At 68.5% G+C, this 57,094-nt stretch carries 52 protein-coding genes and 2 pseudogenes (2 of these 54 running past the window's edge); 33 read left to right on the forward strand and 21 right to left on the reverse strand.

The annotated features are described in order from the left end of the window. Both HUN07_RS09000 and HUN07_RS09005 read left to right on the forward strand, forming a co-directional pair. Positions 1–433, forward strand: partial view of an alpha/beta hydrolase gene (locus HUN07_RS09000; RefSeq protein ID WP_174909199.1) — the 3' portion only. Its footprint begins 194 nt before the window's first position; only the last 433 of its 627 coding nucleotides appear in the window; the start codon falls outside the window, past its left edge; its stop codon occupies positions 431–433. Continuing rightward, entirely contained in the window at positions 433–1,188 is a 756-nt protein-coding gene (locus tag HUN07_RS09005; RefSeq protein WP_174909200.1) for a maleylpyruvate isomerase N-terminal domain-containing protein, read from the forward strand. Before HUN07_RS09000 ends, HUN07_RS09005 begins: the two co-directional genes overlap by 1 nt. 84 nt (positions 1,189–1,272) lie before the next feature. Here HUN07_RS09005 and HUN07_RS09010 read toward each other — a convergent pair whose 3' ends face one another. The 4 genes from HUN07_RS09010 to HUN07_RS09025 all read right to left on the reverse strand — a co-directional run bounded on the left by HUN07_RS09010 (position 1,273) and on the right by HUN07_RS09025 (position 6,060). Further along, on the reverse strand, positions 1,273–3,060 hold the full coding sequence (locus HUN07_RS09010; protein WP_114718499.1) for an AMP-dependent synthetase/ligase: 1,788 nt from the start codon (positions 3,058–3,060) through the stop codon (positions 1,273–1,275). A 163-nt stretch (positions 3,061–3,223) separates the two neighbouring features. Next, a complete protein-coding gene (locus HUN07_RS09015) occupies positions 3,224–3,943 on the reverse strand; it encodes a heme peroxidase (RefSeq protein WP_174909202.1) in 720 nt (239 codons plus the stop codon). Positions 3,944–4,012: 69 nt separating this feature from the next. After that, positions 4,013–4,657, reverse strand: a complete 645-nt coding sequence (locus HUN07_RS09020) for a phosphoribosyltransferase (RefSeq protein WP_174909204.1) — start codon at positions 4,655–4,657, stop codon at positions 4,013–4,015. A 110-nt stretch (positions 4,658–4,767) separates the two neighbouring features. After that, positions 4,768–6,060 (reverse strand): TrpB-like pyridoxal phosphate-dependent enzyme, encoded by a 1,293-nt coding sequence (locus HUN07_RS09025; RefSeq protein ID WP_174909206.1) that lies wholly within the window; start codon positions 6,058–6,060, stop codon positions 4,768–4,770. 257 nt (positions 6,061–6,317) lie between these two features. On the opposite strand from HUN07_RS09025, the gene HUN07_RS09030 reads away from it, so the two are divergent. Continuing rightward, the gene (locus HUN07_RS09030) at positions 6,318–8,099 is read left to right on the forward strand and encodes a DEAD/DEAH box helicase (protein ID WP_174909207.1); all 1,782 of its coding nucleotides are present in this window, start codon (positions 6,318–6,320) and stop codon (positions 8,097–8,099) included. Between the two features lie 180 nt (positions 8,100–8,279). Then, entirely contained in the window at positions 8,280–8,819 is a 540-nt protein-coding gene (locus tag HUN07_RS09035) for a C40 family peptidase (protein WP_254622865.1), read from the forward strand. 13 nt (positions 8,820–8,832) lie between these two features. Here HUN07_RS09035 and HUN07_RS09040 read toward each other — a convergent pair whose 3' ends face one another. The 3 genes from HUN07_RS09040 to HUN07_RS09050 all read right to left on the reverse strand — a co-directional run bounded on the left by HUN07_RS09040 (position 8,833) and on the right by HUN07_RS09050 (position 12,328). After that, positions 8,833–10,731, reverse strand: coding sequence for an ABC transporter ATP-binding protein (locus tag HUN07_RS09040; RefSeq protein ID WP_174909209.1), 1,899 nt, complete (start codon positions 10,729–10,731; stop codon positions 8,833–8,835). 93 nt (positions 10,732–10,824) lie between these two features. Then, the gene (locus HUN07_RS09045; RefSeq protein WP_174909211.1) at positions 10,825–11,454 is read right to left on the reverse strand and encodes an AMIN-like domain-containing (lipo)protein; all 630 of its coding nucleotides are present in this window, start codon (positions 11,452–11,454) and stop codon (positions 10,825–10,827) included. Positions 11,455–11,551: 97 nt separating this feature from the next. Then, on the reverse strand, positions 11,552–12,328 hold the full coding sequence (locus tag HUN07_RS09050) for a deoxyribonuclease IV (protein ID WP_114718505.1): 777 nt from the start codon (positions 12,326–12,328) through the stop codon (positions 11,552–11,554). Between the two features lie 114 nt (positions 12,329–12,442). On the opposite strand from HUN07_RS09050, the gene HUN07_RS09055 reads away from it, so the two are divergent. The 8 genes from HUN07_RS09055 to HUN07_RS09090 all read left to right on the forward strand — a co-directional run bounded on the left by HUN07_RS09055 (position 12,443) and on the right by HUN07_RS09090 (position 24,936). Next, a complete protein-coding gene (locus tag HUN07_RS09055) occupies positions 12,443–13,204 on the forward strand; it encodes an SDR family NAD(P)-dependent oxidoreductase (protein ID WP_114718506.1) in 762 nt (253 codons plus the stop codon). A 164-nt stretch (positions 13,205–13,368) separates the two neighbouring features. Beyond that, the gene (locus HUN07_RS09060) at positions 13,369–15,741 is read left to right on the forward strand and encodes an arylsulfatase (RefSeq protein ID WP_174909213.1); all 2,373 of its coding nucleotides are present in this window, start codon (positions 13,369–13,371) and stop codon (positions 15,739–15,741) included. A 72-nt stretch (positions 15,742–15,813) separates the two neighbouring features. Further along, positions 15,814–16,581, forward strand: coding sequence for an ABC transporter ATP-binding protein (locus HUN07_RS09065; RefSeq protein WP_114718508.1), 768 nt, complete (start codon positions 15,814–15,816; stop codon positions 16,579–16,581). A 4-nt stretch (positions 16,582–16,585) separates the two neighbouring features. After that, positions 16,586–19,111 (forward strand): ABC transporter permease, encoded by a 2,526-nt coding sequence (locus tag HUN07_RS09070; protein ID WP_174909215.1) that lies wholly within the window; start codon positions 16,586–16,588, stop codon positions 19,109–19,111. Positions 19,112–19,171: 60 nt separating this feature from the next. After that, positions 19,172–19,615 (forward strand): hypothetical protein, encoded by a 444-nt coding sequence (locus HUN07_RS09075; RefSeq protein WP_114718510.1) that lies wholly within the window; start codon positions 19,172–19,174, stop codon positions 19,613–19,615. Positions 19,616–19,706: 91 nt separating this feature from the next. Beyond that, positions 19,707–20,882 (forward strand): acyl-CoA dehydrogenase family protein, encoded by a 1,176-nt coding sequence (locus tag HUN07_RS09080; RefSeq protein WP_174909217.1) that lies wholly within the window; start codon positions 19,707–19,709, stop codon positions 20,880–20,882. A gap of 8 nt (positions 20,883–20,890) precedes the next feature. Next, entirely contained in the window at positions 20,891–22,024 is a 1,134-nt protein-coding gene (locus tag HUN07_RS09085; RefSeq protein WP_174909219.1) for an acyl-CoA dehydrogenase family protein, read from the forward strand. 35 nt (positions 22,025–22,059) lie between these two features. Next, positions 22,060–24,936, forward strand: coding sequence for an ATP-binding protein (locus HUN07_RS09090; RefSeq protein WP_174909221.1), 2,877 nt, complete (start codon positions 22,060–22,062; stop codon positions 24,934–24,936). Between the two features lie 42 nt (positions 24,937–24,978). Here HUN07_RS09090 and HUN07_RS09095 read toward each other — a convergent pair. The 5 genes and pseudogenes from HUN07_RS09095 to HUN07_RS09115 all read right to left on the reverse strand — a co-directional run bounded on the left by HUN07_RS09095 (position 24,979) and on the right by HUN07_RS09115 (position 29,753). Continuing rightward, positions 24,979–26,297 (reverse strand): annotated as a pseudogene (locus HUN07_RS09095) (DUF222 domain-containing protein). A 117-nt stretch (positions 26,298–26,414) separates the two neighbouring features. Then, positions 26,415–27,002: a hypothetical protein gene (locus tag HUN07_RS09100; RefSeq protein ID WP_174909223.1), complete on the reverse strand. Its 588-nt coding sequence runs from the start codon at positions 27,000–27,002 to the stop codon at positions 26,415–26,417. A gap of 127 nt (positions 27,003–27,129) precedes the next feature. Then, positions 27,130–27,564 carry a PPOX class F420-dependent oxidoreductase gene (locus HUN07_RS09105; RefSeq protein ID WP_174909224.1) on the reverse strand — a complete coding sequence of 145 codons (435 nt, stop codon included), beginning with the start codon at positions 27,562–27,564 and terminating at the stop codon, positions 27,130–27,132. 18 nt (positions 27,565–27,582) lie between these two features. Then, a complete protein-coding gene (locus HUN07_RS09110; protein WP_174909226.1) occupies positions 27,583–28,518 on the reverse strand; it encodes a hydroxymethylglutaryl-CoA lyase in 936 nt (311 codons plus the stop codon). Next, on the reverse strand, positions 28,518–29,753 hold the full coding sequence (locus HUN07_RS09115; protein WP_174909228.1) for a CaiB/BaiF CoA transferase family protein: 1,236 nt from the start codon (positions 29,751–29,753) through the stop codon (positions 28,518–28,520). Before HUN07_RS09115 ends, HUN07_RS09110 begins: the two co-directional genes overlap by 1 nt. 132 nt (positions 29,754–29,885) lie before the next feature. Between HUN07_RS09115 and HUN07_RS09120 the strand changes: the two genes are divergently transcribed. The 6 genes from HUN07_RS09120 to HUN07_RS09140 all read left to right on the forward strand — a co-directional run bounded on the left by HUN07_RS09120 (position 29,886) and on the right by HUN07_RS09140 (position 33,565). Then, entirely contained in the window at positions 29,886–30,761 is an 876-nt protein-coding gene (locus HUN07_RS09120) for an SDR family NAD(P)-dependent oxidoreductase (RefSeq protein ID WP_114718517.1), read from the forward strand. 175 nt (positions 30,762–30,936) lie between these two features. Then, positions 30,937–31,137: a hypothetical protein gene (locus tag HUN07_RS09125; protein WP_114718518.1), complete on the forward strand. Its 201-nt coding sequence runs from the start codon at positions 30,937–30,939 to the stop codon at positions 31,135–31,137. A gap of 72 nt (positions 31,138–31,209) precedes the next feature. After that, complete coding sequence (locus HUN07_RS09130; protein ID WP_174909230.1) at positions 31,210–32,388, forward strand: hypothetical protein; 1,179 nt, start codon at positions 31,210–31,212, stop codon at positions 32,386–32,388. Positions 32,389–32,567: 179 nt separating this feature from the next. Then, positions 32,568–33,074 (forward strand): DUF7700 domain-containing protein, encoded by a 507-nt coding sequence (locus HUN07_RS09135; protein ID WP_174909232.1) that lies wholly within the window; start codon positions 32,568–32,570, stop codon positions 33,072–33,074. Positions 33,075–33,185: 111 nt separating this feature from the next. Then, a complete protein-coding gene (locus HUN07_RS26620; protein ID WP_217487194.1) occupies positions 33,186–33,278 on the forward strand; it encodes an alpha-L-fucosidase in 93 nt (30 codons plus the stop codon). A 53-nt stretch (positions 33,279–33,331) separates the two neighbouring features. Then, entirely contained in the window at positions 33,332–33,565 is a 234-nt protein-coding gene (locus HUN07_RS09140) for a hypothetical protein (protein ID WP_174909234.1), read from the forward strand. 16 nt (positions 33,566–33,581) lie between these two features. On the opposite strand, the pseudogene HUN07_RS09145 reads toward HUN07_RS09140, so the two are convergent. Continuing rightward, positions 33,582–33,734: pseudogene (locus HUN07_RS09145) on the reverse strand (pyridoxal 5'-phosphate synthase lyase subunit PdxS); the annotation flags it as partial. 77 nt (positions 33,735–33,811) lie between these two features. Continuing rightward, positions 33,812–34,405 (reverse strand): TetR/AcrR family transcriptional regulator, encoded by a 594-nt coding sequence (locus tag HUN07_RS09150; protein WP_174909235.1) that lies wholly within the window; start codon positions 34,403–34,405, stop codon positions 33,812–33,814. 372 nt (positions 34,406–34,777) lie between these two features. On the opposite strand from HUN07_RS09150, the gene HUN07_RS09155 reads away from it, so the two are divergent. The 5 genes from HUN07_RS09155 to HUN07_RS09175 all read left to right on the forward strand — a co-directional run bounded on the left by HUN07_RS09155 (position 34,778) and on the right by HUN07_RS09175 (position 41,401). Next, positions 34,778–36,001, forward strand: coding sequence for a DegT/DnrJ/EryC1/StrS family aminotransferase (locus HUN07_RS09155; protein WP_174909237.1), 1,224 nt, complete (start codon positions 34,778–34,780; stop codon positions 35,999–36,001). A gap of 236 nt (positions 36,002–36,237) precedes the next feature. After that, the gene (locus HUN07_RS09160; RefSeq protein WP_174909239.1) at positions 36,238–37,473 is read left to right on the forward strand and encodes an amidohydrolase family protein; all 1,236 of its coding nucleotides are present in this window, start codon (positions 36,238–36,240) and stop codon (positions 37,471–37,473) included. Further along, complete coding sequence (locus HUN07_RS09165) at positions 37,470–38,330, forward strand: SDR family NAD(P)-dependent oxidoreductase (protein ID WP_174909241.1); 861 nt, start codon at positions 37,470–37,472, stop codon at positions 38,328–38,330. Before HUN07_RS09160 ends, HUN07_RS09165 begins: the two co-directional genes overlap by 4 nt. Beyond that, positions 38,327–39,193, forward strand: a complete 867-nt coding sequence (locus HUN07_RS09170; protein ID WP_174909243.1) for an amidohydrolase family protein — start codon at positions 38,327–38,329, stop codon at positions 39,191–39,193. Before HUN07_RS09165 ends, HUN07_RS09170 begins: the two co-directional genes overlap by 4 nt. A gap of 6 nt (positions 39,194–39,199) precedes the next feature. Beyond that, positions 39,200–41,401, forward strand: a complete 2,202-nt coding sequence (locus tag HUN07_RS09175) for an acyl-CoA dehydrogenase (RefSeq protein ID WP_174909245.1) — start codon at positions 39,200–39,202, stop codon at positions 41,399–41,401. Positions 41,402–41,955: 554 nt separating this feature from the next. On the opposite strand, the gene HUN07_RS09185 is transcribed toward HUN07_RS09175, so the two are convergent. Next, positions 41,956–42,315 (reverse strand): excalibur calcium-binding domain-containing protein, encoded by a 360-nt coding sequence (locus HUN07_RS09185; protein ID WP_174909247.1) that lies wholly within the window; start codon positions 42,313–42,315, stop codon positions 41,956–41,958. A 337-nt stretch (positions 42,316–42,652) separates the two neighbouring features. Between HUN07_RS09185 and HUN07_RS26905 the strand changes: the two genes are divergently transcribed. Beyond that, complete coding sequence (locus HUN07_RS26905) at positions 42,653–43,009, forward strand: hypothetical protein (RefSeq protein ID WP_254622866.1); 357 nt, start codon at positions 42,653–42,655, stop codon at positions 43,007–43,009. Between the two features lie 25 nt (positions 43,010–43,034). On the opposite strand, the gene HUN07_RS09195 is transcribed toward HUN07_RS26905, so the two are convergent. Beyond that, positions 43,035–44,159 carry a T3SS (YopN, CesT) and YbjN peptide-binding chaperone 1 gene (locus HUN07_RS09195; RefSeq protein WP_174909249.1) on the reverse strand — a complete coding sequence of 375 codons (1,125 nt, stop codon included), beginning with the start codon at positions 44,157–44,159 and terminating at the stop codon, positions 43,035–43,037. 201 nt (positions 44,160–44,360) lie between these two features. Between HUN07_RS09195 and HUN07_RS09200 the strand changes: the two genes are divergently transcribed. Together HUN07_RS09200 and HUN07_RS27405 are read left to right on the forward strand one after the other, a co-directional pair. Beyond that, positions 44,361–45,038, forward strand: a complete 678-nt coding sequence (locus HUN07_RS09200; RefSeq protein ID WP_368077039.1) for an alpha/beta hydrolase — start codon at positions 44,361–44,363, stop codon at positions 45,036–45,038. Between the two features lie 8 nt (positions 45,039–45,046). Further along, complete coding sequence (locus HUN07_RS27405) at positions 45,047–45,178, forward strand: hypothetical protein (RefSeq protein WP_368077040.1); 132 nt, start codon at positions 45,047–45,049, stop codon at positions 45,176–45,178. On the opposite strand, the gene HUN07_RS09205 is transcribed toward HUN07_RS27405, so the two are convergent. After that, positions 45,160–45,801, reverse strand: coding sequence for a DUF4232 domain-containing protein (locus HUN07_RS09205; RefSeq protein ID WP_174909251.1), 642 nt, complete (start codon positions 45,799–45,801; stop codon positions 45,160–45,162). The genes HUN07_RS27405 and HUN07_RS09205 overlap by 19 nt on opposite strands. A gap of 225 nt (positions 45,802–46,026) precedes the next feature. On the opposite strand from HUN07_RS09205, the gene atzF reads away from it, so the two are divergent. Next, positions 46,027–47,757, forward strand: coding sequence for an allophanate hydrolase (atzF, locus tag HUN07_RS09210; RefSeq protein WP_174909253.1), 1,731 nt, complete (start codon positions 46,027–46,029; stop codon positions 47,755–47,757). Positions 47,758–48,011: 254 nt separating this feature from the next. Then, positions 48,012–48,710: a GntR family transcriptional regulator gene (locus HUN07_RS09215; protein ID WP_174909255.1), complete on the forward strand. Its 699-nt coding sequence runs from the start codon at positions 48,012–48,014 to the stop codon at positions 48,708–48,710. A gap of 98 nt (positions 48,711–48,808) precedes the next feature. On the opposite strand, the gene HUN07_RS09220 is transcribed toward HUN07_RS09215, so the two are convergent. After that, positions 48,809–49,078: a chorismate mutase gene (locus HUN07_RS09220; protein ID WP_114724280.1), complete on the reverse strand. Its 270-nt coding sequence runs from the start codon at positions 49,076–49,078 to the stop codon at positions 48,809–48,811. Positions 49,079–49,209: 131 nt separating this feature from the next. On the opposite strand from HUN07_RS09220, the gene HUN07_RS09225 reads away from it, so the two are divergent. Continuing rightward, a complete protein-coding gene (locus HUN07_RS09225) occupies positions 49,210–49,737 on the forward strand; it encodes a MarR family winged helix-turn-helix transcriptional regulator (protein WP_174909257.1) in 528 nt (175 codons plus the stop codon). Then, positions 49,730–51,523: an AMP-dependent synthetase/ligase gene (locus HUN07_RS09230; protein ID WP_174914564.1), complete on the forward strand. Its 1,794-nt coding sequence runs from the start codon at positions 49,730–49,732 to the stop codon at positions 51,521–51,523. Before HUN07_RS09225 ends, HUN07_RS09230 begins: the two co-directional genes overlap by 8 nt. Positions 51,524–51,528: 5 nt before the next feature. Here HUN07_RS09230 and HUN07_RS09235 read toward each other — a convergent pair whose 3' ends face one another. After that, on the reverse strand, positions 51,529–52,302 hold the full coding sequence (locus tag HUN07_RS09235) for an SIR2 family NAD-dependent protein deacylase (protein ID WP_174909259.1): 774 nt from the start codon (positions 52,300–52,302) through the stop codon (positions 51,529–51,531). A gap of 98 nt (positions 52,303–52,400) precedes the next feature. Between HUN07_RS09235 and HUN07_RS09240 the strand changes: the two genes are divergently transcribed. The 3 genes from HUN07_RS09240 to HUN07_RS09250 all read left to right on the forward strand — a co-directional run bounded on the left by HUN07_RS09240 (position 52,401) and on the right by HUN07_RS09250 (position 55,503). Continuing rightward, complete coding sequence (locus tag HUN07_RS09240) at positions 52,401–53,273, forward strand: uracil-DNA glycosylase (RefSeq protein WP_174914566.1); 873 nt, start codon at positions 52,401–52,403, stop codon at positions 53,271–53,273. A gap of 109 nt (positions 53,274–53,382) precedes the next feature. Then, entirely contained in the window at positions 53,383–53,901 is a 519-nt protein-coding gene (locus tag HUN07_RS09245) for a VOC family protein (protein WP_254622867.1), read from the forward strand. Between the two features lie 63 nt (positions 53,902–53,964). Further along, positions 53,965–55,503 (forward strand): FAD-binding protein, encoded by a 1,539-nt coding sequence (locus HUN07_RS09250; RefSeq protein WP_174909263.1) that lies wholly within the window; start codon positions 53,965–53,967, stop codon positions 55,501–55,503. A gap of 71 nt (positions 55,504–55,574) precedes the next feature. Here the strand turns inward: HUN07_RS09250 and HUN07_RS09255 are convergent, their stop codons facing one another. After that, on the reverse strand, positions 55,575–56,270 hold the full coding sequence (locus HUN07_RS09255; protein WP_174909265.1) for a hypothetical protein: 696 nt from the start codon (positions 56,268–56,270) through the stop codon (positions 55,575–55,577). 331 nt (positions 56,271–56,601) lie between these two features. Continuing rightward, positions 56,602–57,094: the 3' portion of an ABC transporter ATP-binding protein gene (locus tag HUN07_RS09260; RefSeq protein WP_114724285.1), read on the reverse strand. 269 nt of this gene lie beyond the right edge of the window; only the last 493 of its 762 coding nucleotides appear in the window; its start codon lies beyond the right edge, outside the window; it ends in the stop codon at positions 56,602–56,604.

Consider the following 57,094-nt stretch of genomic DNA (forward strand, 5'->3'; position numbering starts at 1 on the left):
CACTCCCGGTGTGCCCGGCGCGTTGGGGGATCTCGCGGACGACGCGGCCCTCCTCGCGACGACGGCGGCACAGGCGTGTCCCGGGGTGCCGCAGGTACTGATGGGCCACTCGCTGGGCGCGGCCGTGTCGATCACGCTGCTGCGGCGCGGACCGGAGCGGTTCGCGGCAGCCGTCCTCTGTGGAACACCCAAATCCGTTGTGCAGCAAGCCGAGACATCGGACTTCGCGAGACCGGATCTTCCGGTGCTCGCGATCCACGGCGTCGACGACCGGTTGGCGCCGATCGACGGGGTGCGCGCGTGGACGTCCGGCCTGCCGGGAGTGACCGTGCGGGAGTACCCCGACACCGGCCACGACCTGCTGCACGAAAAGATCCACCGGGCAGTCACGAACGATGTCGCCGCCTTCGTGCTCGACGCTACGGTGTGCTGATGGAATACACGCGTCTGCTGTCCGCTCTGCGCGACGAGGGTGAGACACTGGCTGCGACGCCGGTCGTTGCGCTGTCCGAACCTGTTCCCACGGTGCCGGACTGGACCGTCGAACACGTCGTACGACACACCGGCAAGATCCACCAGTGGGTGGTCGCCGCGTTGCAGGCCCCGCCGGAGGCATCGGTGTCGGAGGTCCGTCGCTCCGGCGACATGCCCCGAGGGCCGGAATGTCTTGCCGCCTACAGGGTTGCGCTCGAGGCGCTACTCGACGAGTTCACCCGACTCGACCCCGGGAAGCAGGTTCCGACGATGGTCGGCCCCGGCACCGTGGCGTGGTGGCTCCGCCGGCAGACGCACGAGGTCTCCGTGCACCGGATGGACGTGTCCGACACGCTGCAGGCTGCCGGGGGTCCCAAGGTCGCCGAGCTGGATCCGGAGATCGCGGCCGACGGCGTCGACGAATGGGTGGACGTGTTCCTGGGCCGCCTCGCCGCCGGCGGCCGGCTGCCGGACTCGCTCGCCGGGCGCACCATCCACCTCCACGGCACCGACACCGACGCCGCGGAGTGGCATCTCGCGTTCGCACCGGGAACGGTGGAGGTTACTCGCGAGCATTGCAAAGCCGATGTGGCGCTGCGTGGTCCGGCGCAGGACCTGCTGCTCACGCTGTGGCGGCGCCGCCCCCTGGTGGGCCTCGACGTGATCGGCGATTCCGCGGTGGCGCGGGCGCTGCTGGGCTCGGCGGCCCTGTAGCGACGCGGGCAAATCCACCGACACTGACGACGGTCCGGGCCCGGGTGCGGTGTCGCACCCGGGCCCGGACGTGTCGTCGAACAACTAGGAGTAGATCGCCTCGATCGCGACCGCGTGCTCCTGGTGGATGATGTTGCGCTTGAGCTTGAGCGTCGGGGTCAGCTCGCCCGAATCGACCGTGAAGTCGACCTCGAGGATGCGGTACTTCTTGATCTGCTCCGGGTTGGAGACCTTCTTGTTGCCCTCGGAGACCGCGGCGTCGATCTCGGCGACGAGGTCGGCATGCTTGACGAGTTCCGAGATCGGGGTGTCGGCAGGCAGGCCGTTGCGTTCCTTCCAGCCGGGTAGCGCCTCCGGGTCGAGCGTGATGAGGGCGCCGATGAACGGCTTCGCGTCGCCGACGACGAGGCACTGGCTGATGAGCGCGTGCGCGCGGAGGGCGTCTTCGAGCACGGCCGGGGCGACATTCTTGCCGCCGGCGGTCACGATGATCTCCTTCTTGCGCCCGGTGATCGACACGTACCCCTCGGCGTCGATGGACCCGAGGTCACCGGTGTGGAACCAGCCGTCGCGGATGGAATCGGCAGTGGCCTGGTCGTTGTGCCAGTAACCGTCGAACACGACCGGGCCGCGGACCAGGAGTTCGCCGTCCTCGGCGATCTTCGCGGCGTGACCGTTGATCGGCTTGCCGACGGTCCCCACCTTCTGGTCGCGGATGGTGTTGACCGTGACGGCAGCGCTGGTTTCGGTGAGGCCGTAGCCCTCGTAGACCGGAACGCCGATCCCGCGGAAGAAGTGACCCAGGCGCGCGCCGAGCGCGGCACCGCCCGAGACTGCACGGTCGCATTCACCGCCGAGCGCGGCGCGCAGCTTGGCGTAGACCAGCTTGTCGAACAGTGCGTGCCGCAGGCGCAGGCCGAGTCCGGGGCTGCCCTGCTCCTGCGCCTCGCTCCACGCGATTGCGGTCTCGGCGGCCTTCGCGAAGATCTTGCCCTTGCCGCCGTCCTCGGCCTTCTGCTTGGCCGAGTTGTAGACCTTCTCGAACACGCGGGGGACCGAGAGGATGAAGTTGGGCTTGAAGATCGCGAACTGGTCGATGAGTGTCGTCAGGTCGGCGGTGTGCGCGACGGTGACCTTGGCGTCGAACGCGCCGAACGAGATCGCGCGCGCGAACACGTGGGCCAGCGGCAGGAACATCAGGGTGCGATTGCCCTCCTGCAACGCGTCACCCAACGCAATCCTCACCGCGGCAGACTCGGCGTAGAAGTTCGAGTGGGTGAGCTGCACGCCCTTGGGCCGTCCGGTGGTGCCGGAGGTGTAGATGAGGGTCGCGGGCGAAGACGCGCGCACCTGCTGTCGGCGCTCGTGCAGTTCGTCGTCGCTGATACCGGCGCCACGGGTGATGAGCTCGTCGAGGGCTCCGGCCTCGATCTGCAGGACCTCGCGCAGCGCGGGGGCGGCCTCGGCGACGTCCTTCACGGTCTCGGCGTGCGTCGACGTCTCGACGATGAGTAAGGACGTGGCCGAGTCCTCGAGGATCCACTGCGCCTGGTCGGAGGACGACGTCTCGTAGATCGCGACCGTGCATCCGCCGGCGGTCCAGATGGCGTAATCGAGAACGGCCCACTCGTAGCGTGTGGCCGAGAGGATTGCGACGCGGTCGCCGAGTTCCACGCCGGACGCGATCAGTCCCTTCGCGATGGCCTTGACCTCGCCGGCGAACTGGGCCGCGGTGACGTCGACCCATCCACCGTTGCCCGGCTTCTTGAAGGGCACGAGATTCGGACACTCCGCTTCGTACCGGAACACGGTGTCGGCCATGGACGCGTCTTCCGGAATGGTGAACGACTGTGGAACCGAATACTCACGCACTTTGACCCCTCCGAGAAATGACATGATGGATGTGCATTGCATCACATTCAGGGTCTCTTTGCACTAAGTCTCGAGTCCGGTTTGCGCATTTCGGCTGTCGACCTGCGGAAATAAATGTAACCGTATGTAATGCTAACTTTCTCCAGGTAGGGGGCTGTGCGAGTCACGCAACGGGATGAAAGTCGTCCTCGCGCGTGCATCGCCACCGCCGGACCGCGTGCTCGAGCGCGGCTGCCGGGACACCTAGGCAATCGGCGGCCGCGGCGAGGATTTCGGTCGGCGGAGCCGAGGGTGCGGAATCGCCGGGGGTGTCCGCGAGTGCAGACCGCACGAACTCGTCGGTGGCCGTGGCGGTGCCGGGCGAACCGGGTGCACCCGTCAGGGTCATCAGGTGCTGCCACATCGCGTCGTCGGGTCCGCCGCAGCACTCGTCCCACGCGGCGCGCAGGTCGCTGCGGGTGCGGTCGTCGCGGGTGGCGCCCACCAGGTCGCCGACCGAGTCGATGTGCAGGGCGTGCAGGCGTTCGGCGGTGCGCTGGATCTCGGCGGCGCGCAACGGGGCGGCGTTCTCGGAGTAGCGGCGCTTGTAGTTGCCGATCTTCCCGGCCCACTGATCGGAACTGCCCACTTCCTCGAACGTGCGCAGAAGTTCACGAGCGCCGTCGGTGACCCGGCCCGGAACGTGGGCCTGCCGGTACGCGCGGTAGCGGTCGACCACGGTTCCGGCGTCGGCGTACCGATCACCGGCTGCCTGGACCGACTCGATGATGCAGAGTGCGAGGCTGTCCCGATACTCGTCGGGCGGCACCCAGCCGGCCGGGTCGCCGAGTCTGTCGCGGCAGGCCTGGACCACCGTCTGCACTTGCCGTTCCGAGACGCTCACGAATCCTCCCTCGCTGCGCAGGGCCTGACGAGACGTGTATCGGCGCTGCGGCGCCGAATGTTGCACCGGTCACGTCCGGGGCTCGCCGGCGCGGGCGAGCAGCTCGGTGACCTCGCGGTCGTCCAGCTGGTGGAAGTCGACGTATGCGCCGCCCACACCACCGAGATTCACGGGCGTGAACGGGCACACCACCTCGTCCGCGGTGACCCGCAGCCGCGAGACGGCCTCCGGTGACGCCACCGGTATCGCGACGACGATCGTGGCCGCCCCCGCGGCACGGGCGACCTGACAGGCGACCGCTGCGGTGGCGCCGGTCGCCATGCCGTCGTCGACGAGTACGACGGTCCGTCCCGTCAGCGGTGTGCGTGCCCGCCCGCGGCGCAGGGCATCGGCGCGTCGCGTCAGTTCCTGCCGCTCCTTCGTGCGGACCGACTCGAGTGCCTGGCGCGTCACGCCTCCGCGATGGATCACGTCGTCGTTGAGGACCTCCGCATCCCCCTCGCCGATCGCTCCCATCGCGAGTTCCGGCTGCCACGGCACACCGAGCTTGCGGACCAGGATGACGTCGAGGGGAGCGCGGAGAGCCTGGGCGACCTCGTATGCCACCGGTACGCCGCCGCGGGGGAGTCCCAGAACCACCGGATCGGACCCGCGCAGATGGCTCAGCGACTTGGCCAGTGCCCGTCCGGCTCCGGCACGCGTCGCATAGTGCATGACGTGCTCCGTCGAAGAGATTCGATCTCGATTTCGACGATACGCCGCAGACCGCGCACAGGTGCGGCGCCCGGAAACGGACTCCCGGGCGCCGCAACCACGAGTGCGAACTATGCCGTCGAGACCAGGTTGCCGTCGATGTGCGCCTGGTAGGCGGGCAGGTCGAGCATGCCGTGACCGGACAGCCCGATCACCAGCACCTCGGGCTCGGTGAGCCCGCGCGCGTACTCGGCGGCGGCAGCGATCGCATGCGCCGATTCGGGCGCGGGGACGATGCCCTGGGTCCGCGCGAACAGCACGCCCGCGTCGAACGAGTCGGTCTGGTCGACGGCCTGTCCCTTGACGTAACCGAGTTCGACGGTGTGACTGAGCAGCGGCGCCATGCCGTGGTAGCGCAGGCCGCCGGCGTGGATCGGGTCCGGGACGAAGTCCTGGCCGAGCGTGTGCATCTTGAGCAGCGGGGTCAGGCCCGCGACGTCGCCGTGGTCGTAGCGGTACTCGCCCTTGGTGATCGACGGGCAGGCGGCCGGCTCGGCAGCGATGATCCGGGTCTGTGCCTTGCCGTGCAGGACCTCCCGGATGAACGGGAATGCGAGGCCGGCGAGGTTGGAACCGCCACCTGCACAACCGAATACGACGTCGGCGTTCGCCTCACCGGCGGCGCGCAGCTGCTCCACGGCCTCGAGGCCGATCACCGTCTGGTGGAGCACCACGTGGTTGAGGACGCTGCCGAGTGCATAGCGTGCGTCGGGATCGTTCGCGGCGACCTCGACGGCCTCGGTGACGGCCATGCCGAGCGAGCCGGGGGTGTCGGGGAAGTCGGCGAGCATCTTGCGTCCCGACTCGGTGAGATCGGACGGGCTCGGGTGCACGATGCCGCCGTAGGTCTCCATCAGATGGCGGCGGTACGGCTTGGACTCGTACGACGCGCGCACCTGCCACACCTCGAGCTCGATGCCGAACTTGGCGCACGCGAACGACAACGCGCTGCCCCACTGGCCGGCGCCGGTTTCGGTGGTGATCTTCTTGACGCCGTCCTGGGCGTTGTAATACGCCTGCGCGACCGCGGTGTTGGTCTTGTGGCTGCCGACCGGGCTCACGCCCTCGTACTTGACGTAGATCCGAGCGGGCGTCCCCAGCGCCTTCTCGAACTCGCGCGCGCGGATCAGCGGTGCCGGCCGCCAGGTCCGGTAGGCCTCACGGATGGGTTCGGGGATCTCGATGTACTGCTCGGCCGTGGCCTCCTGCTCGATCAGTGCGCTGGGGAACAGCGCCGCCAGATCGGCGGGGGTCACCGGCTCCCTGGTGCCCGGGTGCAGGTGGGGCGGCGGGGCGACCGGCAGGTCCGCGACGATGTTGTACCAGTGGGTGGGGATGGGTGTCGGGATACTCGACTCGGACACTGCTGGTTCCTCTCCAGGGGTGACGGGCGGTCGTCCACATTGTGATGTCAGTCATTCCCGCGTTGCATTCGGGGTGCCGCCCATCCGCCACCGCTCATCTTCGGTGGCCGTGCGAGTGGCCATGCGCCGAACGGGAGTTCACGGCACGCGCGGGGCCCGGAAACGGTCACCGAATTCCCGTTCAGGCGTCGGGGTATGGGCGGAGGGGAGGCGCGCCAGACGCGCGGCGTCGCGCATCGACTAAACTGACTGGTCAAATGAGTGACACCGAGCGTGACCCGCAGTCCGACAACAATCCCATCACCTTCGCCGACCTCGAGATCGACGAACGTGTGCTGAAGGCCCTTTCCGACGTCGGATACGAGTCGCCCTCGCCTATCCAGGCCGCGACCATCCCGCCGCTGCTCGCCGGCAAGGACGTCGTGGGTCTCGCGCAGACCGGCACCGGCAAGACCGCCGCGTTCGCGATCCCGATCCTGTCTCGCCTGGACGTGGACCGGAAGGTCCCGCAGGCGCTCATCCTGGCCCCGACCCGCGAGCTCGCGCTGCAGGTCGCGGAGGCCTTCGGGAAGTACTCGGCCCACATCCCGGGTCTGCACGTGCTGCCGATCTACGGTGGTCAGGCGTACGGCGTGCAGCTGTCGGGTCTGCGTCGTGGCGCCCAGATCATCGTCGGAACTCCGGGTCGCGTCATCGACCACCTGGAGAAGGGCACGCTGGACCTGTCGAATCTCGAGTACCTCGTCCTCGACGAGGCGGACGAGATGCTCAAGATGGGTTTCCAGGACGACGTCGAGCGCATCCTCGCCGACACCCCGGAGTACAAGCAGGTGGCGCTGTTCTCGGCGACCATGCCGCCCGCGATCCGCAAGATCTCCAAGCAGTACCTGCACGATCCCGTCGAGATCACCGTCAAGTCGAAGACGGCTACCGCGTCGAACATCACCCAGCGGTGGGTGCAGGTGGCGCACCAGCGCAAGCTCGACGCGCTGACCCGGATCCTCGAGGTGGAGACCTTCGAGGCGATGATCATCTTCGTTCGGACCAAGCAGGCCACCGAGGACCTGGCCGAGCGGCTGCGGGCGCGCGGCTTCTCCGCCGCCGCGATCAACGGCGACATCGTCCAGGCACAGCGTGAGCGCACGATCGGGCAGCTCAAGTCCGGTGCCCTGGACATCCTGGTCGCCACCGACGTCGCGGCCCGCGGTCTCGACGTCGATCGCATCTCGCACGTCGTGAACTACGACATCCCGCACGACACCGAGTCCTACGTGCACCGCATCGGTCGTACCGGCCGCGCCGGGCGCACCGGTGACGCGCTGCTGTTCGTGGCCCCGCGCGAGCGTCACCTGCTCAAGTCGATCGAGCGCACCACGCGGCAGCCGCTCACCGAGATGCAGCTGCCCACCGTCGAGGACGTCAACGCGCAGCGTGTCGCGAAGTTCGGTGACTCCATCACCGCGAGCCTGAGCTCCGACAACCTGGCACTGTTCCGCAAGCTGATCGAGGACTACGAGCGTGAGCACGACGTGCCGCTCGCCGACATCGCTGCGGCGCTGGCGGTCCAGTCTCGGGACGGCGAGTCGTTCCTCATGTCGCCCGAGCCGCCGGCTCCGCCGCGTGCACCGCGTGAGCCGCGGGAGCGGCCCGCGCGCCGCTTCGACGACTGTCCGCCGCGCCAGAACCGCGACGGCCAGGAGTTGGCCACCTACCGCATCGCGGTCGGCAAGCGGCACAAGGTGGTTCCCGGCGCGATCGTCGGCGCCATCGCCAACGAGGGCGGGCTGCGCCGCAGCGACTTCGGGCACATCAGCATCCGGCCCGACCACAGCCTGGTCGAACTCCCGGCCGACCTGTCCAGCGAGACGGTCGAGGCGCTGCGCGCGACGCGCATCTCGGGTGTGCTGATCCAGCTGCAGCCCGACCAGGGCGCTCCCTCCGGTCGGCCCTCGCGCGGTGGTCGTGACGACCGCGCCGGCGGAAAGTACGGCCGCCCCAAGGGCGATCGGTCGTCGGACCGTCGTCGCCCGCGCGACTGATTCGTCGGGCCCTCCGACAGGACAAATCGACGCCAGGACGGGTGTCGGCGAGTGTGAACTCGCCGACACCCGTTTCCTGTGAATGCGAACGATCCTGTGACGGGAGTGACGCCTGCTCTGTAACGTGCCTCACAGTTTGCGGTCGGGGATCGGCGCAATCTTCAGCAAGGAGGCACGAGCGTGGTCCACACGATTCGTCGAGGTCTCATCGCGGCCGCCCTGATCGTGGGCGGTGCAGTCGGTCTGGCCGCACCAGCGGCGGCAGACCCGAGTTCGCTGTTCGGGAGTTCGGGCGGTAGCGGCAGCGCGAGCCTGTTCGCCGGCAGTGGCGACATCGCCATCCCCCTGCCCATCCCCAGCCCGCGCGGTATCGCCGCGCTGGCCGCGGCCACCACGCAGACCGGCAAGCCCTACCTGTGGGGCGGCAACGGTCCCGACTCGTGGGATTGCTCGGGACTGGTGCAGTGGGCGTTCCGCACGGTCGGGATCAATCTCCCGCGGACCAGTCAGGAGATGGCACGGTTCACCGGCGGCATGCTGGTCCCGCTGTCGGTGCTGCAACCCGGCGACGTCATCACGATGGACACCTACGACATCGCCGGGCACGTGGGGATCTACGCCGGCAACGGCATGGTCTTCAACGCCTACGGCACGGGTGTCCCGACCGGGCTGCGACCGCTGTCGGACTTCCGGATCCACAACATTCGCCGCTTCTTCTGAAGCGGCGCCGAGGTCAGCGCAGTACCTCGGTGAGGACCGGGGCTCCGGGCGTGCCGGTGTCGAACTGGGTCCGGTGCAGCTCGGCGTAGCGTCCGTCGGCCGCGAGCAGCTCGGAGTGGTTGCCGCGCTCGACGATTCGACCGTTCTCGACCACGAGGATGAGGTCGGCCGCGCGAATGGTGGACAGCCGATGCGCGATCACGATCGCGGTCCTGCCGTCGAGCGCCTCGGTCAAGGCTTCCTGGACTGCGGCCTCGGAGGTCGAGTCGAGGTGGGCGGTGGCCTCGTCGAGGATCACGACCCGCGGCTGCGCGAGGAGTAGACGGGCGATGGTGAGTCGTTGCCGTTCACCGCCGGACAACCGGTAGCCCCGCTCGCCGACGACGGTGTCGAGGCCGTCGGGCAGTGACTCGATCAGGGCGGTGAGGCGCGCCCGTCGCAGAACCTCCCACAGCTCCGCCTCGGTCGCTTCGGGCCGGGCGAGCAGCAGGTTGGACCGCACGGATTCGTGGAACAGGTGGCCGTCCTGCGTCACCATTCCGACGGTCCGTCGAATCGAATCGGTGGTCAGATCCTTCACGTCCACGCCGCCGATGAGGACGGACCCGGCGTCGACGTCGTACAGCCGTGGAACGAGCTGCGCGATGGTGGACTTCCCGGCACCGGAGGACCCGACCAGCGCGACCATCCGGCCCGGTTCCAGTCGGAAGCTGACGTCGTGCAGGACCGTCGACCCGGTACGGGTGTCGAGTCCGGCGACCTCCTCGAGCGACGCGAGCGACACCTTGTCGGGGGAGGGGTACGCGAAGTCGACGGACCGGAACTCGACCGACGCCGGGCCTGCCGGGAGGTCGACGGCGTCGGGCTTCTCCGTGATGAGCGGCTTCAGGTCGAGGATCTCGAAAACCCGCTCGAAGCTGACCATCGCGCTCATGACGTCCACTCGGGCACTGGCCAGCGATGTGAGGGGCGAGTACAGCCGGGTGAGCAGGAGCGCCAGGGAGACGACCGCGCCCGCCTCGAGTTGGCCGCGCAGCGCGTAGAAACCACCCAGCCCGTACACCAGTGCGAGTGCCAGCGCCGACACCAGCGTCAGCGCGGTGACGAACACCGACTGCAGCATCGCGGTGCGGACACCGATGTCGCGGACCCGCCGGGCGCGGACCGCGAACTCGGCGGACTCCTGGGCTGGGCGGCCGAACAGCTTGACCAGTGTGGCCCCCGGCGCCGAGAACCGCTCGGTCATCTGCGTGCTCATCACGGAGTTGTGGTTGGCGGCTTCGCGGCTGAGCTGGGCGAGGCGTGCGCCCATCCGGCGGGCAGGCAGGACGAAGATGGGAAGCAGTAGCAACGACAGCAGCGTGATCTGCCATGAGATGCCGATCATCACGATCAGCGTGATCACCAGTGTCACGAGGTTTCCGACGACGCCGGACAGGGTGTCGCTGAACGCGCGTTGCGCGCCGATCACGTCGTTGTTGAGTCGGCTGACCAGCGCGCCGGTGCGCGTGCGGGTGAAGAACGCGACCGGCATCCGTTGCACGTGGTCGAACACGGCTCGGCGCAGATCGAGGATGAGGTCCTCTCCGATGCTCGAGGACAGCCATCGGGTGACGATCGCGAGACCCGCCTCGAACACGGCGATCGCGGCGATGAGCAGCGCAAGCCGCACCACGACGTCGGCCGAGTCGCCGGCCACGATCGCGTCGACGACGCGGCCGGCGAGAACTGGGGTGGCCACCGCCAGCGCCGCGGTGACGACGCTGAGCAGCAGATACCACGCGATGTGGCTACGGTGTGGGCGCGCGTAGCCGGCCACCCGGCGCAGCGTGGCGCGGGAGAAGGGACGACGGTCCTGCTGCGCGTGCATCGCGTTGTACATCGCGTTCCACGCGGTGACCTCCATGCTCATGGTGCGCCCCTCTCGTCGGCCCGGTCACGATACGACCGGGGTCCGACACCGAAGGTAAGACCTCAACATTGCTCGAGGTCAAGGCGCGGGCAGTCAGTGAGCGATGTCGACGACCAGTCGGGTGGGATCGCTCAGGGTGTAGACGCGGTAACCGACATCCCGCTGGGACAGCCCGATCAGCGTCTGCGCCCGACCCTCGAAGACGCCCGCGTCGCGGACCTCGGTCACGACACCGCCGGACCCGACCTCCAGCGGATTGGGTCCCGCATACGGCTCGACACCGGACTGGGGCTGCATGGTCGACCCCTCGATGAGAACCTGGAGGATGCCCTGGCCCGCGACCGCGAGGGGCTTGCCGCTGCCCTGCTGATTCGCGGTGGACACGATCTCGGCCTGCCACCCGGGCGTGCCGACGCCGCCGAACTCGTACACCACCCGGTCGAAGCCGTCGTGCCTGCCGACTCGCATGTCGGTGATGGTCAGCGCGGCGTCGGGGGAGGCCTGCCCGGTCTGCGGGGCAACCTCGGTCGGGGCGTCGGTCATCGTGCCGTCGGCTGCCGCGAGCGGCGCGATGTTCGTCGGAGAGGCCTCGGACGTCGACGTGGTGATCGAGGTCGTCGACGCGGTCTGCTCGGCGTCGGTGCTCGAGCAACCGGCGAGCGTGAGCGCCGCGACGGCGACGGAGGAGATGGCGAGCGTGCGGCGGGACCGAAGGTACGTCATGAGTGGCGATGGTAGGTCGGGCACGTTCCGCGGTCGCGGTCCGACGCGGCGTCGTGTCCGATTCGGTATGTGTGACGTCCGACGCGCTCAGTCGCGCTCAGTCGCCGGCGAGGGCGTCGCGCAGGTAGGCCAGATCGTCGGCGATGCCGTCGGCGGGGGTCTCGAGGATGACGGGGGCGCCGGCCGCGGACGCGACGGCGGTGAGCATCGCGGGGTCGATCAGGCCGGTGGTGAGGTTCGCGTGCCGGTCGCGGGCGGAGTCGAACTCGTCGCGCGAGTTGTTCAGGTGGACCAGGTCGATGCGCCCGGTGATCGCGCGGATCCGCTCGACGATGCCGAGCAGTTCCTCGCCGCCCGCCCACGCATGGCAGGTGTCGAGGCAGAATCCCGCGCCGAATTCGCCGACCGCGTCCCACAGGCGTCCGATCGCGTCGAGGTGGCGGGCCATCGCGAAGTCGCCGCCGGCCGTGTTCTCGATCAGGATCGGGACCGGGAAACCGCCCTTGTCCTGCTGGCGCTCGAACAACTTGCGCCAGTTCTCGACGCCCGCGGCCGGATCCTCGCCGTCGCGCACGTGACCGCCGTGGACGACGAGGCCGACTGCCCCGATGTCGGCGGCAGCGGCTGCCTGGTCTGCGACGGCCTTGCGGGACGGCATCCGGAGTCGGTTGTTGAGGCTCGCGACGTTGATGACGTACGACGAATGGACGACGACATCGATCGGGCTCGCGAGGATCTGCTCGGTCTGTGGGTGGGGCTCGGGCTTGTCCCACTTCTGGGGGTCGGTGAGGAACAGTTGGACGATGTCCGCGCCGAGACGCTCGCCGGCCCCGATGGGGTCGGCGTCCTGCCGGACATGGGCTCCGATCCGCATGTCCCGAGAGTAGCCGTGGGGCGGTCCCGGTCATCGAGAAACGCCCGCCGTGGATGGACGCCGCCTGGTTATGTGGCTGTCAGCACACCGACAGATGCGGGAGATTGAGACCACATGGGCAAGTTGGACGGAAAGGTCGCGCTCATCACGGGCGCCGGCCAGGGCGTCGGTCAGGGAATTGCGTTCGCACTCGCCAAGGAGGGCGCGAGGATCGCCGTGTCCGGGCGGACGGAGTCGAAGCTGATCGACACGTGCGAGGCGATCGCGGCGTTCGGCGGGATCGCCGAGCCGGTCGTCGCGGACGTGTCGAGCGCCGACGACATCACGCGTTCGGTGGACACGACCGCGGCGCTCTTCGGCGGCGTCGACATCCTGGTCAACAATGCCAGCCTCAACCCGCTGGGTCCGATCAACGATCTCGAGGCGGGTCTCCTCGAGCGCGCGTACACGTCGGGTCCGGTTGCGGCCCTGCGCACGATGCAGGCTTGCTACCCGCACATGAAGGAGCGTGGCGGCGGAGCGATCGTCAACATGGTCTCGTCGGTCGCGGTGCGCTGGGATGCGAGCGGTTACGGCGGCTACGCGTCGGTGAAGGAGGCCGTCCGGTCGCTCACCCGCGCCGCCGCCTGCGAGTGGGGTGTCGATAACATTCGCGTCAATGCTGTTGCACCGCATGCAATGTCGCCGGGTCTGCAGCGTTGGGCGGACGCCCGTCCGGAGGAGGCCGCCGCCTTCGTTGCGAGCATTCCGATGCGACGGATCGGTGACGCCGAGACCGACATCGGCAGCGCGGTCGCGTTCCTGGTCGGACCCGATGCGGCCTATCTGACGGGTGCCACGATTCCGCTCGACGGTGGGCAGGCCCGCTGGGCCTGAGCCTGTCGAAGGCGATGCGGGCCGATCGGACGTCGTGGACTTTCCGGACTGCACAGGCGGTTTCGGCGTCGTGACGGAAAGTCGAACGTAGTCCGACGATCCGGCCCGCGGTCCTCCCGGTGCGTGTGATGATGAGAGTCTCACCGCATCGGGAGGACCCGGTTATGGCTGCGGAATTCACGGGCAAGGTTTCGGTCGACATTCGGGATTCGACGCCGGACTGGGCGCCGTTCGCGGAACCTCGTGCCCCCGAGGGGGCGCCGAACGTGCTGTACGTCGTGTGGGACGACACCGGAATCGGTACGTGGGACATGTACGGCGGGCTGGTCGAAATGCCCAATCTGAAGCGGATCGCCGACCGCGGCCTGCTGCTCAGCCAGTTCCACACGACGGCACTGTGTTCACCGACCCGCGCGTCGCTGCTGACCGGTCGCAACGCGACGTCGGTCGGAATGGCCACGATCGAGGAATTCACCGACGGGTTCACCAACGCGAGTGGTCGCATACCGGCCGACTGCGCGCTGTTGTCGGAGGTCCTGGGTGAGCGCGGCTGGAACACCTACGCGGTGGGCAAGTGGCACCTGACACCGCTCGAGGAGGCGAATCTCGCCGCGACCAAACGGAACTGGCCGTTGGCGCGGGGATTCGAGAGGTTCTACGGGTTTCTCGGCGGTGAGGCCGACCAGTGGTACCCGAACCTCGTCTACGACAACCATCCGGTCGAGCCGCCGTACGCGCCCGAGGACGGGTACCACCTGTCGAAGGACCTGGCGGACAAGTCGATCGAGTTCATCCGGGACTCCAAGGTGATCGCTCCCGACAAGCCGTGGTTCATGTACCTTTGTCCGGGTTGCGGGCATGCGCCGCACCATGTCTCGAAGGAATGGGCGGACCGGTACCGGGGTCGCTTCGACATGGGCTACGAGAAGTACCGGGAGATCGTCCTCGAGAATCAGAAGCGGCTCGGCCTGATCCCGGCGGACACCGAACTGTCCCCGATGAACCCGTATTCCGGGGAGGTCAGCGCGGAGGGCCTGCCTTGGCCGCCGCTCGACACGGTCCGCCCGTGGGACTCCCTCGGCGACGACGAGAAGCGGCTGTTCTGCCGGATGGCCGAGGTGTTCGCCGGGTTCCAGAGCTACACCGATGCCCAGCTCGGCCGGCTGCTGGACTACCTGGAGGAATCGGGTCAGCTGGACAACACCATGATCGTGCTGCTGTCCGACAACGGTGCCAGCGGTGAGGGCGGGCCCAACGGGTCGGTCAACGAGTACAAGTTCTTCAACGGGTACGCCGACAAGGTCGAGGACGGACTGGAGAAGATCGACCAGTTGGGCAGCCCGGAGACGTACAACCACTACTGCCTCGGCTGGGCGATGGCGTTCAACACCCCGTACAAGCTGTTCAAGCGGTACGCGTCGCACGAGGGCGGGATCGCGGACCCGTGCCTGATCTCGTGGCCCGACGGCATCGCGGCCCGCGGCGAGATCCGCGACCACTACATCAGCGTCTCCGACATCACGCCGACCGTCTACGAGTGCCTCGGTATCGATCCGCCGCTTCTGGTCGGCGGTGTTCCGCAGCGGCCGCTCGAGGGCACCAGCTTCAGGCCGATCCTCGACGACCCCGATGCGGCGACCGGGAAGTTGACCCAGTTCTATTCGATGCTCGGGACCCGCGGGATCTGGCACGACGGCTGGTTCGCGAACACCGTCCACCCCGCGGCGCCGTCGAACTGGTCGCACTTCGACGACGACCGGTGGGAGCTGTTCCACATCGCGCGCGATCGCAGCCAGGTCCACGACCTCGCCGCCGCGCGGCCGGACAGACTCGACGAGATGCGCGCGCTGTGGTTCGAGGAGGCGGAGAAGTACGGCGGGCTGCCGCTCAACGACCTCGACATGGTGTCGGCGTTCCTGCGGTATCGGCCGTACCTCACCGGTGCCCGCGAGTCGTTCGTCTACTACCCCGATGCCGCGGAGGTGGGTCCGGGTGCGGCACTGGAGATGCGGGGCCGGTCGTTCTCGGTGCTCGCGGAGGTCAGCATCGAGGCCCGCGACGGCGGACCCGCCGCCGGTGCCGCCGAGGGTGTGCTGTTCGCGCACGGCGGCCGGCTCGGTGGGCACACGCTGTTCGTGCAGGACGGGTTCCTGAAGTACGTCTACAACTTCCTGGGCGAGGAGGAACAGGTGGTGGTGTCGACGGAACCGGTGACGGCCGGCGACCACGTGCTCGGCGTCCGGTTCGTCCGGACCGGCGCGGCCGACGACCAGTTCACGCCGCTCGGCGACACGACTCTGTACATCGATGATCGTGCGGTGGGCTCGCTCACCGGGATGCGACTGCAACCGGCGATGTTCTCGGGGGTCGGGCAGGGCATCCGCATCGGTCGCGACCCCGGACAGTCCGTCTCGGCTCTCTACCGGGCGCCCTTCCGGTTCCGTGGTGGCACCATCGCCAAGGTGGTGGCCGACGTCTCCGGTGAGCCGTATCTGGATCTCGCGCGGGAGATCGCCCGCGCGTTCTCCCATGACTGAGGCTTCATCCGCAGGTCGGGGTCCAAGATCAGGGATGTCCCCGATGGTCTTCTGTCGGGCCCGCGGGTGAGGATGGTGGGCATGCCAACCGAAACCGAGTTGCCCACCGAAACCACAGTCGCCGCTCGCGCGGTCAACCTGACGAAGGTCTACGGGTCGGGGGACACCCAGGTCCACGCGCTCGCGGGCGTGTCCGCGGAGTTCGAGCGGGGGGAGTTCACCGCCATCATGGGGCCGTCCGGCTCCGGCAAGTCGACGCTCATGCACTGCCTGGCCGGCCTCGACGAGGCGTCGTCGGGTTCGGTGTTGATCGGAGCCACCGATCTCACCACGCTCTCGGACAAGCAGATGACCCAGCTGCGCCGCGACCGGATCGGGTTCGTGTTCCAGGCGTTCAACCTGGTGCCGACGCTCACCGCCCTCGAGAACATCACGTTGCCGCTCGACATCGCCGGCCGCCGCGCCGACCAGCAGTGGCTCGACACCGTGATCGACCGGCTAGGGCTGCGGGACCGGCTGGACCACCGGCCCGGTGAGTTGTCCGGCGGGCAGCAGCAGCGTGTCGCATGCGCGCGGGCGCTGGCCGGGCAGCCGGAGATCATCTTCGGTGACGAGCCGACCGGCAACCTGGACTCGAGTTCCTCGGGTGAGGTCCTGTCGATCCTGCGAGCCGCGGTCGACGAGTTCGGCCAGACCGTCGTCATCGTCACGCACGACCCGCGTGCCGCGAGCTTCGCGGACCGCGTGGTCTTCCTGGCGGACGGCCGGATCGTCGACGAGTTGCGCGAGCCCACCGCGGAGTCGGTGCTGGACCGCATGAAGAACCTCGAGACGGTCTGACGCCATGGCAGTGACCAGTTCCCCGATGCGCAAGGTTTCGCTGCGCAATCTCGCCGCCCACAAGGTGCGGCTCGTCCTGACTGTGTTGTCGGTGGTGCTCGGCACGGCGTTCGTGGCCGGTTCGTTCGTCTTCACCGACACCCTGCAGAAGACCTTCGACAGCATCTTCGACGGCACCGCGCAGGGCGTCGACGTCCGCGTCAGTCCCGAGGAGCAGGGTTCGAGCGGCGTCCCCCTCGCGGACGTCGACACGATCCGCTCCGTCGACGGTGTCCGCACCGTCGCGCCGTCAGTGGGTGGCCAGATCGTTGTTCTCAACTCGGCCGGCAAGCCGATGCAGAACGGTGGCGCACCCAGTATCGGTTCGTCGTATCTGCCGCCGGATCAGGCACTGGGAGAGCCGACGGTCTTCGTCACGGGTACCCCGCCGGAGCAGCCGAACCAGATCGCGCTCAACGAGGGTGCCGCGAACCGGGCCGGCCTCGAGGTCGGCTCCGCCACGCGCGTCCTGACGATGCGCGGCTGGAACGACGTCACTGTGTCGGGCATCTACGCGCCCGAGACCGACACGGGTGGATATGTCGGCGCGCTATTCACCGACGCGCAGGCGCGCGAGCTGTTCACCGACGGCGGCCACGTCGGGTACATCGACGTCGCCGGGACGGGAGTGTCGCAGGACGAGCTGCGTGATCGGATCGCGGCGGCGTTGCCCGACACCAAGGTTCAGACCGGCGCCGAGGTCAAGCAGGAGACCAAGGACGAGATCGGTGAGGCCCTCAGCTTCGTCAACTACTTCCTGCTGGCCTTCGGCGCCATCGCACTGCTCGTCGGCACGTTCATCATCTACAACACGTTCTCGATGATCGTCGCGCAGCGCCTGCGCGAGCTGGCCCTGCTGCGTGCGATCGGTGCCAGCCGCAAGCAGGTGGGCCGGTCGGTCGTGTTCGAGGCGCTCATCGTCGGCGTGATCGGCAGCGCGCTGGGCATCGCCGCGGGCATCGGGCTCGCGTACGGCCTGCGGGGTCTGCTCAACGCGTTCGATCTCGGCCTGCCCGACGGCCCGCTGCAGGTGGCGCCGCGCACGATCATCGTGGCTCTCGTGCTCGGTGTGATCGTCACGGTCGTCAGCGCGTACGCGCCGGCTCGCCGGGCCGCCAAGGTTCCGCCGGTTGCGGCGATGCGTGAGGAGTTCGCCTCCACGGGTGACACCCTGCGGGTGCGCACGTTGATCGGCGCGATCGCGGCCGTGCTGGGTGTCCTTGCGCTGGTCGTCGGAGCACAATCCACCGGTGGCGGAGCGGCCGCCGTCGTCGGGCTCGGGGCGCTCGCCCTGGTTCTCGCGGTGCTGCTGGCCGCTCCGGCGCTGTCGCGTCCGGTGGTGGGTGCGCTCGGTGCCGTGTTCGCCAAGCCGTTCGGTCCGGTCGGGCGTCTGGCCCGCACCAACGCGGTCCGCAATCCGCGCCGCACCGCGGCGACGGCGTTCGCGCTCACCCTCGGGCTGATGCTCGTGTCGGTGATCGGGGTGTTCGGTGCATCCGCCAAGGCGAGCGTGAACTCGCTCGTCGACAAGGGCGTGGAGGCCGACTTCGTGCTCACCGGCCCCCAGGGGATCGGGGTGCCGGCCGGCGCCGCCGGCGCCGCCGCGCGGGTGAACGGCGTCACCGACGCGATCTCGCTGCACGGTGTCGCCGCGAAGATCGGCGACGCCGATGTCTACGGCACCGCGCTGAGCGGGTCGCCGGAAGGCGTGCTCGCCTACACGATGAAGGAAGGGGCCTCGTCGGTGTCCGGCACCGACATGCTGGTCAGTGCCACCGAGGCTGCCGACCGCGGGTGGGCGATGGGCACCCCGGTGACCCTCACCGACCGCGACGGCGAGCAGGTCGTCACGACTGTCACCGGTATCTACGAGGACAACCAGCTGCTGGGTCCGTGGCTCGTCTCGGACCAGGTGTACCAGGAGATGACGGCGCCGAACATGCGCACCGAGTGGGCGGTGCTGATCAAGGCGGCGCCCGGTGCCGACCTCACGGCGATGGCGACCGACCTTGCCACCGCGACCGACCCGTTCGTCGTGGTCCAGGTCCAGGACCGCGAACAGTTCAAGGGCACGCAGGGCCAGCAGATCGATGCGCTGCTCGCCGTGCTGTACGGCCTGCTCGCGCTCGCGGTCGTCATCGCGATCCTCGGCATCGTGAACACCCTCGCGCTCTCGGTCGTGGAGCGGCGCCGGGAGATCGGCATGCTGCGAGCGGTGGGTATGCAGCGGGCGCAGGTTCGCCGCACCATCTACCTCGAGTCGGTTCTGATCGCGGTGTTCGGTGCCCTGGTGGGCGTCATCCTCGGTGTCGTGTTCGGGTGGGGCTTCGTCCGGACGCTCGCCGACCAGGGCCTCGACCAGATCTCGGTGCCGTGGGGACAGGTGCTGGGGATGCTGCTGGGTTCCGCGGTCGTGGGCGTCCTGGCCGCACTGTGGCCCGCCAACCGGGCGGCCCGCACCCGGGCGCTCGAGGCCATCGCCGACATGTAGGCGCGGCGAAACCAGGGGCGGTACCTTCGTCGGCTTCGGCCGCGAAGGTACCGTCTTCGCGTGAGCAACCTGCAGGAAATCGGTGATCGTGACGGCTGGCGCTGTTGGCTGTGCGACGAGCCGGTCGACCCGGACATGTCGGTCAACGATCCGCGCGGACCGAGCGTCGACGGCATCAGCACCGCGAAGAAGAGCAAGGGCAAGTCGGTCCAGGAGCGCCTCGCGCACCGTGCCTGCAATACCAAGAAGGGCGCAATCAAGCCGGTCGTCGCGTGGCCCGACGAACTGTTCGTGGTGGACCCGGCGCCGATCATCGGTGTCGTCGAGCAGTTGACGCGCAAGGGCGGCCGGGTCGCGGTGGCACGCTGTCCCGGCGAGGCGGATGCGCGGGCGGCCGGTGAGTGGCTCCTCGACCGCCTCTCGCGGCTTGCACCGGACCTGGATCTGACCACCCGGGTCGACTCCGGTGGCGGAGGCGCTCTGCTGGTTCTCGAGACTCGCTAGGCGCCGCGGCAAAGCGCCGTTCACCGCCCTACATGGGAGTACCGTTCGCATCGAGGACCCGGATCCGGTTCAGGTGTGGAGGGAATCATCGATGAATCTGGCGTTGACCGCGGACGAGCGCGCGTTCCGCGACGAGATGCGCACCTTCTTCCGGAGCGAGGTCCCGGCGGAGATTCGTGAGCGGGTGGCGTCGGGTGCCACACTCGGCCGCGACGACGTGGTCACGACGCAGCGCATCCTGAACGCCGCGGGTCTCGCGGTACCGCACTGGCCCGTCCGGTGGGGTGGCCGGGACTGGACCGCGGTGCAGCGGCACATCTGGCTCGACGAGATGCAGTTGGCGGCGGTCCCGGAGCCGCTGGCGTTCAACGCCAACATGGTCGGTCCGGTGATCGCGGCGTTCGGCTCGGACGAGCAGAAGGCGCGGTTCCTGCCCGCGACGGCCAACCTCGACATCTGGTGGTGTCAGGGCTTCTCGGAGCCGGGATCGGGGTCGGACCTCGCTTCGCTGCAGACCCGCGCCGTCCGCGACGGTGACAGCTACGTGATCAACGGGCAGAAGACGTGGACCACGCTGGCGCAGTACGCCGACTGGATCTTCTGCCTCGTGCGCACCGATCCGGACGCTCCGAAGAAGCAGGCGGGCATCTCGTTCATCCTGGTGAACCTGACGTCCCCGGGCGTGACGGTGCGACCGATCCGCCTCATCGACGGCAGCTACGAGGTCAACGAGGTCTTCTTCGACGATGTCCGCGTGCCGGCCGAGAACCTGGTGGGGGAGGAGAACGCCGGCTGGAGTTACGCGAAGTTCCTCCTCGGCAACGAGCGCACCGGCGTCACCGGTGTCGGCCGCACCAAGATCAAGCTGGCGCGCGCGAAGGAGCACGCGGCGCGCACTCCGCTCGGTGCGGGCACTCTGCTCGACGATCCGCTGTTCGCGGCCCGCGTCGCGGAACTCGAGAATGAACTGCTCGCACTCGAACTCACGCAGCTGCGGGTGGTCGCCAGTTCGGTGCACGGCAAGCCGGACCCGGCGTCGTCGCTGTTGAAGCTGCGAGGTTCCGAATTGCAGCAGGCCGCAACCGAACTGCTCGTCGACATCGCGGGCCCGGACTCGTTGCCGTTCGAGGCCGGCGCCGACATCGAGAGCCCACTGTGGGCGCAGCGAGCCGCGCCCGCGTATCTGAACTACCGCAAGGTGTCGATCTACAGCGGGTCGAGCGAGGTGCAGCGCACCATCATCGCGTCGTCGATCCTCGGATTGTGAGGCGTGGCATGGACTTCGAACTCGACGACGAACAGAAGCTGCTGCGCGACACGACGCGGGAACTCCTCGGCCGCAGCTACGACCCCGAGGCACTCGCGGCGGTCAAGGCGACGCCGCGCGGTTGGAGCGAGGACGTGTGGCGGAGGCTGGCCGAGACCGGACTGCTCGGGCTCGGATTCTCCGACGAGGACGGCGGCTCGGATGCCGGCCCGGTCGAGGTCGGACTCGTGATGTCCGAACTGGGCCGACGGCTCGCGCCGGAACCGCTGCTGGATGCAGTGCTGGTGCCCGGTTCGTTGATTGCCGACGTCGGCAGCGAGGCGCAGCGGCGGAAGATCCTCCCGAGTGTCCTCGGCGGCGCGGTGCTGCTCGCGTTCGCCCACGCCGAGTCGGGGACCCGGTGGCCGGCGGTCGAGGTGGGCACCAGTGCTGTGCGGCAGGGAGATTCGTGGACCCTCACCGGCACCAAGAATCCGGTGCCGCACGGTGACTGCGCCGACTCGGTCGTCGTGTCCGCGGCGTTGCCCGACGGCGGCGTCGGCCTGTTCCTGGTGGATGGGGACGCGCCCGGCGTCGCTCGACAGCGATATGCGACGCACGACGGCTTGCGGGCCGCGCAGATCGAATTCCGGGACGCCCCCGCCGAGCCGTTGGGCGACGGCGGCGATGTCGTCGCCGCGATCCACGCCGCGCAGGTCCGCGCGCAGGCCGCGCTGTGTGCCGAGGCGGTGGGCGCGATGGAGGAGACCCTGCGGCTGACCACCGAGTACCTGCGGACCCGCAAACAGTTCGGTGTGCCGCTGGCGAGCTTCCAGACTCTCACTCAACGCGCGGCCGACATGTATGTCTCGTTGGAACTGGCCCGCAGCATGAGTCTGTACGCGACGATGTCGCTCGCCGACGGCGTGATCGATCCGGTCATCGCATCGCGGGTGAAATTGCGGATCGGCCGGTCGGCCAGGCACATCGGGCAGGAAGCGATCCAGATGCACGGCGGCATCGGTATGACCGCCGAATACGTGGTGGGGCACTACGTGTCCCGACTGACCGCGATCGAACACACCCTCGGCTCGACCGACGATCACCTGCGGGTCCTCGTCGCCGACGTCGCGGGGCACGACATGGTCGACGTCGCGGGCTGACGGCGTCCGCCCGGACGGCGCGAAGGGAGTGACCGATGGCGAACGGAATCGAGTTCGCGGTCCTGGGTCCCGTCACGGCCGTGCGCGGGGGCAAACCGGTCTTGCTCGATCAGCAGCAGCGCGCACTGCTCGCGGCACTGCTGGTGGCCTTCCCCTACTCCGTCGACGTCGAACGTCTCCGCGCACAGGTCCGGCACACGCGGGCGGCGGCCGAGAGGAACGGGCAGCCCGGTGGCGGGGAGACCGATCCACTCGAGCAGGCGCTGGTGGGGTTGCGGAGTCGGCTCGACGGTGACCGCCCGGCACCCGGCGGCAGCATCCTGGTGCGTGAGGGCACCCGGTACCAGCTCGCCGTCGAGCGTGATGCCGTGGATTCGGCCCGGTTCGTCGACCACGTCCGCCAGGGCGACGCGATGCTGCAACACTCGTCGGTCGCGGCCGCCCACTCCTACCAGGAGAGCCTCCGTGAGTGGCGCGGCCTCGCCTATGCGGGAATTCCGTCGTCCGCGTTCACCGAGACCGTGTTCATCGAGAGCGAGGTGGCACGGCTGACCTCGATGAGGTACCACGCGCGGATGTCGTTGGCGACGGCGCACCTCGAAGGCGCTGCGCCGGCGTCGGCGGTGGTCGAGGCCGAAGCGCTGGTGGCGGATCATCCGCTCGACGAACGGGCGTGGGAGTTGCTGGTGCTGGGGTTGTGCCAGTCGGGTCAGCTGCCGCATGCGCTCGCGGCGATCCGCCGTTGCCGCGCCATCGTCGACGACCGGCTCGGCACCGAGATCAGCGCGGGTCTGCGACGCATCGAATCCGCGATCCTGACGAACGACAGCGTGTATCTGGAGTCGGCGCGGGTGTCGCCGCCGCCGCAGAAGGCGGGGTCGAATCTGGTGGTGCCGCGGACTCGTCTGGTCGATCGTGAACGGGACGTCTCGGCGGTCGTGCAGTTGCTCGACGAGCGGCGGATGGTCACCCTGGTCGGTCCCAGTGGCGTCGGCAAGACCAGGCTCGCGGTCGAGGTGTGTCGTCGGCGCGACGATCCGGACGGGCCGTGGGTCGTGGATCTGACCAAGGTGACGGACGGGGCGCTGATCCCGTCGACGATCGCGACCCTGTTGTCGCTACCGGGGGTGGGTTCGGCGACGCACCTGGCGGAGGTGATGGCGGTTCGATCGTGCGTGCTCGTCCTCGACAACTGTGAGCACGTCGCCGACTATGCGGCCGACGTCGCGCGAGCGATCGTCGCCAGGTGCCCGCAGATTCACGTGATCGTCACGGGCACAGCACGGCTCGGGGTCACCGGTGAGGTCGTGTACGAGGTCGAGCCGTTGCCTGTGGACGACGTCGCGGGCGAACTCTTCGCCGAGCGGGCGGGCGGTGTCACCGCCGGATGGGAGTTGGATCCGAAGAACACCGAGGCCGTGCACACGATCTGTCGTGCGGTCGACGGGCTGCCACTGGGCATCGAACTTGCTGCGGCGCAGTTGCGGTGGATGCGTGAGGACCAGATAGCGGCCGGGCTCGTGGACCGGTACACGCTGCAGCACGGGAACTTGACGGAGACCATCGGTACTCGCGGTCGATTGTGGGACACGATCGACTGGGCGAACCGGCTCATGTCAGACGAGGAGGCCCGTCTTCTGCGTCGGGTCGCGGTGTTCGCCGGGTCGTTCGACGTGGAGGGTGCTGCGGCGATGTGCCTGCTGGGCACCACCGCGGAGGTGTCCGGGGTACTGACCTCGCTGGTCCGCCGCTCGCTGGTCCGCGTGGTTCCCGGAAGCTCACCTACCCGCTACCGGATGCTGGCGACCGTGCGACGGTTTGCGCGTCAGCAGGCCGACGACGCCGAGACGATCGCGATCCACGCGGCGCACCGGGCTTTCGTGCTTGCACGCGTCCAGTCTGTCGCGGGTGCTTTGCGGAGTGCTCGGGCGGGGCAGGCAATGAACATGCTCGGACGGGACCAGGCGGAGCATCGAGCAGCGCTCGAGTCGGCCTTCGCGGTGGACGACGCGCACTATGCGCTGGAACTGGCCGGTGGTCTCGCCTGGTACTGGTATCGCGTCGGCAACATCGGGGAGGGGCTGCAATTCCTGCGCACAGCGCTGGATCTTGTTGCGGGGGACTGGCGTCCACCGGAGCCCCGCGTCATGGCGCGGGCACTGGACGGGCTCGCGTCGCTCACCTACCTGACCGGTGATGCTCCCACGGCGGAGGACGCGGTGCGGCGCGGTGCGCAGCTGTGGTCCTCGATCGGTGAGACCGGCGAGGTGGCGCGTGACGACGCCTGGCGCGCGCATTTCGTGGCGATGCAGGGCCGGCCCGAGGTGGCGGTCGAGTTGGCCCGCCACGCAGTGCAGTTGGCGGCCGAGCACGACGCGGTGTGGGCGGAGGCGGAGGGTCGGATGGTGCTCGGCATGCTGCTGCGTTCGGTGGGCGAGCTCGAGGATGCTCGTAACGAACTGCGGGAGGCGATCCGTGTTGCGGAGCGGTGCGGTCACCGGTGGGCTGTGACGTCGTCGACGTGGGCGCTGATGAAGGCGGCTGCGGATGCCGGCGATGTCGAAGGTGCACTGGCGACGATGCGGGTGCTGCGGGCCGATCTCCAGGAGGAGGGTGATGTGACGTCGTGGCTGGTCATGATCCACTCGACTGCTGCGGTTCTGGCGGCGGCGGGGCGTCCCACCGACGGTGCGGTGTTGTTGGGGGCCGTCGATGCGCTGGGCGCGCAGGCCGGTTTCCTGCCGGCGTGGCTCGACGCTGTGGATGGGCCGATCGAGGCCGCCGTCGTCCACGACGCCCTGGACGACGAGGAGTACGAGCAGTACGCGGCCGTCGGCTCGCACCTCACTCGCGAAGAGGTCAACCGGTTGGTGGGCGAGCTCGTCGAGGGGCCGGTTCCGGAATCACATTAGAGCCCAACGGTATACGGACGAACAGTCCCTCGAGTGTGGCTGCTACGCCGCCCGCGGTCCGGCCCGGTTGTGGGCGGGGATGGGCTTCTTGTGGGGGTCGACGGTGCTTGGTGGTGTGAACCACGGTTGCCGGTCGGGGCCGATCTCGACGTCCCAGTGCGAGTGGTGGAGTAGTCGGTGGTGGTAGTGGCACAGGAGTACGAGGTTGTCGAGGTCGGTGGGTCCGCCGTCGGCCCAGTGTTTGACGTGGTGGCCTTCGCAGTGTGCGGGTGGTGCGCCGCAGCCGGGGAAGGCGCAGCCGTTGTCGCGGGCGGCGAGGGCTCGGCGTTGTTGCTTGGATACGGTGCGGGTGGTGCGGCCGAGGTCGAGTGGTACCCCGTCCTTCATGACGATCGGGGTGAGGTCGCAGTCGCAGGCGATCCGGCGGGCGGTTGCGATGGTGAGCGGCCCCATCCACGGCATCCAGGCGACGTCCTTGTCTCCCACCATGTCCGCGTGATCGGCGGGCGTGCTGCTGCCTGTGTCGGTGTGGTCGTCAGTGTTCGGCTCGGTGCGGGCGAGGTCGCGGGCGTTCACGTGTAGTGACAGGTGTGGCCGTTCGCCGCCTTCGACAGGAGCTGCGCCGGAGTTGAGGTAGTGCCGCAGGATCTCGGTGAATGCTTCGGCGCGCCGTTGTCCGGGGTGCGCATGCCGGCGGGGTCGTCGACCGGGTTCCTCGGTTTGGTGAGGGCCGATAGTGCGGTGAGGAGCATTTCGCCTGTGATCGAGTCGAAGTCGCCTTTGACGGCGACGCGCCCGTTGAGGGTTTTGGAGGCGTGGAGTTCGTTGCGGTCGGTGTCTTCGCTGGCGGGCAGTTCGTCGGATTCGAAGATCCGCTCGAGTTTCGCTATCGCGCCACGGACGGTGTCGGTGGTGGCTGTGGTGCCGGTGGCGCAGTCGAGCAGCACGTTGCGGCAGGAATCGAGGGCTTCGTCGGGCATGCCGCGGGGTGGGCGCTCGCAGAATTTGGCGATCAACCCGGCGTGGTCGGCGGAGATGCGCAGATTGTCGTAGGCGTCGGCGATCTCGGGTTGGCGGCGGAGGGCTGTGCCGAGGGCGAGGATCCGGGCGGCGGCGGGTACTTCGAGGAGGGTCGTCGATGCGAGCCAGAGTTTGACGCTGCGGAAGCCGATCGCGTCGAACGAGATTGCGCGCTCGTCGATTTCGGCGACCGCGGCGACGCGGAGTGTTTCGAGTCGTTCGATCTCGCGGGAGATGTCGACCGCGGCGGCGAGGAGCTCGGATTCGGGGAGTCGGCGCACGTCGTCGGCGTGCAGCGGTAAGGCAGCTGCGCCTGGTTCGATGATTCCCCCCGGATTCATGCTGCAAGTTTATTTCGAACTGATGTTCGAGTCAATGGTCTTCTAGTTGTACCGCCCAGGCGGGGCGCCCGGCCGGATCGGCCGGCCGACGACGAGCTGGAGCGAAAACGTCTCCTCTCAGCAGTAATACGGTGGTTCTTTGTCGGGATCGTCGACTACAACGTCGACGTGAGGGTTGATCACGAGCTGAGCGATCGCGTCGGACCCAGCGCCAATCGACGCGAAATGGGGATCGACGTCGCACGTCACACACCACGCATGATCGGCCGGCCACACGAACGCTGGGGTTGGGGCTTCGATGTCGTGCAGAAGCGTCTTGATCTGGACCTCCCATTCGGCGAAGTCGGCAAGTGCTCCGTGGAACAGAAAGTAGTCGCGGTTCGGTATCGAGACCTTCGGCATCGGATCGTCGATGTGGAAGCTTGGCCATCCATCCCAAATGCAGAAGTAGCAATCATCAGGCGTGCCGGTGCATCGGGCCAGCTGGGTCAGGACGACACCGAGTTGTTCGTTGTCGGATAGCGCGTCCGGAGCGGCGTGGACATTGTTGGCGCTTTGTCCCGGATGGCCCGGGTCCGGGATGAACCTCAGACGTGCGTACTTGTCGAAGCAGCGGGGCCCGCGAGCGGCCAGTCGCCGCCAGTCCTCGTCTCGATGTTCGAGCCAGAGCGCAGCCGATAGATCGACACACCGTGTGATGGTCATTCGAGCAGTATGTCCGCCCCTGAATTGTCGAGCAATCAGCGAAGCTGACCCAGCAACCTCCTTCTCGGCTGACGCGGATTCATATCGCTCTAGGGGACTTGGAAGATTCCGATTCCTCGGCCCCGCGTCAGTCGTCCGAGTCCGTGGCGGTGGTGTGCACCGCTCGTCGCGGCTCGTACCACACGTCGCCTGCCGGTTCGCCCGCCATGTTCCAACTCCACGACACTGTCGGGATGATCCGTGAGTACAGTCCGGCGCCGACGATCCCGACGCGTTCGATCGGCGGGTCCGCGATCCCGTAGACCCGGATGCACTTGGCGGTGAGGGGGTCGAGCGACATCAGTTCGTCGACGACGAGTGCCACCCTGTCGTGGCCGCCGAGTATGTTTCGGAACTTTCTGGTGTGAAGCACGGGCTCGCCGGTCCCACCGATCCAGAAGTGGGTGCCGTCGAACTCGAAGGCGAGTGGGACGACATCGGGTTGGCCGTCGTCGGACGTGGTCGCCAGTCGAGCGAGCGGTTGTGACCGCAGGAACTCGACCTCGTCGTCAGTGAAGGACATGGGCTCTTCCTCTCGTGATCACCCGCCCGGGCGCACCCACTCGAAAGCGTGTGCCGCGGAGCGTGTTCCCTCTGCGGTGCGGGAGCGGTTGGGCTCGCCGAGTTCGGCGAGCATCGGAGTCGCGATGTCGACGAGGCCGGTCAGTGCGGCCGGTGTCAGCCACCCGGGGCGGGTTGCGAACGCGATGTCCTCGCTGGAGGTGTTGCCGCTGGCGCCGGGGGCGAACGGACAGCCGCCGAGACCGCCGAGCGAGCCGTCCACGACCGATGCCCCGGTGGCGATCGCGGCGAGTGTGTTCGCGACACCGAGCCCCCACGTGTCGTGGCCGTGGAAGACGATGCGCCGCTCGGGGCTTTCGGTCGCGACCCGGCCGATCAACGCCGCCACCTGCGCGGGCACCGCCTGGCCGAGCGTGTCGGCGAGGACGATGTCGTCCGCGCCGTCCGCGCGGGGATCGTTCGCGATCGACAGCACCCGATCGGCCGGGACGTCGCCCTCGAACGGGCACGTGAACGACGTTGCGATACACAGCTGGATGCGCCCGCCGACGGCGCGGGTCAACTCGATCGCCGCCGGCATCGCGGCCAGGCTGTCGTCGGTGGAGCGGCCGATATTGGCGCGGTTGTGGGATTCGGATGCGGAGAAGCAGTACTGGAAGTTGCGGGCGCCGGCAGCCGCGGCCTTCTCGACGTGGCGTGGGGTGGCCACCCACACCCAGCAGCGGTCGAGTTCCTCGGGCGTCAGTTCCCCGATCACCTCGAGGGTGTTCGCCATGGGCGGCACCAGGTCCGGCCGCGCCATCGACCCGATCTCGAGTTCGGGTACGCCCAGTGCGAGGAGCCCGCGCGCGATCTCCAGCTTGCGGTCGGTGGGCAGCACCTTGCCGGTGAGTTGCAGTCCGTCGCGCAGCGTCACGTCGCGCAGGATCGATTGCGGTGCAAACGAGTAGCTCATCAGTCCTCCGTCTCGGCGATGATCCGCTCGATCTCGGCGTCGGATCTGCCGAGCACGCTCGCCAGTACCTCGCGGGTGTGCTCGCCGAGGTCGGGGCCGACGTGATCGATCGGGAGCGACCTGTCGCCGATCACCGGCACGATGCCGGGGAACCCGACCGGCTGCGGTGAGTCCGCGCCGGTATCCACGTCGAAGGTCTGAATCATGTTGCGCGCGTTGTACTGATCGTCATCGACGATGTCGGCGGCGGTGTAGATCGGCCCGGACGGGACGTTCGCCGCGTCGAGGATGCGCAGCGCATCGTCGCGGGTGTGGCGGGACGTCCACTCGCCGATCGCGGCGTCGAGTTCGTCGCGGCGCGCCCAGCGTCCGGCGTTGGTCTGCAGTTCCTCGTCGGCGGCGAGGTCAGGGCGTTCGATCGTCTCCATGTAGCGCTGGAAGATCGCGTCGCCGTTGCCGGAGATGATGATGCTGGTGCCGTCGTTGCACGGGTACGCGTTGGACGGCGCGATGCCTTCCATGCGGCCGCCGACGCGTTCGCGTTTGACGCCGTACGCGAGGTAGTCGGGGATCAGTGACTCCATCATCGACAGGATCGACTCGTTGAGCGCGACGTCGATGATCCGCTGCGACAGCGCGAGCGATTCGCCCGTGCGGGACTGGCGTTGGAACAGCGCCATCACCGAGCCGAAGGCGGCGTACAGGCCGGCGATGGAGTCGCCGATCGACACACCCACCCGGACCGGCGGACGGTCCGGGTCGCCGACGAGTTCCCGGAATCCGCCGAGCGCCTCGGCGACCGCGGCGAAGCCGGGCCGTTCGGCGAGCGGGCCGGTCTGACCGAACGCGGAGATCCGGGTGATCACCAGATCGGGATTGACCGCGTCCAACTGCTCGGGGCCGATGCCCCACTTCTCGAGCGTGCCGGGCCGGAAGTTCTCGAGCAGGATGTCGCACTGCGCGGCGAGGTCGAGCACCAGCTGCCGGCCTTCCTCGGTCCGCAGGTCCAGCACGATCGACTTCTTGTTGCGGTTGATCGTGCGGTAGAGCATCGACGTGGTGCCCGAATACAGACGCCAGTTGCGCAGTTCGTCGCCGGTGCGGGGCCTCTCGACCTTGATCACCTCGGCGCCGAAATCGGCGAGCAGCCGACCGGCGGTGGGGGCCGCGATGTAGTTGCCCAGCTCGAGCACGCGCACGCCCTCGAGGGGCCGGGTCGGGATGTCCTGCGTCATCCCTCGATTCAAGCAGTTTCCGGCGCGTCGTGGTTCTCCCGTCCAGCGGGAAATGACATGCGGATACGCCAGCGCATACGGTGTGCTGAATGAGACGTGGGCCATATTCGATGTGTGGTCGCCCGACGACGGATGGAGTGCATGGTGGGTCTGAGTTCGGATCGGATCGTGGTGGTGACCGGAGCCAGCCGCGGTGCCGGCAAGGGAATCGCGCTCGCGCTCGGGGCGACCGGCGCGAAGGTGTACGTCACCGGACGGACGCAGACCGAGGGCGACGCACCCCTGCCGGGCACCGTGTTCGCCACCGCCGAGGAGATCACCCGCCGCGGCGGTGAGGGAGTTCCCGTCGTCCTCGACCACAGCGACGACGCCCAGGTGGAGGCGTTCTTCGCGCAGCTCCGCGAGGAGCACGGACGCCTCGACATCCTGGTCAACAACGCGCTCAACGTGCCGGACGAGCTGACCAAGAAGGGCCCGTTCTGGGAGAAGTCGCTGTCGCTGCTCGACGTGCTCGACGTCGGCATGCGGTCCAGCTACGTGTCGAGCTACTACGCCGCACCGCTGCTCGCCGCCAACGGTGAGGGCCTCGTCGTCAACACCTCGTCGTTCGGCGGTACCTGCTACATGCACGGCCCCGCGTACGGCGCCGGCAAGGCCGCGGTCGACAAGATGGCCCACGACATGGCTGTCGACTTCCGGCCGTTCAACGTCGCGGTCGTCTCGCTCTGGATGGGTCTGCTCCTGACCGAGCGCACCAAGGCCGGGTTCGATGCGAACCCGGGCGCGTACGACGGACTGGCGGCGACCGCGGAGTCGGCGGAGTTCCCCGGACGCGTCATCGACGCGTTGGCCCGTGACCCCCAGCTGATGAAGCGCAGCGGCCAGGTGCTCGTCGGCGCCGAGGTCGCGGAGGAACTCGGGGTCAAGGACCTCGAGGGGAAGCAGCCGCCGTCGCATCGCCAGTTCCTCGGTAACCCGCCGGTGTTCTCCGACGCCGTCATCGACTGACACCGATCTGCAGCGGACACGTATCGGATCGGTATCGACTTCGCGGACCCGACGTGTCGTCCCGGTGGGGGCGACCGTCGGGTCTAGCGTTCGCGGCGGACGTGAACTACCGCGTAGCCGTCGTTGTCCGCACACCCGAGTCGAAATCACGCGCCTGGGACGTGAGGGAGTCGTCATGGAGTCCACCGCAATCAAGTTCGTTCTGCTGAGTCTGTTCCTGGTAGGTCTGGTCGTGGCCGGTGTCGGGGTGGCCGAACTGCACGTGCACGCCACGGTCGCGGCGCTGATCGTCGCGTCGGTGTCGGGGCTGCTGCTGCTCCGCATCCGGGCCGAATCGCACGGCCGCCTCGAGCCGCGAGGCCGAATCGCAGGCTGACGGCGTCGTCGTCGCCACGCAGTTTCCGGATTTCTGGGACAGTGGTGGGCAGGAGCCCTTCGAGGAGGCGCGATGCCTGCACCCGACCCGTCCGCCGCCGTGACCGAACGGCGCGCCCGTATCAACGACCAGGTCCGCCGCTGGTGTGAGCGTGCCCGGCTCGACGGCCGGCACCCGCCGCTGTCCGACGTCGCCGCGCTGTTGATCGCGGCGGGCCGAGTGGACGGGCCGACGCGGCAAGCCCTGACCGCCCGTCGTCGTGCGGGCCGGACGATTCCGTCGATCGGCGGTTTCGGTGGTCTTCGCCTGCTCACCGACGAGCACGCCCGGCTTGCCACCCGGGCGGCGTCGTTGCGGCCCGGCCCGGTCCAGCTGGCGCACCGCTATCGCGCCGCGGAGCTGGCGAAACGTATAGACGGGCTGCGTTCGGCGGTGACGATGTCGAACATGCACTACGGCGGTGGCGTCCGGGCTATTCGCCGCGAGCGCCGTGACGGGGTGCATCTGGACCCCGGACAGCGCGACGCGCTGTTCGCGGCGTTGCAGCACACCCCCGCTCCGTTGCCGGTCGAACGGCGGCATCTGCACGAGTTCCGCAACGCGGTCCTCGAGTCGACGGCGCAGCGTGTGGCCCGGCTGTCCGAGCACACCCGGGCCGAGGACGTGGGTCGACGGGCGGTCGACGCGCTCGAACGTGCCGTGGAACCCGACGACGATCGGTTCGCCGACCGCTACGACACCCTGCTGTTCCTCGCCGGCTCGCTCTACGACCGGATCGAGGGTTCTCCCGCATGGCATTCGGAGCACTTCGTGGTGCAGCGCGCGCAGCTGGATCTCGCGGAGGAGCTCACGCAGATTGCGGTCGACACCGTTGCGCTGCAAGGCATCCTCGGTGAACTCGACAACGCGCTCACCTCCACACCGGGTGCGCGCGACCACGTGCAGTCCCGCCACGACGCGTTGGTGCCGGTGTGGGACCAGCTGGTCGACCGGGTCGCTGCACTGGCCCGGATCGGGGACCTGTTGTCGCAGGCCGAGACCCAGCTCCAAGCAATGGCGTCGATGCGCTGGGCCACGAGCCTCGATACCCGGATCGACGATCTGATCGCCCGTTCCGGCAACCGCGAACTGTCGGCGGACAACACGCACCAGGTCGGCGATCAGTTCGGTGGCGTCGAGGAACTGATGGGCACGTATCGGAGCGCGTTGGGCGGGGACATCGCCGCGCTCACCGCCCGAGGTGAGTCGTGACCACCGGCATCAGGCCGTTGCCTCGCCGTCGAACCAGTCCCATTGCCCTCCTGTCGGAGGGCATTGACTGACTCGCAGACGCCCATGTATCCAGTGTTTTAAAACATTTGCAAGAAAAGGTCCAGGGGAGGTCCCCCGCATCAGGATCCCGCCCACCGCGTCTGCGAAATGGAGTCGAGATGAATCCCAGTGGAATCGAGGCGTACCGCCTCGGCCGCAGCTTCGACGTCATGCCGATCCCGATGGATCTCGAGCACTGCGTCGAGGTGCCGGCAGGCCCGCTCACCTTCGTCGTCGAGTCGCGACGTCTCACCGACGAGGCCATCAACTCGAACGCGCGCGATCGGGGCCGTCCCGATGCCACGTACGACAGCGGCATCGACGACGGCGGCGCATGTGTCCACGTGCTCGGCACGGCAGATCGGCTGGAGCGCTTGCGCTTCGACTGTTTCGACAACGAACCGCACTACCACTACATCCATCAGTCCGAGCAGGTCAACGTCGTTGTGCGCTTCGACCAGTTCGCCGAGGGGGATCCCCGGGAATGGACTCTCGAACGTCTGCGCTCCCGCCTGCCCCACATGCTCGAACACCTCGGTTCGGTGGGACTGGCCGATGAGGTGCGGGCCGTGGATCTCAGCCCGGCGGTGGACGAGGTGGCGCGACTCCTCGACGTCGCCGGGTAGACCCCGGCGGTCGCGCCCCGAGCCGATAGCGCGGACAGCGGGTGCAGCGCTACCGGTTTCGCGGCCGGCCGCATGCCAACCTGAGCACATGGCGTCGCGATTCGAGGAGAGATGACGATGTTCGATCCCACCTGGGAATCGGTGTCCGGTCGACCGCTTCCGGGCTGGTACGACGGCGCCAAGCTCGGAATCTTCGTGCGGTGATCGGCAGCCGGCCGTAGACGACTGTTGCCGGAACGACGTCCGGGGGCACTCAGGTGCGGTACACCCGCAAGGGCTCCGACGTGTTCGTGTTCCTGCTGGAACTACCCGGAACCCGGCGCTTCACGCTGCGCGGAGTCGACATTCGTGACGTGGACGGGGTCGAACTGCTCGGCGACCCCGCCGCACTGGACTTCTCCACGATCGACGGCCAGCTTTCCGTCGAACTTCCTCCGCAGGTGTCCGTCTCGGCCACATACGTGCTTCGATTGGCGGGCGCGGCCGGCTAGCCGGCCACGTGCGGGTTCACCAGCCGCGCTCGGCGAGGCAGTGCGGCTGCGGGATGTCGTCGACGTTGATGCCGACCATGGCCTCGCCGAGTCCGCGGGAGACCTTCGCGAGCACGTCGGGGTCGTCGTGGAAAGTGGTGGCCTTGACTATCGCGCCGGCGTCCTCGGCCCCGTGGGGATGGTGTCGGGGGTGCTCCCAGCCGCTTCCTTCTTCGTTGGAACAGATTGGGGGAGTGGGAAAAACGTTCAGCGCTCGGGGCGCGCAGCCATGCCGTCGAGGAAGACGGACATGCAGTCTTCGGAGAGTTCGCCGAGAGTGTAGGGGTCGTCCGGCCGGCGCCAGTAGACGGTGAACCACACCGAATCTCGAAGGAACCGGTGGAACACCTTGGAGGGTACGTCCTTTCGGAGAACGTCTGCGTCCTTGCCCGCCTCGATGGCGTCGAGCCAGATCGTCTGGATCTCGTCGGCGAGCGCGTTGGCTTCGGTGAAGTCGCGCAGCTTGCGAAGGTTGGGGAACTCGGCGTGATAGACCTTCGTCGCATCGGGACGGGCGGCGCCCATCGCGAGGGAGACGTCGACAATCGCCTTCAGCCGTGCGCGCGGCTCGAGCTGCTCGAGGCCGGTCACCCGATAGTTCGCGAGGAGATCCGAGAGGAACACCGTGACCAACTTGTTGACGATGGCGCCCTTCGACCGGAAGTAGTGGTAGAGCGCGCCCGCATTGATGCCGACCTCGTCACCGATCTCGCGCATCGAGGTTCCGGGGATCCCGCGCGCGGCGAACAGGACGGCGGCGGCGTCGAGTATTTCGGACCTCCTGTCGGGGGCTTCGGGCACGCGTGTTCCTTTCGTATTGAACAATCATTCAAACCATAGTGCTGCCCGATGCTGCCGGTCAAAAGGAGGGTGGCGCGAGTGCTGTGACCGGCGCCTGCGCTCCTCCGGGGCTCGATTTCGTTTCGTCTTGACTGCTTCGGAAGGCCGTTCTATATTCGGCCTGAATGAACGTTCAATGAGCGCCGTTCGGATATTGATCTGGCCTTCGCGGGCCCGGGCCGCTGCCGGAGTCGCCACCTCAGCCTGTGCGAATGGTGTAGGTGCGCAGAGTCTTCCGCGGCGTCCTGCGCTGCGACCGCCACACGAGGGTGTGCGAGGTGCCGAAACCCGACACCGCCGGACGCCTTCCGAGAAATCAACCGAGGAGATCCCATGACCAGGGTTGTCTACGCCCGAAGTGTTCACGACGAGCGCGAGATCGAGGCCTGCCTCGAGGTGCTGAGGGGAGGCCCGTTCGCCCTCAAGATCGGCAAGAACGTCGCCGAGATGGAGCGCAGGGTCGCTGATCTCTACGGCAAGAAGCTGGGCCTGATGTGCAACTCGGGTTCGTCCGCGCTGTACCTGGCGCTCGAACTGCTCGATCTGCCCAAGGGCTCCGAGGTGATCACCTCGCCGCTGACGTTCTCCACGGACGTCTCGCCGATCGTCCGCGGAGGCTGGATTCCGGTGTTCGTCGATGTCGAGCCGGACACGTACAACGTCGATGCGTCCAAGATCGAGGCGTTGATCACCGACAAGACCAAGGCGATCCTGGTCCCGAACCTGGCGGGCAATGCCCCCGACTGGGACGCGATCCGCGAGATCGCCGACCGTCACGACCTCAAGGTCATCGAGGATTCGTGCGACTGCATCGGAACGACCCTCAACGGCACCAAGACCGGTTCGCGGTCCGACATCACCGTCACCAGCTTCGCGATGTCGCACATCATCACGTGCGCCGGTAACGGCGGCATGGTGTGCCTCGACGACGAGAAGCTGCGCGACAAGGGCCTCATGCTGCGGCGTTGGGGTCGCCGATCCGAGCCACACCTGTTCGGGTCCGAGCAGGCGCGGACCGGACGTGTGTTCCGCGAGAGCCTCGACGGCGTCGCGTACGACAACGACTTCATCTTCGACGTCCTGCCCTGGAACTTCGAGCCGTCCGAGCTGGGCTCCGCGTTCGGCCTGGTCCAGCTGAGCAAGCTCGACGTGAACTACAAACGCCGCCACGAGATCTTCGATGCGTTCACTGCGGCCTTCGGCGCCTACCCGTCGCTGTTCCGTCTCCCCAAGCCGCTCCCGGGCTTCTATACCGCGTGGCTGTGCTACCCCGTCACGATCCGCGAGGATGCCGGGTTCGAGCGTTCGGACCTGCAGGAGTCGCTCGAGGGTGCGGGTATCGACACCCGAACGGTGTGGAGTGGCAATGTCACTCGACACCCGATGATGCGCAATGTCGAGTACCGCATTCCTGAGGACGGCCTGCCCTTCGCGGACGAGGTGTTCGAGCGTGGCATGTCCCTCGGGATGAGCCACGGCACGACGGACGAGGAACTCGATCATGTGGTGGCGAGCATCCACGCGTTCGCGTCCAAGTTCGTCGCGCCGCAGACGTAGCGCATATAGGCGCCATTTCCGCCTGCGCAGAGTCCGTTCGTACCCGAGCCCCCGACTTCCGAGTCGGGGGCTCGTCGCGTTCTCCGGGCCCGCGGTCCCGGAGATTCCCTGGTGTGGAACTGCGTTCTAGATGACCGCGAGACTTCCGCTTGACATTTGCATCTACCTCGCTAATCTCGAAGGCAATCATATAGAACACGGTTTCACATCGAGTAGTTTCATCAGGAGTGTCCATCGTGACGAACGAAACGCCCTACATCCTCATTTCAGCTGACAGTCATGCCGGTGCCGACCACGCCACCTACCGCTCGTACCTCGAATCGAAGTGGCACGAGGAGTTCGACACGTGGCGCGGAAAGTACAAGAACCCCTACCGTGACCTCGTCGACGACGGCCGAACCCGCAACTGGGACAACGTGCGTCGACTGCGCGAGACGCAGGGTGACGGCACGGTCGGTGAGGTGCTGTTCCCCAACACGGTGCCCCCGTTCTTCCCGAGTGCCGCCGTGCTGGCGGGTCCGCCGCGGGCCGAGGACTTCGACAAGCGTCTCGCGGGCGTGCGCGCCCACAACCGCTGGCTGAAGGACTTCTGCAACGACGCTCCCGCCCAGCGTGCCGGCGTTGCGCAGGTGTTCCTCAACGACGTCGACGAGGCGATCAAGGACGTCGAGTGGGTCAAGGAGAACGGACTGCGCGGCGGCATCCTGCTGCCGAACCTGGCGCCCGACATCAAGTGGGTCAAGCCGCTGTACGACCCCGAGTACGACCGGTTGTGGAAGGTCTGCGAGGACCTCGGCGTCCCGGTGAACAGCCATGCCGGCACCGGTCTGCCGGACTACGGCCGCTACAAGACGTCGTCACTGCTCTACATCAACGAGGTCGGCTTCTACTCGATGCGTCCGCTGGTGCAGATGATCCTCTCGGGTGTGTTCGAGCGGTTCCCGAAGCTCAAGTTCGCGGTGTCCGAGCAGGGTTGTGCGTGGGCGCCGGATCTGATGCGTCAGCTCGACACGGTGGACCTGCGGGTCAAGCGCACCGGCCGGATCGGCGAGCTGTTCTACAGCGAGGACGAGCAGCTTCCGTTGCGTCCGAGCGAGTACTTCCGGCGCAATGTGTGGGTCGGTGCGACGATGCCGTCGGCGCAGGACATGGCGTCGCGCGACACGCTCGGCGAGGGCAAGTTCATGTGGGGCAGCGACTACCCGCACAACGAGGGCACGTACCCGTTCACGCGCGAGTGCATCCGTCAGGTGATGCACGACGTCGACGAGACCGAGCTGCGGAAGCTGTTCGCGGCGAACGCTGCCGAGTTGTACGACTTCGACCTGGACGCGCTGGCCCCGCTGGCGGCGAAGTACGGCCCCACGCCGTCCGAGGTCGCCCAGCCGCTGACCGAGTTGCCCGAGAACCCCAACGACGTCCTGCTGCGTGAGTCCTTCGCCAAGCAGCTCGAAGCCGAGCTGAGCGCGTGACTCGGCGGTTCGAGGGCCGTCGGGCGATCGTCACCGGTGCCAGCCGCGGCATCGGCGCGGGTATCGCGCAGCGGCTGGCGGCGGAGGGCGCGGCCGTCGCGATCGTGGCCCGCACGGTCGACGAACCCGATCGCGGCTTCGACGGCACCCTGGCCCGGACAGCCGAGGTGATCCGCTCGGCCGGTGGCACGGCCGTGATCGTCCCGGCCGCGCTCGAGGATGCGGACTCCCGGGCCCGCATCGTCCCCGAGGCGGAGAAGGCACTGGGCGGGCCGATCGACATCCTCGTCAACAACGCGGCGGCGGCGATCTTCCAGCCGCTGCGGGATTACCCGTCCAGGCGTGCGCACCTGACGTTCGAGGTGAACGTCCATGCGCCGCTGGACCTCGCGCAGCGGGTGATCCCCGGCATGCGGGAGCGCGGCGCGGGGTGGATCGTCAACATCACCAGCGGCACCGCCCGGATCCGGCCCGTCGAACCGCTCCCCGCGGGGGAGACCGACCTGGATGCCGACATCCACGGCACGACGCTCTACGGCATGAGCAAGGCCGCCCAGGATCGGATGACAGCGGGGCTGGCCGCCGAACTGAACGGGACCGGGATCCGTGTCAACGCGGTGCGCCCACGCTCGGCCGTCGCGACGGCGGGGGCGCTGTCGGTGGCGTCGAACATGGTCGGTTCCAAGTGGTTCGTGCCCGAGTCGCTCGAGGAAATGGTCGAGGCGGTGACGTGGTTGTGCGACGCCGCAGCGCACTACACCGGCAACGTCGAGGCGAGCCTGGACATCCTCGAACGTGAAAGCATCACGGTCCGTGATCTGAATGGCAGGCCGATCCTCAAGGAGCAGACCGTATGACCCCCTACGACGGAATCCCGATCATCGACACCCACATCGGGTTTCGCGAGGCCGGGTACGACGAGTACGCCTTCATCACGCGTCAGACCAAGGACCGGGAGAGTCGCGCCGAGTTCAGCATGCCCGCCCAGTACATGTTCAAGGGCGTGCCGGACGACCTCGACACCGACGATCCGATCTCGGCGACGCTGCGGGAGATGGACAAGCACGGCATCGAGATCGGCATGGTCAGCATGGCCAAGGAGTCCGGGCAGAAGGCGGTTCGGCTGTTCCCGGATCGCTTCGTTCCGCAGGGCTCCGCGGTGGACCCCAACGACATCATGGGCACGCTGACGCGGATGACGCGCGAGTACGAGGAGTTCGGCATCGTCTCGGTGAGTTCGTTTGCGGCGGGTACGTTCCCGCAGGTCGCGCTCAACGCGCCGCAGATGTACCCGATCTACGCCAAGTGCGTCGAACTCGACATCCCTATCTTCGCGTGTGCCGGGATCGCCGGACCGCGGGTCAAGTCCGCGGTGCAGCACGTCGAACTGATCGACGGCGTGATGTTCGACTTCCCGGACCTGGTGTTCGTCACGCGGCACGGCTGCGAGCCGTGGGAGGACCTGGCGATCAAACTGATGCTCAAGTGGCCCAACCTCTACTACTCGACGTCCGCGTTCGCACCCAAGCACTACCCGCAGGCCATCGTCGACTACGCCAACACCCGCGGCGCCGACAAGATTATCTACGCCGGGTACTTTCCGGCCGGACTGACGCTGGACCGGATCTTCGGCGACATGCCGCACGTGCTGTTCAACGCCGACGTCTGGCCCAAGTTCCTGCACGAGAACGCCCGCAAGGTGTTGAAACTGAAAGGTTGATCGGACATGCCGATCGGTATCGGAGCCGACCACGACGCGCTCGCCGACTCCCTCGCGCGGTTCGCCGCGCGGACCACGCCCGTCGAGCAGACCCGCCTGCAGATCGCGGAACTCGGGAGAGGGGAGCGACCCGCCCACTGGGACCAGTTGGTGGGCATGGGTATTCCGTCCCTGCACATCGCCGAGGAATTCGACGGTGCCGGCGCCGGTCTCCTCGAACTGGCCGTTGCCCTCGAACAATCGGGCCACGGGCTGATTCCGGGCCCGCTGCTGCCGACGGTCACCGCGAGCGCCGTGATCCAGGCACACGGCACCGACGCGGCGCGCAAGGCGTTGCTGCCGCGCTTCGCAGCGGGCGCGATCGGTGCGTGCGCTCTCGAACCCGGAACCGTCACGCTCGAGGGGGACGGCGACGAGGTGATCGCTTCCGGGGCCACGGTTCCGATCCTGGGCGCCGTCGGTGCAGACATCCTGGTGCTGGCGGGTCAGTGCGGTGCGACGCCGGTGTGGTTCGTGCTCCCCGCCGACGCCGCCGGGATCGACCGAACCCCCGCAGAGGGCGTCGATCTCACCCGCGACATCGGACGGATCCATCTGTCGGAGGCCAGGATTCCTGCCGACCACATCCTCGGCGCGCTACCCGAGGAGGTGGCGTCGCTCGCAACTGTCCTGCAGTGCGCCGAGGCCGTCGGCATCGCCCGATGGGCACAGGAGACGAGCCTGGCGTACGCGAAGATCCGCGAGCAGTTCGGACGACCGATCGGCTCGTTCCAGGCGATCAAACACAAGTGCGCCCAACTGTTCGTCCGTCTCGAGGTGATGACCAGTTCGGTGTGGGATGCGGCGATGGCCGCGGACAGCGACGACCCGCAACAGCTGGCACTCGCGGTGGCACGAACCGCGACGGTGTGCCGGCGCGAGGCCGTCGACGTGGTCCTGGACAGCCTGACGCTGCTCGGCGGCATCGGCAACACGTGGGAACACGACATTCACCTGTACTGGCGGCGGGCAGCGAGCCTGCTGGCACTCGGTGGTGCACAGGACGAGTGGGCGCGGCGCGCCGGCGAACTGGCGCTCACTACCGAGCGTCGGGCGGCTCTCGGCATCGAGCACCGTCCGGAATTCCGGGCCGGGGTGGCCGCGACGATCGCGGCGGCGGCCGCGCTGGATCCGCTGTCGGCACGGGTGTTGCTGGCCGACCGTGGTCTGGTGGCGCCGCACTATCCCGCGCCGTACGGGCTGGGTTCGGACACTGCCGGACAGCTCGTCATCGCCGAGGAGTTCGACCGCGCGGGGATGGTCCAGCCCACCACCGTCATCGGCGAGTGGGCGCTGCCGTCGATCCTCCAGTACGGCACCGGTGACCAGATGGAGCGGCTCGTCGCGCCGACCCTGCGCGGCGAGATCGTGTGGTGCCAGTTGTTCTCCGAGCCCGGTGCCGGCTCCGACCTGGCGTCGCTGACGACGTTCGCCACCAAGGTGGACGGCGGCTGGCGGATCGACGGTCGGAAGGTGTGGAACTCCAAGGCGCACGAGGCGCACTGGGGAATCTGCCTGGCCCGCACCGATCGCGACGTGCCCAAGCATCGGGGCATCAGCTTCTTCCTCGTCGACATGTCGGCGCCGGGCGTGGAGGTGCGGCCGTTGCGCGAGGCCAATGGCGACAGCATGTTCAACGAGGTCACGCTCGACGGAGTGTTCGTGCCCGACGCCGACCTCGTCGGCACACCGGGGGAGGGCTGGAAGGTGGCCCGCACGACGCTCGCGAACGAGCGGGTAGCGATGGGCACCGCCCCGGTCGCCGGTGGCCACCGCTTCGATCCGGTCGAGGTTGTCCGTGCCCTCGACCCCGCAGCTCGGTCCGCGGCACTGCCCGCGCTCGGCCGGATCACCTCCGGGACAGGCGCTCTCGATGCCCTCGCGCACCGGAGCATCCTCAAGCGGCTGTCGGGCCTGAATCCGGGGGTCGAGGCCAGCGCACTCAAGGCGGCGTCCGCGCGGCACATCACCGACGCCGCCGCGCAGGTGTTCGAGTGGTTCGGGCCCGAGGCCGCCGTCGGCAGCCTGGGGCCCGAGGTGGTGGGTGGAGGACGGGCCGCCAAGGCGTACCTTTCGACGCCGTCGCTGCTCATCGGCGGCGGCACGCTCGAGATCCAGCTCAACGTCATCGCCGAGCAGATCCTCGGGCTGCCGAGGGAACCTCGATGAGCGCACCGCCCCTCGCCGGCCGCGTCGCGATCGTCACGACATCCTCGCTACCGGTCTGTCACGGGACCGGCACAAGCTAGGCCTCGCAACGGAATTCGGTGCCGACGTGGTCATGGACGTCGAGACCGAGGATCTACGGGAGGTCGCTCGGCAGACGACCGGCGTCCGCAGATTCGACGTCGTGCTCGACACCTCGCCGCACGCCACCGGTCCGCTGCTCGACGCGCTCGAGATCGTCCGTCACGCTCGAGAACATCCGGCTGATCCGGTGCGGCGGATCGAATGTGCAGGCCTGTCAGCAGGCGGCGGGAACTGTCGTATCCGGCCGATTCCCGCTCAGCCGCATGCGCACCCACGTCCTCGGCTTCGATCGGATCGAGTGCGGGATCGAACTGCTCCGCGGCGACCACCCGGAGGAGTGTCCGATCAACATCGTGATCACCCCGACCGAGAGTGGTGCCTGACGGTCCGGGTTCCGTCCCGCGCGCAAGTTCGTCTGCCGCCCGCGCAATTGTGCGCGCGGGAGGCCGATTCGCGCGCGGGACGGATGCGGACTATTCGCAGGCGATTCCGTCGTTGTCGCGATCCAGGTGTGGCGCATATCCGGCCTGGCCGCGGTAGATCGGAGTGACACCGGCATTGCGCGCCTCGGTGCAGTTCTTGTAGCCGGCTCGCGGCGCGGGAGCCGGCGCGGGTGCCGGAGCCACGCGCGGACTGGCCTGGGGCGCGGGCGCGGGCGCGGGAGCAGGGGCAGGAGCAGGAGCCGGGGCGGGTGGTGCCGGTGCCGGCACGGGAGCGCCGACGACATGACCTGGAACCGGCGGCAGGACAGGGCGCAGCGCATCGGCGGATCCTGTGGGGATCATATTGGCGACCTCCAGCGGCAGAAAGTCGTGGATGGTGCTGGGGCGCATCGGCGTACCGGGGGGCCGGGGGCAACAACGGCTGCACGGCGTCGGCGATGAACTGCGGCACCACGGAGGCGCCCGGGGCGGGAAGGAAGTCGTGGATCGTTGTTGCCTGCGCCGCCGGTGGTTTCGGTGCGGCCGGTGATGTACGCTCTCGCGGTTCATACGATGTCCGGCAGGGGGCCGGTTATTGGGGGAGTCTCAAGTGGCTGTCATTTCTTCGAAGAGTGTTCTCGTGCGGTCGACTGCCGTCGGCGTAAGCGCAGTGGTGATCGGTGTACTTGCTGGATGTGGTTCGGGAGAAACGAGTTCCGCGTCTGCAACGTCGACCACGGCCACGACCATGGCCGCCACTACGACGACGTCGGTCGTCGCTCCGGCACCCAGTGTTTCCGCGCCACCCGCCGCGGTCGTGACGCCGGAGGTCACACTGTCCACTCCCGTGGCGCCTCCGGCCCCAGCGCCGACACGGGTGCTCATGCCGGACGTGATGTGCATGAACCTGCAGGACGCGCAGGATCTCATTCAGGCGAACGGTGTGTTCTTCTCCCGCAGCGCCGACGCGTCCGGCAAGGGCCGCAAGCAGGTACTCGACGCGAACTGGATCGTCGTCGGTCAGCAGCCGTCCGTGGGAGCGCCCGTCGGCGAGGCGGAGGCCGTGCTGTCCGTCGTGAAGATCGGAGAGCCGAGCCCCTGCTGATCCCAGCTACTGCGGTGCGCCGCTGCTACCGCAGTTCGTCGGGGTCGTCGAACAGCGACGGCTGGACCGGGTCGTCGAACAGTTCCATCTGTTCGGGCGGGCTCCCCGGCTCCGGTTCCGGCACGAATGCCTCGGGAACCGTGTCGGCGCCCGATGTCTCGGGTGCCGTGGCCGGTTCGGCGGGCGGGAAGTGCAGCACGCCGCCGAAATGCGCCGCGAACTCTTCGTCGACGCCGCCGAGGAAGTCCGACAGGTGCTCGACCATGTCGGCGAGGTGCTGCGGGACGAACGGGTCGGCGAGCATGTCGATCATGACGCGCAGCCGATCCTCGAAGAGGGCGAAGCGGAGATACGGCCAGCGCCGATTGAGGTCGGTGATGAGCTCGGATGCTCGTGTGCGGCCACTGATGTCGCGGACCAGGGGCGCCCACAGCTGCACCTCGGGTGTGCTCTCGTTCGCGATGACGAGAGCGAGTGCGGAGCCGAAGCGCAGGACCACGTCACCGTCCGCGTCCAGTTCCGGCGCCTGCCCGTAGATGTCGGTCAGGGTGTGCGCGATCACCTCGCGCAGGTGGGCGGTGTCGCGGGGGCGGATCGACACGTGCCGGTCGAGCGGTGTCCGGATGGGGGTGACGGCCGGATCCGCTGCCGGTTCGGGATCGCCCCCGAGATGGTGCAGGGCAAGGAATGCGGGGTGTGGCACGTCCCAGGTGTCCCGCAGGACCGACACCGCCATCGAGGCCAGCTGATCGGCCCAGCGCGCCGCCTTCTCGACGACGAGCGAGGGTACGTCGCCCATGTCGAGTTCGGGATCCCCGTCGGGCGCGTCGGTGGACGCGGGATGCGTCCATCCCTGAGCCAGCAGTCGGGATTCGTCGGCAGCGGTCAATCGGCGCCGCGGCGGCAGGTGGACATCGGCGGGAAGTTCGCACCGGACGGCCGGGCCGTCGGGTCCGTCGACCGCGTTGAACTGCAGGAACGGCACACGGCCGTCGGCCTCGTCGGTGTCGCAGACCGTCTCGAGGATCACCTGGTCGTCGGACGAGATCGCAGCGATCCGATCGGCGAGCGACGAACGGAACGCAGCCCACGCCCCGGTGACTTCTCGGTCGAAATCACCGGTGGCGAACCTGTCTGCGGACTCGGACACGGGACCCCCTGCTTCACGTCGTACCACCTGGTCCGGGAGTGTCGGCCGGACCTGTGCGGTACTGATACGGTATCGCGTCCGCCGTCGCGGACTGGAACAGGTGACCGGTCTGGAAGGTTCACTGGTGAGAAGCCGCAGTCGGGGCAGGCCGTTCAGTACACCGTCGCCTCGCTCGCGCTACGCCGTGAGGTCACGGTCGACGTGCTGCTGCCGAAGGACCGGTCGGTGCCGCGCCCCACCCTCTACATGCTCGACGGCGCGGGTGCGCGCAACAACACCAGCGGGTGGATGAACAAGAGCCTCGGCGACGCGCCCGCGTTCTTCGAGGACGAGAACGTCAACGTCGTGCTGCTCAACGGCGGTCAAGGCAGCCTGTACACCGACTGGGACCAGGTCGATCCCGAGCTCGGACTGAACAAGTGGGAGTCCTTCATCGCCGAGGAGCTGCCGCCACTGATCGACGCGAAGCTGAACACCGACGGCGTCAACGCGATTGCCGGCAACTCGATGGGCGCACAGTCGGCGATGGTGCTGGCCCACCGGTACCCGGACCTCTACAGCGGTGCCGCGGCCTTCAGCGGGTGCTACTCCACGAGTGATCCCCTCGGCCGTCTCGTGGTCCAGACGACCGTCACGTCACGGAGCGGCGATCCGGCCAACATGTGGACCGACCCGTCAGGTCCGGAATGGCTGTCGCACGACACGGTGCGCAACGCGGAGAAGCTGCGGGGCAAGAAGATCTACCTGTCGGTGGCGACGGGCCTGCCCGGGGCCCACGAGGCAGGCTCCGGCGACGTCCGCCGTCTGCTCCTGGGTGGCGTCATCGAGGTGCCTCCAACGTGTGCACCCGGATTCTCGAGACGCGACTGGACCAGTTGAAGATCCCGGTGACCGTTGACTACGAGGGCACGGGCGTCCACGCCTGGGACTACTGGCGCGACCAGCTGCCCAAGTCGTGGCCGACGCTCCAGCGGGCCCTCGGTCTCGACTGGCTGCCGGATCAGCCGGTGACGGCCTGAACCGACAGTTGGTTCAGGCCCTCGCCGGTGCCGGCGCAGCCCTTGGTCGCGTACGGCACGAAGATCGAGCCGGTGTCGTTCGGCGGGTAGACCCGAAGTCCGGCAACGTCGGTGGGTGAGCAGGTGTCGGCCGGGTAGTTCTCCACGTTGACCGCGCGCACCGCTGCGGTCGCCGTCGCGTTCGGCGTGAGCGTCACGGCGCCGGACGATTCTCCGGAACGTGTTGCCGCGGAACCGACCTGGGCGCCGTCGGCGCCGCCCTGGACGTACGAGACGCCGGGGAAGCCGTCGAGGACGCAGTCGCGACCGCCGACGTTCGTGAAGATCAGCGGCAGTTCGGTGGAGCCGGCCGCGCCCTGCGCCTGGCCGAGGGTCAGCTGCAACTCGCTCACGGCACAACCCTCGGGGTGCGCGGTGGGTGTGAACGTCGAACCAGCCGCCTTGACGGTCGTGGTCGCGGGCACGGCGGCCGCCGCTGCGGTCGTCGTCGCCGACGTGGCAGAGGTGGTGCCCGGCAGCGCCTCCGCCGTACCGTCCTCGTCCTTGCTGCACCCGGCGGTGGCCAGGACCGCCGCGATACCCAGGACTCCGAGGCCGCGGACGAGGGTCGGCTGTCGATTCATGGCTGGTATCTCCTCGAGCGGATCGGCGGCAGGTTCACTGCGAATATTTCACGCGTGGACCTCGCGTGCCGGTCGGCTCGCCGCAGGCCGTGTCGTCACCGCACGCCGGCGATACGTGATCGTCACGTCGGGTAGTGCGGATGTAACAGCAGCTTGCCTAGCGTATTCATCGACGTATACACGGTTGGACCGCCGCTCGCGGTCCACGCGAGAAGGCGGCCGACGATGACGCACCCCTCCACCAGCACCGACAGCAGCACCCCCACCGGCCGCGTGCGCGAGGCCTTCGCGCGCATCGACGAGTGCGGTCGGCAGGAGGTCTGGATCACGCTGCGCTCGGAGTCCGACGCCATGGCCGACGCGGTCGCCGTGGAGCGCAGGCTCGCGGCGGGTGAGGAACTGCCGTTGGCGGGAACGGTGTTCGCCGTCAAGGACAACATCGACGTCGTCGGCCTGCCGACCACGGCGGCCTGCCCCGAGTTCGCCTACGTTCCGCAGGTGTCGTCGCCCGCCGTGACGCGGCTGCAGGCAGCCGGGGCGGTGGTCCTCGGCAAGACCAACCTGGACCAGTTCGCGACGGGACTCGTCGGAACCCGCAGCCCCTACGGTGTCGTGCGGTCGGCGACCCACCCGGACCGCGTGTCGGGCGGGTCGAGTTCGGGGTCGGGAGCGGCGGTGGGACTGGGGCTCGTCGACTTCGCGCTGGGCACGGACACGGCCGGTTCCGGCCGGGTGCCGGCGGCCTTCAACGGTGTCGTGGGCATCAAGCCGACCCTCGGACTCGTCCCGACCCGCGGTGTCGTGCCGGCCTGCGCGGACTTCGACTGCGTCACCGTGCTGGCGCCCACCGTGGGCCTCGCGGGACGCGCGATGTCGATCATGATCGGGCCGGACGCCGACGACCCGCGCAGCCGCGTCCGGCCGTCGGACGTGCCCCTGTCCGCCCCGACGCGGGCGCGCGTCGGGGTGCCGGTCGACGGGCAGTTGGAGACGCTCTCCGACAGCTACCGGTGCAGCTTCGCGGCGGCTGTCGAGCGCGCCGCGGAAGCCGACATGGAGGTCGTGCGGGTCGACATCGCACCGCTGCTCGACGCCGCGACACTGCTGTACGACGGCGCCCTGGTCGCGGAGCGCTTCGATGCGGTGGGCCGGTTCGTCGTCTCCCATCCCGATGCCGCGCTGGACCCGACGGTCGCCTCGATCGTTCGGGCATCGGAATCGAAGCCGGCCCACGAGTTCGTGCGCGACATGGGCACTCTCGCGGCCGCGAAGCATCATGCCGAGCGGCTGTTCGCGGACCTCGACGTCCTGCTGCTGCCCACCGCTACCGAGCACCCCCTGATCGCGGACGTGCTCGCGGAGCCGGTGGAGATCAACAGGCGTCTGGGCACGTTCACGAACTTCTGCAACCTGCTCGACCTGGCGTCCGTCGCCGTGCCCACCCCGGGCGAACCCGGTGAATCGTTCGGGGTGATGACCGTGGCTCCGGCGTTCGGGGATCAGGTGGCGCTGGACGTGGCGGCCCGCATCCAGGGCGTCGAGACGGCGGATCTTGCGCCGGAGGAGGGGATCGGGCTCGCGGTCTTCGGGGCGCACCTGCGTGGTCAGCCGCTGCATCACCAACTGGAGGCGCTGGGGGCGCGGTTCGAACGACCTGTCGCGACCACCGCGGACTATCTGATGGTGCGGCTGGATTCGGTTCCGCCCAAGCCGGGCCTGGTGCACGTGCCCGACGGCTCGGGCCGCTCGCTTCCGGGTGAGCTGTACCGGATCTCGGCGGCCGGGCTCGGTGCCTTCCTGGCGGCCCTGCCCGCCCCGATGGCGCTGACGTCGATGACCCTCGCCGGCGGGACCGTCGCGGTCGGCTTCACCTGCACGCCCGCAGCGGCCGCGGCCGGGGTGGACATCACCGAATTCGGTGGCTGGCGTGCGTTTCTCGGTGGCGTTCCCGCGTGACGATGTGCCGGGGATCCGCAGAGTGACGGTGCCGACGTGACGGACGTGTTACGGGTGCCGCGGCGGGGGCGTTTTCGTTAACACGGCGATCACAGGGGCGACCACCGGGCGTAAACGCGTCGCGAAACAGTGTGGGGGAGCGGATACGGCGCCGTATACCGACTCGGCGCAATACTTTTCGACGTCTCGACCCCCAGGAGAGTTCCATGCCCCTGCACGAGCCGATTCACTGACCCGTCGAAGGGAGTAACGAGATGGCCACTGCCGACGGATCGTCGGGCACGAGCCTGCGCGAGAAGGTGTACGTGGAGTTGCGGGAGCAGATCATGAGCGGGCAAGTTCCCGCGCATGCTCGGCTGGTGGAGGGACGCCTGTGCGAGTCGCTCGGGGTGTCCCGCACACCGTTGCGGGAGGCGCTGGTCCGGTTGCATTCGGACGGCATCGTCACCCGCCGCGAGGACGGCTACTACCCGACGTTCCCCGATCTCGGCAGCATCCGTGATCTGTACGAGCTGCGGATCACCCTGGAACTGCGGGGGATCGCCCGGCACCTCGAGAACGCCGATCTGGAGTTCGACGTGCCGCTGCTCGAAGCGACACGCGCGCAGTGGCGGGACCTGAAGGCAGACCCGCCGGCACCGTCCCGCGACATCGTCCAGCTGGACCAGCAGTTCCACCTCGATCTGTCGACCGCGGCGGGGAATCCGGCGCTGACCCGGGCGCTGGCAGCGGTCAACAGCCAGATCCGGCTCGTGCGCATGCACGACTACCAAACGCCCGAGCGGGTGGAATCGACGATCACCGAGCACCTGGCGATCGTCGAGCAGGTCCTCGACGGCGAATTGGACGGTGCACTCGCCGCGCTGCATGCGCACGTCGGCGAGTCGTTGGACGTGGTCGAGGAGCGTGCGGTGCATGCCGTCACCGCGCACGCCCTGCACGGCTGGCGCTGACAGCCCGGCACGGCCGGCCCGAGACGACCGAACCGCCTCCGCTACGTGACCGAAGTCACGGACAGGAGGCGGTTCGGTGTGTGGGCGTGGAGGCGGTGTTACCGCGATCCGGCGGCGCTCAGCCGGGTCAGTGTGCGTCCGAGAACGGGGCCGTCCGAGCCCAGCTCGTCGAACCGGGACTCGGCGTCGGTGAGCGGCCGCTCGACGGGAGTGAGGGCGCGAGCGAGATCTGCGCGGCGACGCACGGCGGCCAGTATCTGCGCATCCAGGTCGACAATCTCCTGCTCGAGGCGGTCGAGCGAGGCCGCGTCGGCGGTCCGGTGCGATCCAACGGCACGGACGGCGATCGAGTCGGTCTGAACGGACAAATCGTCTCCTCGGGTCTCGGTCGGGCAAGCGCCGATGCGGCGCCGTCTCCTGGTTAGTCGCATCTGCGGCTTGAACGTTACTTCCGGTACGCGACCGATGCATGGCGAGACGGGCGGCGTAGAGTTGCACTGTGCAACATGACGGCGAGGTCGATCAGGTGGCGGCGGTGCACGCCGAACTGGTCCAGTTGGCCCGAGAGCTGGTGGCCGGCGGCCGGGACGCGCAGGGCGGTCCGTCGTTCGCTCAGCACTCGGTCCTCTCGTTCGTCGCGCGGAACCCGGGATGTCGCGCCACCGACATCTCCGATGCGTTCGGTGTCAACCGGTCGACCGTTTCGCGGCAGCTCCGGGGATGTACCGACGGCGGATGGGTTCGGGCCGATTCGGCCCCCGTCCGCTCCGGTCGCCCCCTGTACCTGACTGCCCAGGGCGTCGCGGTGCTCGCGGCCGCCGACCGCCGCCGCTTCGACGACGTCCGCGCGCGCGTGGACGGCTGGTCGCCGACCGAGATCGCCCAGTTCGCCCAGATCCTGCGGCGGTTCCGTGACGGGCCGCTCGCGGCCCTGGAAGTTCCCGAAGTTCCCGAAACTTCCGCGATACCTGTGATTCCCGGTGTCCCCGGTGTCCCTGCAACAGCTGGAGATGACGCACATGCGTGAGTACGGCGCCCCTGCCCGCTTCACCATCGCCGACGACGAGTCCATCGTCCGCACGGTGTTCGAGCACGCGAGACGCAGTCCCGATCGCGTGCTGTTCTCCCGTCCGGTCGAGGACCGGTGGGTGGACGTCACCGCACTCGAATTCGCGGATCTGGTCACCGGGGTGGCGAAGGGTCTGGTGGCGGCGGGGGTCGGACCCGGCGACCGGGTGGCGCTGCTGTCCGCGACGCGGTTCGAGTGGACGCTGTTCGACTTCGCGATCTGGGCGGCAGGCGCTGTCTCGGTGCCGATCTACGACTCGTCGTCGCCGGAACAGATCCGGTGGATCGTCGAGGATTCCGGGGCCGTCCTCGCGATCGTCGAGACCGCCACCCACGCGGCCGGATTCGACGGTGTCATGTCCGGCCCGGGTCGTGTGCTGCAGATCGAGGACCGGGCCGTGGAGAAGCTCGTCGCCGAGGGCGTGCGAATCGACGACGCTGTCGTCGGCGACCGGCTGGCCGGGATCCGAGCGGACGACCTTGCGTCGTTGGTCTACACGTCGGGGACCACGGGGCGGCCGAAGGGGTGCATTCTCACGCACCGGAACTTCCTGTCCGAGGTGCGCGGGATCCTGGTTGCGTCCGTCGGTGACGTGGCCAAGCCCGGCAACCGGATGCTGACCTTCCTTCCGTTGGCTCACGTGCTCGCGCGCGCGGTGTCCCTCGCGATGTTCGAGGCCGGCGGCACCCAGGCACACTGGTCGAACTTCGGCACGGTCGCGGGCCAGTTCCAGCGCTTCCGGCCACACGTGATCCTCGGTGTTCCACGGGTTTTCGAGAAGGTGCGCGACAGCGCCGGCCATGCCGCCGAGACCGGGGGCCGGATTCCGCGGGCGGTGTTCGCCTTCGCGGAGGCCACCGCGATCGCCTACAGCGAATCCCTCGACACGGGTGGCCCGTCCCGGCTCCTGAAGCTGCGACACGCGATCGCCGATCGGCTGGTGTACGCCAAACTTCGTGCCGCGCTGGGCGACCAGTGCTGGTGGGCGATCTCGGGCGGCGGGGCGCTCATGCCGCGGCTGGGCCACTTCTTCCGCGGCGTCGGCGTGCCGATCTACGAGGGCTACGGGCTCACGGAGTCCACTGCCGCGCACTGTGTCAACGTGCCCGACGAGCAGAAGATCGGCACGGTGGGCCGCCCGATGAGCGGAAACTCGGTGCGGATCGCGCCGGACGGCGAGATCGAACTCGGCGGCGGCGTCGTGTTCGCCGGGTACTGGCGCAACGACTCCGCCACGGCGGACACCTTCCACGACGGCTGGCTCCGCACCGGGGACCTCGGCGAACTGGACGACGACGGGTACCTGACGCTCACCGGGCGGAAGAAGGACCTGCTGGTTACCGCCGGAGGAAAGAACGTCTCGCCGGGCCCACTCGAGGATCGCCTGCGTTCGAACGTGCTTGTCTCACAGGCTGTTGTCGTGGGTGACGGTCGACCGTTCATCGGTGTGTTGTTGACCCTCGACCCCGAGCCCTTCGGGAACTGGAAGTCGGCGAACGGAAAGCCGGCATCGGCGACGGTCGCCGATCTCGCCACGGACACCGATCTCCGCGCCGCGCTCCAGGCCGTCATCGACGACGCGAATTCGACGGTCTCCCACGCGGAGGCGATCAAGAGGTTCGAGATCCTGCCGCACGACCTCAGCGAGGAGTCCGGGGAACTGACCGCCACGCTGAAGATCAAGCGGCAGGTGGTGTCCGAGCGTTTCGCCGAGCAGATCGAGTCGATCTACCGGGGGCACTGAGCTCGTCAGCGGCGGCCTCCGGCGTCACCGGCGGCCGCGACCAACGCCGGCAGGCCCACGGCCGCGGTCGTGCGCCACGAGTAGTGCACGTCGTCGCTCAATCCGGTTGCCTCGGGATTGATCTCGACGACCGTCGCGCCGGATCGTGCGGCCCGCAGCGGCAGTTCCGCGGCCGGATACACCACCGCGGACGTGCCCACGACGACCATGAGGTCGCAGTCCTCGACCGCGTCGACCGCGCGTTGCCACGCGTCCTCGGGCAGTGCCTCGCCGAACCACACGACGCCGGGGCGCACCGCCCCGCCGCAGTTTTCGCATGTCGGCGGCGCGAGCGGACCGGTGGGTTCGGCCTCGACGCCGCCGTCGCCGGGGAACGACGAGCCACAGTCGCTGCATCGTGGTGAGAACAGGCTGCCGTGCAGGTGCGCGGCGACCGGACTGCCCGCCCGCTCGTGGAGGTCGTCGACGTTCTGGGTGATCACCGTCATCCCGGTGCGCCCGGCCCACTGGGCGATCGCGCGGTGACCGGCGTGCGGTTGCACACGCCGCGCGAGTCCGGTCCGCCACTGGTACCACGCCCACACCAGGCCGCTGTCGCGGTGCCACGCCTCGGGGGTGGCCAGTTCGGCCGGCTCGAATCGTTCCCACAACCCGGTCTGTGCGTCCCGGAAGGTCGGCACGCCGCTCTCGGCCGACATTCCGGCGCCGCTGAACACCACGACACGACGGGCGGCGCGGGCGGCGCCGACGAGGGCGGGATCTGGCTCGGGTGCGGTCATATCGTCGATTGTGCAGGTCGGTGGACCGCGTGCCGAACCGGACTGGGCCCACCCGGGTGCATCGGGTTGAATTGACCCATGTCTACCTGCGTGCTGCGATGACCGCGCAGTTCCTGCCGCACCCCGGCACCGGCGAACTGTTCACCTCCCCCGTTGCTGCGGGCAGCGGCTGGCCGGGCGATCCGGCGACCCCGGACACCCCGATCGCGCACTCGTGCGCCGACGTCGTCGCCGAGGCCGCCGCCGCAAAGAATCTCGCGGAGTTGGGCGCCCGAATCAGTGTGTGCCGGGCGTGCCCTCGGCTGGTTGACTGGCGCGAGCAGGCCGCCGAGGTCAAGCGCCGCTCGTTCGCGGACCAGCCCTACTGGGGGCGCCCACTGGTCGGTTTCGGTGACGACTTCCCCAAGCTGCTGATCATGGGACTGGCACCGGCCGCCAACGGCGGCAATCGGACCGGGCGGATGTTCACCGGCGATCAGGCGGGGGATTGGTTGTTCCGGGCCCTGCACCGAGCCGGGATCGCGAGCAAGGGCGAGGTCGAGTACGCGGGCGACGGGCAGAAGCTGTTCGGCGCGCGGATGATCTCGGCGGTGCGCTGCGCACCGCCCGACAACAAGCCCAGTGTCGACGAGCGCGACTGCTGCGCGGGCTGGCTCGACGCCGAGCTCGCGCAACTGCTGCCGTGGGTGCGCGCCGTCATCGCGCTCGGCGGTTTCGGCTGGGACGCCACACTGAACGCAGTTCGGCGGGCGGGTGGCACGGTACCGACGCCGAAGCCGAAATTCGGGCACGGTGAGGTCGCCGTCGTCCACAAGGCGGACGGCAAGCCGCTCAACGTGATCGGCTGTTACCACCCGAGTCAGCAGAACACCTTCACCGGCAAACTCACCGAGAAGATGCTCGACGACGTCGTCGCCCGTGGCCAGGACCTTGCCGGACTCGGCTGGGGGTGCGGCGGCTCCGGCCGCTGACCGCTGCATCCGGAACTCGCGAACGTCCTCTCAGTGGGACGAATGCTTGATCCACCTCCCCTCTGCGTGGCTAGGATCACACCCCGTCCGAATGTCGTTGGAGGTCCGAATGAGTCACGTGGTGGCCGAACCCGCCGTCCAGGTCGGGTACGTGGTCGGGGACCTCGACGCGAGCATCGCGCACTGGGTGGGGTCCGTCGGCGTCGGTCCGTGGACCGTGTTTCGCGGCGTGACCCTGCACGGCCGGTACGCGGGTGCGGAGACCGCGGTGACCATGGACGTGGCGATGGGCTACTCGGGCGACATGCAGATCGAGTTGATCCAGCCCACGTCGTCCGGCCCGTCGCCGTACGTCGACGAGTCCGGCTCGCCGTTGGCGGGTCCGCACCACCTCGCGTGGATCACCGAGGACCTGGACGCGTCCCTCGCGGCGGCCCGGGGGAAGGGGCTGGAGGAGCTGTTCGTCGCGGAGGGCGCAGGCACGCGCGTGGCCTATCTGCAGTCGCCCGGGGAGCCGGGCGTCATCTTCGAGTACATCCAGAGTCCCGCGATGCGCCAGATGCTCGCGTACGGGATCGAGCAGGCGCGCACCTGGGACGGCACCGATCCGGTCCGCATTATCGCCTGATCCACGGCACCCCGGACACACAGAGTGGAAACAGAATCCGGCACGGCCGGGAAAGGCTGAACGATGGTCAACTGGAACGAAGAATGCGATGTCCTGGTGGTCGGCTCGGGTGGCGGCGGCGTCACCGGCGCGTACACCGCGGCCCGTGAGGGCCTCGACGTGATCCTGGTCGAGGCAACCGACAAGTTCGGTGGGACCACGGCGTACTCGGGCGGCGGCGGGGTCTGGTTCCCGTGCAACCCGGTGCTCGAGCGCGCGGGCACCGACGACACGATCGAGGATGCGCTCGAGTACTACCACGCGGTGGTCGGTGATCGCACCCCGCGCGAGCTGCAGGACACCTACGTCCGCGGCGGCGCGCCGCTGATCGCGTATCTCGAGCAGGACGAGATCCTGAAGTTCGAGATGCTGCCGTGGCCCGACTACTTCGGCAAGGCGCCCAAGGCGCGCCTCGACGGCCAGCGCCACACAATGCCGAGCCCGCTGCCGATCTCGGAGGTCGGTGACCTGCACGAGCTGGTGCGCGGCCCGCTGGACTTCGACCGTCTCGGTGCGCCCCTGCCCGAGTACCTGATCGGTGGCCGCGCCCTGATCGCCCGCTTCCTCAAGGCGATGGAGAAGTACCCGAACGCGAAGCTGCACCTGAACACCGCGCTCGTCGAGCTGGTGGTCGAGGACGGCGCCGTGGTCGGCGGCATCGTCGAGCGGGACGGCGAGCGGGTCGCGATCCACGCCCGCAAGGGCGTTCTGCTCGCGGCCGGTGGCTTCGAGGGCAACGACGAGATGCGCCAGAAGTACGGCGTTCCCGGTGAGGCCCGCGACACGATGGGGCCGTGGGGCAACCTCGGTAAGGCACACCAGGCCGGCATCGCGGTCGGCGCGGATACCGACCTGATGGGCGAGGCGTGGTGGTCGCCCGGCATGACGCATCCGGACGGGCGGTCGGCGTTCGCGCTGTGGTTCACCGCCGGCATCTTCGTCAACCAGGACGGCCAGCGGTTCGTCAACGAGTCGGCGGCATACGACCGCATCGGCCGCGACATCATCGCCCAGATGGAGGCCGGTCAGGCCACGCTGCCGTACTGGATGATCTACGACGACAAGGACGGCGAGCGTCCTCCGGTGAACGCCACCAACGTCTCGATGGTCGAGACGGAGAAGTACGTCGACGCCGGTCTGTGGCACACCGCCGACACCCTCGAGGAGCTGGCGGCGAAGATCGGTGTCCCGGCCGAGAACCTGGTCGCGACCGTCGAGCGGTTCAACTCGTTCGTCGGCACCGGCGTCGATCCCGACTTCGGTCGCGGCGACGAGGCCTACGATCGCGCGTTCTCCGGTGGTGAGCCGCCACTCGTCACGATCGAGCAGGGTCCGTTCCACGCGGCCGCGTTCGGCATCTCCGACCTCGGCACCAAGGGCGGCCTGCGCACCGACACCGCGGCGCGGGTGCTCGACACGTCGGGCAAGCCCATCGCGGGCCTGTACGCGGCGGGCAACACGATGGCGGCGCCGAGCGGCACCGTCTACCCCGGCGGCGGCAACCCGATCGGCACCAGCATGCTGTTCAGCCATCTCGCGGCGATGGACATGGCCGGTAAGTAGTCGGTCCAGCTACTACTGCGCCCCCGCTGCCGGTTCACCGGCAGCGGGGGCGCAGTAGTTCTCGCGAAAGGCTAGTTGTTCGTGACCGCGAACCCCTTGCCGACCGGGTTGGACTGCGTGGCGATGCCGTCGAGCACCGCGGAGAAGTCCACGAACTCGAACGGCCCCCGGGTCATCCCCACCAGCTGCGTGTCGTTGACGAACGCGGGGCCGCCGGAGTCTCCGCCGTTGGCGGTGACGAACGAGTTGATCCGGGACGCGGCCTGTCCGTAGATCGGTCCACAGGTGACGCCGGTCCGTACTCCGGCCTTGCACAGCTCGCCGTCCGGATTGGACGGCCCGATGCTGTCGATCCGCACCTCTGGTCCGTTCGAGGACAGGACCGCGTCCGGGTTGAGCTTGATCACCACGAAGTCGATGCTCGGATCACGGTATGCGATGGTTCCGATCGGATCTCCGGTCCCGGTCGACAGGAACCGGTAAACCGTTGCACCGTCCGGAAATTCAGTTGCTCCGCCCGCGACCGCGGAGACGCAGTGCCCCGCGGAGATCGCGATCTTGTTGCCGAGACTGTCGGTGCCGACGACTCCGAGGGTGCAGTACTCCTGGTTCTGCAGCGGGTTCGACGGGCCGGCATCGGGCTTCGCCGTCCAGGCGATGCCGTTGGAGATCGTTCCCGTTGCCGCCGATGCGGCAGGGGCGAGGGCCAGTGCCGGCACCAGGGCGGCGAATGCGGCGAGCGTGGCCAGCAGGACTCGTTTCGTCATCTTCTCTTCCTGTCGGATGACCATCCGGAGACGAGGTCGGGTACTGGTGAGGCAGCGAAGAACGCGCCTTCGGTCGGGTGTCGGAGGGCGCGGAGCAGGCTCGGAGCAGGCTCGGAGCAGACTCCGAGCGTCGACCGGCCCGGTATCTCTACGTGGTGGTGGCGCTGGTGCCGAATGGCCTCTCCGGTAACGCCGTAACAGAAGGATAACGAGGATGTCTCGATCCGTCGAGTGTTATCCGTTGTTCGTCTCTATCGGGTCTCAACCGACCGGTTGGCTTGGGCGGTAGTAACTTTCGGGATCGCGACGTGGAGACCGGCCGGTACTGCGCTCAGTCGGCGGTCTCCTGTTCCGCCAGCGCCCGGCGGGACTCTTCGTGCAGGATCTCGATGAGGTCGTGCTCGATCGCGGCGAACTCGGGCGACGTCATCACCGACAGTTCCCGGGGCCGCGGCAGATCGACGACGACCTCGCGGCGGACCGTCGCGGGCCGGGCCGAGAGCACGATCACCCGGTCGGACAGGAACACCGCCTCGCGGATGTCGTGGGTGATCATCAGCACCGTCCAGCGATAGCGCTGCCAGACGTCCTGCAGCCACGTCTGCATCTCGGTGCGGGTGAGGGAGTCGAGGGCGCCGAACGGCTCGTCGAGGAGCAGCACCTCGCGGTCCTGGACCACGGTCCGCAGCAACGCGGCCCGCTGGCGCATGCCGCCCGACAGTTGGTGCGGGCGCGCATCCTCGAACCCGGCCAGGCCGAACACGGGGAACAGCTCGGCCGCGCGCGCCCGCGCCTGCTTCCGGGGCATCCGCTGGACCTCGAGG

The sequence above is a fragment of the Rhodococcus sp. W8901 genome, from assembly GCF_013348805.1.
Lineage (GTDB): Bacteria > Actinomycetota > Actinomycetes > Mycobacteriales > Mycobacteriaceae > Prescottella.

Bases quoted from the DNA above. Each gene is read 5' to 3' on its own strand.
- HUN07_RS09005 (WP_174909200.1), top strand. From the start codon at position 433: ATGGAATACACGCGTCTGCTGTCCGCTCTGCGCGACGAGGGTGAGACA.
- HUN07_RS09020 (WP_174909204.1), bottom strand. From the start codon at position 4,657: ATGCACTATGCGACGCGTGCCGGAGCCGGACGGGCACTGGCCAAGTCG.
- HUN07_RS09030 (WP_174909207.1), top strand. From the start codon at position 6,318: ATGAGTGACACCGAGCGTGACCCGCAGTCCGACAACAATCCCATCACC.
- HUN07_RS09040 (WP_174909209.1), bottom strand. From the start codon at position 10,731: ATGAGCATGGAGGTCACCGCGTGGAACGCGATGTACAACGCGATGCAC.
- HUN07_RS09045 (WP_174909211.1), bottom strand. From the start codon at position 11,454: ATGACGTACCTTCGGTCCCGCCGCACGCTCGCCATCTCCTCCGTCGCC.
- HUN07_RS09050 (WP_114718505.1), bottom strand. From the start codon at position 12,328: ATGCGGATCGGAGCCCATGTCCGGCAGGACGCCGACCCCATCGGGGCC.
- HUN07_RS09055 (WP_114718506.1), top strand. From the start codon at position 12,443: ATGGGCAAGTTGGACGGAAAGGTCGCGCTCATCACGGGCGCCGGCCAG.
- HUN07_RS09060 (WP_174909213.1), top strand. From the start codon at position 13,369: ATGGCTGCGGAATTCACGGGCAAGGTTTCGGTCGACATTCGGGATTCG.
- HUN07_RS09065 (WP_114718508.1), top strand. From the start codon at position 15,814: ATGGTGGGCATGCCAACCGAAACCGAGTTGCCCACCGAAACCACAGTC.
- HUN07_RS09070 (WP_174909215.1), top strand. From the start codon at position 16,586: ATGGCAGTGACCAGTTCCCCGATGCGCAAGGTTTCGCTGCGCAATCTC.
- HUN07_RS09080 (WP_174909217.1), top strand. From the start codon at position 19,707: ATGAATCTGGCGTTGACCGCGGACGAGCGCGCGTTCCGCGACGAGATG.
- HUN07_RS09085 (WP_174909219.1), top strand. From the start codon at position 20,891: ATGGACTTCGAACTCGACGACGAACAGAAGCTGCTGCGCGACACGACG.
- HUN07_RS09090 (WP_174909221.1), top strand. From the start codon at position 22,060: ATGGCGAACGGAATCGAGTTCGCGGTCCTGGGTCCCGTCACGGCCGTG.
- HUN07_RS09100 (WP_174909223.1), bottom strand. From the start codon at position 27,002: ATGACCATCACACGGTGTGTCGATCTATCGGCTGCGCTCTGGCTCGAA.
- HUN07_RS09105 (WP_174909224.1), bottom strand. From the start codon at position 27,564: ATGTCCTTCACTGACGACGAGGTCGAGTTCCTGCGGTCACAACCGCTC.
- HUN07_RS09110 (WP_174909226.1), bottom strand. From the start codon at position 28,518: ATGAGCTACTCGTTTGCACCGCAATCGATCCTGCGCGACGTGACGCTG.
- HUN07_RS09115 (WP_174909228.1), bottom strand. From the start codon at position 29,753: ATGACGCAGGACATCCCGACCCGGCCCCTCGAGGGCGTGCGCGTGCTC.
- HUN07_RS09120 (WP_114718517.1), top strand. From the start codon at position 29,886: ATGGAGTGCATGGTGGGTCTGAGTTCGGATCGGATCGTGGTGGTGACC.
- HUN07_RS09125 (WP_114718518.1), top strand. From the start codon at position 30,937: ATGGAGTCCACCGCAATCAAGTTCGTTCTGCTGAGTCTGTTCCTGGTA.
- HUN07_RS09130 (WP_174909230.1), top strand. From the start codon at position 31,210: ATGCCTGCACCCGACCCGTCCGCCGCCGTGACCGAACGGCGCGCCCGT.
- HUN07_RS09135 (WP_174909232.1), top strand. From the start codon at position 32,568: ATGAATCCCAGTGGAATCGAGGCGTACCGCCTCGGCCGCAGCTTCGAC.
- HUN07_RS26620 (WP_217487194.1), top strand. From the start codon at position 33,186: ATGACGATGTTCGATCCCACCTGGGAATCGGTGTCCGGTCGACCGCTT.
- HUN07_RS09155 (WP_174909237.1), top strand. From the start codon at position 34,778: ATGACCAGGGTTGTCTACGCCCGAAGTGTTCACGACGAGCGCGAGATC.
- HUN07_RS09170 (WP_174909243.1), top strand. From the start codon at position 38,327: ATGACCCCCTACGACGGAATCCCGATCATCGACACCCACATCGGGTTT.
- HUN07_RS09175 (WP_174909245.1), top strand. From the start codon at position 39,200: ATGCCGATCGGTATCGGAGCCGACCACGACGCGCTCGCCGACTCCCTC.
- HUN07_RS09185 (WP_174909247.1), bottom strand. From the start codon at position 42,315: ATGCGCCCCAGCACCATCCACGACTTTCTGCCGCTGGAGGTCGCCAAT.
- HUN07_RS26905 (WP_254622866.1), top strand. From the start codon at position 42,653: ATGGCCGCCACTACGACGACGTCGGTCGTCGCTCCGGCACCCAGTGTT.
- HUN07_RS09205 (WP_174909251.1), bottom strand. From the start codon at position 45,801: ATGAATCGACAGCCGACCCTCGTCCGCGGCCTCGGAGTCCTGGGTATC.
- atzF (WP_174909253.1), top strand. From the start codon at position 46,027: ATGACGCACCCCTCCACCAGCACCGACAGCAGCACCCCCACCGGCCGC.
- HUN07_RS09215 (WP_174909255.1), top strand. From the start codon at position 48,012: ATGGCCACTGCCGACGGATCGTCGGGCACGAGCCTGCGCGAGAAGGTG.
- HUN07_RS09230 (WP_174914564.1), top strand. From the start codon at position 49,730: ATGCGTGAGTACGGCGCCCCTGCCCGCTTCACCATCGCCGACGACGAG.
- HUN07_RS09235 (WP_174909259.1), bottom strand. From the start codon at position 52,302: ATGACCGCACCCGAGCCAGATCCCGCCCTCGTCGGCGCCGCCCGCGCC.
- HUN07_RS09240 (WP_174914566.1), top strand. From the start codon at position 52,401: ATGACCGCGCAGTTCCTGCCGCACCCCGGCACCGGCGAACTGTTCACC.
- HUN07_RS09245 (WP_254622867.1), top strand. From the start codon at position 53,383: ATGAGTCACGTGGTGGCCGAACCCGCCGTCCAGGTCGGGTACGTGGTC.
- HUN07_RS09250 (WP_174909263.1), top strand. From the start codon at position 53,965: ATGGTCAACTGGAACGAAGAATGCGATGTCCTGGTGGTCGGCTCGGGT.
- HUN07_RS09255 (WP_174909265.1), bottom strand. From the start codon at position 56,270: ATGACGAAACGAGTCCTGCTGGCCACGCTCGCCGCATTCGCCGCCCTG.